The sequence below is a fragment of the Bifidobacterium tibiigranuli genome (genome assembly GCF_022655035.1).
GTDB lineage: Bacteria > Actinomycetota > Actinomycetes > Actinomycetales > Bifidobacteriaceae > Bifidobacterium > Bifidobacterium tibiigranuli_A.
The window spans coordinates 1-57,671 of record NZ_JALCUA010000003.1; the positions used below are offsets into that span (position 1 = coordinate 1).

A 57,671-nucleotide genomic window follows, 5' to 3' on the forward strand; every position below is an offset into this window, starting at 1 on the left:
AAATAATCTGACTATAAAAAGTAGTACAAAACACGCTCTTGAGTTCTCAAACCACCACCACACCAACAAACCGAAGCAATCCGAAGATTTCTTGTCGCTGTCAGGCAGCAAGAGATAAACTTACACGAGGTGCGGCATCTGTGCAAATCGGGGTTCCTAAAAGAGCCGATAACCGTTGCAACAACAAGGTTCTATCGGCGTGTCGAAAATGCTGTATTTTCACTCTCTCTTAAGCTTAGCCCATCTAAAAGCACGAATATATTTCCTGGAAATCACGGCTGCGGGCGTGTCGGGACGATCCGAGGCACGACAGACCCGCTCAGTCGACGAATACGCTCTATATATAACGCTATATATATCGCTATATCGCCAATACGAGGTGCCTTAGGTATTGCGGCATAGGAATATAGGCAAATATAGGTATAACTGGAACTTCAGAGACGGCATATGACATATAGAGACATATAGAGACATATAGAGATGCATATAGCTATAGCGCACGATGACGTGCGCAGCGAACGGCGATGGCGGCGGTGCGCGCTTCGTGATAAGCCTGTGTCATGGCTATGCATATTGCGGTTTTGACAGGCGCCGGCATTTCCACGTCGGCAGGCATCCCTGACTTCCGGGGACCGGACGGAGTCTGGACCAAGCATCCGGAGCAGATGAACGTCTATGACATCGATGCGTTCCTGAGTGATAAGGAGCAGCGCGAGTATTCCTGGCGCTGGCAGAAGGAGTCGCCCGTCTGGGGCGCGCAGCCAGGCACGGCGCATAAGGCGCTGGCCAAGCTTGAACAGGCAGGGATGCTGGATCTCTTGGCGACGCAGAACTTCGACGGTCTGCATGAGAAGGCGGGCAACAGTGACGAGACGATCGTCAACCTGCATGGCACCATCGCCACATCACACTGCATGAAGTGCCATGCCCGCTACGACACCGCGCCGATTATGGACAAACTCGATGAAGAGCCCGACCCGCATTGCCGCCGTCAGCTGCCGTACCGGGGGAACATGCCTTGCAACGGCATCATCAAAACCGATGTCGTGTACTTCGGCGAGGCGCTGCCGGACGGCGCCATGGAACGCTCCATGCGCAAGGTCTCACGCGCCGACGAGTTCTGGGTCATCGGCTCCACGCTCGAAGTGTTCCCCGCCGCATCGCTTGTGCCGGTGGCCGCGCAGGCCGGGGTGCCCATCACCATTATGAATATGGGGCGCACGCAGTACGACCGTCTGGCAACCCGCCTGATTCACGACGATATCGCGCAGGCGCTGCCCGCGCTCGTGGATGAGACCATCGCGCGGTATGGAGATGCGGCGAACAGCGCGGTAGGTAATTAAGTAATAAGGACGCCTGAGACGCTGTCTGCAGTGGTCCTCGTACATTCGTCACGCATACAGGGTCGTTTGCGTGACGAATGTACGAGAAAGTGCCAGTCCTCGTAGTTTCGTCACGCAAAACCACCAATTTGCGTGACGAAACTACGAGTATCACCGAGTATTCGGTAGCCGGCCGCTGACCCGAGGCGGATATGCCGGCTAGTAGATGCGCTTGGGCTGGAAGCCGGCGGTGCGCAGGGCCTTGAGGACCGCGTCGATGTGGTCGGGGCCGTTCGTCTCTACAGTGACGCCCAAGGACACGGCATTCGTGTAATGGCCCGAGGCCTTGAACTGGTCATGGTCGAGGGCGATGACGTTCGCGCGCGCGTCGGATAGCACCGTGGCCACCTTGACCAGCTGGCCGGGGGTATCGGGCAGCTCGACTTCGAAGTTCATGATGCGCCCGCGCGCAATCATGCCCTTCTGGATGACAGCACCCATGGTGACGGTGTCGATGTTGCCGCCCGACAGAATCGGCACGATGACATGCGGTTCCTGCGCCGAGGCGAACGCGCGCGAATGCAGGTTGAGGTGTTCGAGCGCGGCGAGGGACACTGCACCAGCGGCTTCGATGACGAGCTTGTGCTTTTCGAGCATGAGCAGGATCATCTCGTTGATGTCCCGCTCGCTGACCGTCACCAAATCGTCCATAAGCTCATTGAGCAGCGCGAAGGTCAGATCGCCGGGGCGCTTGACCGCGACACCTTCGGCCGAGGTGACGACCTGGCTGGCCGGCACGACGTAGCCGGCCGCAAACGAGTCCTTGAACGCGGGAGAACCCTCCGGAATCGCGCCGATGACGCGCACCTGCGGGCGGAAGGTCTTGATCGCCAGCGCCACGCCAGCGCCCAGACCGCCGCCGCCCAGCGGGACCACGACATCGGTGACGTCGGGCACGTCCTGCAGAATCTCCATGCCGATGGTGCCCTGGCCGCACAGCACTTCATAGTCGTCGAAAGGCGGCACGAACACCATGCCGTCATCCCGGCTCAGCTGGGCCGCATAGGCCGCGGCATCGTCGAAGACATCGCCGTGCAGCACTACTTCGGCCCCGTACGCCTTCGTCGCGTCGACCTTGAGCGGCGGCGTGATGCGCGGCATCACAATGGTGGCCTTGGCCTTACGCTCGCGGGCCGCGTAGGCCACGCCCTGCGCGTGGTTGCCTGCAGATGCGGTCACGATGCCGTGATCGAGCTCGGCCTGCGAGAGCGAGGCAATCTTGTTGTAGGCTCCGCGAATCTTGAAGGACCCGGTGACCTGAAGGTTCTCGGGCTTGAGGAGCACGCGATGCCCGGTCATGGCCGACAGCACCGGAGACTCGATAATAGCCGTGTGCTTTGCGGTGCCATCGAGCCGTTCGGCGGCTTTTCTCAACTCGGCCGCGTGGTCGCGCGCCAAAAATTGCTGGACTTCATCATTGTTCATATGGGTATTATCGCGCAAGGCTCACACTTTTTCGACGCGGGTCAAAAAGTGTGAGCCAAACCTGCCGACTCACTTGCCTTTCTCGGCCTTCCCGGCCTCGGATTCGGCAATCATATAGCCGAACAAGCGGTGCAGGGCGGTCGCGCTGGCGATGCGCGAGCGAGCCTTGGTCATGCCGGCGCCGACCTTGAGCGTCCAGGCATCCTCGGGCATCGCGGCGAACATCGTCTCGTCGGTGGTGTCATCGCCGACGGCGAGCATGAAGTCGTAGTCGCCGCTGGACACCCAGGGGCTTACGGCGTGGCCCTTGCTCGTCGTGAGCGGGCAGACCTCGATGATCTTGGAGTTCTCCATAACCATCAGTCCCATGCCGCCGCACGTCTCGCGCAAATCGCGTATCAGGCGGTCATGTTCGCGCTGCGCCGAACGCTGGCTGCTGGCGCGGTAATGCCAGGCGAGCGCATCGGCCTTGTGCTCGATGAAGGACCTCGGCACACGATTGACCGACTCCTGCATCATCGCCTCGATCTTGGGCTGCCAGTCCTGAGGATCAGGCATGTTCTCGGCGCGGACCCATGTGCGCCCCTTCGGGTTGTAGTCGTTGCGCCAGGCACCGTGCTCGGCCACGAGGTTCACCGGCAGTTCGCCGAACCACTGGTCCATGATCGCATGGCTGCGGCCTGAGACAATCGCCAGATCCACGCCGGGCTCGGTGCCGATGCGGCTGAGCAGCGCACGCAATTCCAAGGTCGGTCGGGCGTGGTCCGGGTCGCGCACCAAGGGAGTGAGCGTGCCATCGTAATCGCACAGCAACAGCTTGCGGTCGGCCTTGGCCCACTGTTCGAGCAAGGTATTGCGCTGATCCATGCGCAGACGCTTGTCGTCAAGACCGGGATTGGAGACCTGCAGCAGCGCGTCGAGGAACCCGGCGCACCACGTGCCGGCCGTGCGGGCCTTGATGCGGGCCTGCATCGCGCGATTGCGGCGGGTGGACTCCTCCGGGCTGATTTCCAAGGCGTCATGCAGCGCCTCGCAGGTCATCTCGATATCGTAGGGGTTCACGATGAAGGCCTCACCAAGCTCCTCGGCCGCGCCGCACATATCGGAAAGCACCAGCGCGCCGTCGCGCCCATCGTGACAGGCCAAGTACTCCTTGGCCACCAGATTCATGCCGTCGCGCAGCGGTGTCACGAGCGCCACATCGCCTGCGGCATAGATGCCGCACACCGGCTTGATCGGCAGCGAGCGCGTGATGTAATGAATCGGCGTCCACGCAAGCATCGAGAAACGTCCGTTGATCTTCCCGACCAGCTGATCGACCTGCTGCTTGAGCCGCTGGTAGGTTTCGACGTCGCCGCGCGAGGGCGTGGCCAGCAGATAATAGGTCACATGCCCGATCCATTCGGGGTACTTCTCAAGCAGACGCTCGAAAGCTCGCAGCCGCTCAGGCAGACCCTTGGTGTAGTCGAGCCGATCGACGGAGACGACGACCTTGTTCGGCTTGCTGTCCTTGCCGAACATCGCCGACTGCGCCAGCGTGAGCTCGGGCAGCTCCTCGTGCACATGATGGCTCCACCAGGAGCCGCTTTTCGTCGCGGCTTCCGCGGCAGCCGAGCTTTCCGCGCTCAGCGAGGTGTCATGGTGGCGCCCCGGCCTCTTGCCGCTCTGCTCCTCGATGCCGCGGCGCATGGCCCGCGCCAGGCTCGATCTGGTCGTGCGGCGGTAGAGGTTGTAGTCGATGCCGATCGGGAACGCGTCGACGGTTGCCGTGTGGCCGCCGTCCACCGCGATATGCCCGGCGTCATCCGTCTCGATATCCAGCAATTGCTGTACGCAGGACTTGAAGTTCTCCACGAAATCGACGGTATGGAAGCCGAGCAGATCCGCGCCGAGCACGCCTTTGAGGATTTCGCGGCTCTGCGGCAGCGAGCGGAAGATCTCGGGGCTGGGGAAGGGCACATGCAGGAACCAGCCGATGGAAATGTCGTTGAAGCGCTGCCGCAGGATATTGGGCAGCAGCATGAGGTGATAGTCCTGCACCCACACCGTGTCGCCCTTGCGAATCAGCGGGGCGAGGGCGTCAGCGAACAGCTGATTGACGTGGCTGTAAGTCTCCCAGGTGCCGGGATCGAACACGGCCTCGTGCGAGAAGTCGTGCATCAGCGGCCACAGGGTGTTGTTGGAGAAACCGGCGTAGAAGCCGGCGACCTGCTCGGCGCTCAGGAAGAGCGGCACGCAGCGGTTCTCCTCGTAGGTGGACCGGATCGCTTCGATCTCCTCAGGCGTGTGCTCCGCAGGGTCCTCTCCGCTCCACCCGACCCATAGGCAGTCGTGATGTGAGCTGTGATATGGCCCGATCGCGGTGGCGAGGCCGCCGACATTCTGCCTGAGCGCATAGGACCCGTCGGGCTGCGCATCCAGCGAAACCGGCAATCGATTGGAGACGATAATTAAACGTGACATGGTATCTCCGTTTCCGCCGGCGAAACGACACTGCTTTTCAACCGGCTCAATGAGTGGGAATCTCCCGCACGTGCTGTCCTTCTCAGCTATATCACATGGAACCTGTACAAAGCTTGGAGTCTTCTTTCCTTCCGCATCGCGGCATCGCATGTGAGGCAACCACGCGGCCCTGTGATATGGCGTTGCCGCCGAGTGCGGCGTGATAGGCGCGTGGACTGATATGACAATAATTATGCGGCATTCGCATTGGCATCCTGCGCGGTCATGTGGCCTTCGATTTGCGCCGCCGCTGCGCTGCGTGGACTGAAGTCTGGGAGTTCGCTGACTGCGAAGTTAACACGGTGCCCAACCGACGTTTTTCACGACTAGACTCTTGGGTAGGCGGTCCGTCACGCAACTGGCGCATGACGGATCTTAGGAGAATGGACTCGATATGGTTGGAATGCGCGATGTTGCCAAAGAGGCAGGGGTCTCGCTCAGCACGGTCTCACTGGTCGTGAACGACACCGGCTACGTGTCCGACGACATGCGTGAGCGCGTGGCCGCTGCCATGAAGAAGCTCGATTACATTCCCAACGAACTCGCCCGCAACTTCTATCGCGACCGCACCGATATAATCGGCGTTATCGTGCCGACCATCAGCCACTCCTTCTTCTCCACGCTGGCCGCCGCGCTGCAGCACGAACTGGCAGGGCGGGGGTACCGCACGCTGCTGTGCTCGCAGGCGGACGCGGAGGGCGGCGAGGCCGAGTACGTCGACATGCTGCAGCGCCACATGATGGACGGCATCATCATGGCCGCGCACACTTCGCACGCCACGGATTACTGGACGTTGATCGACCGGCCGGTCGTGGCCTTCGACCGCTACCTCGGGGCAGGCATCCCTTCGATCTGCTCGGACCATGTCCACGGTGGGCAGCTGATTGCGCAGCAGCTCATCCGCACCGGCGCACGGCATGTGGTGAGCATCGGCGGGCCGCGTAGCCAGTTCCATGACCTTCCTGCGCATCTTCCTGGGCATCTTCCTTCGCAGGGTGCGCGTTCTGATGCCAGCCTTGGCTCCGACGGCGCCAATACCACCTTCCCCACGGTGCGCTACTACCTGACTTTGGAGCATGAGCTGGGCCAAGCCGCGATTCGCTACGACTACGTCGAGGTCGGCGAGGTGTATGACGTGCAGGGCTATCCGCGCATCGCGCACGAGATCTTCGAACGCTTCCCGGACGTCGATGCCATCGTGGGTTCGGATATCAGCGCCGCCTACTGCGTCCAGGAAGCGCTGCGACGAGGGGCGCACATCCCCGACGAGCTGCAAATCATCGCCTACGACGGCTCCTACCTGACCGAAGCCGCAGGGATGCGAATCACGGCCATCCGGCAGGACTTCGCGACGATTGCCAAGCTCACCAGCGAGCGCATCATCGAGGAGATAGGGAAAGGCGAGAAGGGCGCACGCGGTTTGGCTTCAAGCCAGTCATCCGGTGCTGTGCAACGAGACCCGACCAGCCCCGCTTTCGCCTTCACGGGTGAAGGCGGCACCGAAGGGCAGGGATACCAGCCTGATTTACACCCGCAAGGCGAGCTGGTGCCCGTGCAGCTGAGGCTCGGCGAGACGACACGAGCCTAGTGAGTGCTCCGCGATAGGTGGCCGGATGAGCTTGGTAGCCATGACCAAGGCACTGGAGCAGAAGGGACGCTGACGAGTTGTCAGTGGCTCTTCTGCTCCAGTTAGCACCCAGCGTCGCCGGTCGCGACCGGCGACGGCTGGCCTAGCGGGCCTCGGTGAGCTGGGCGGCGAGGGCGATCAGGGCGTGGTCGGTGCCTGCGGGGCCGACCACGCATGCTCCGCAAGGCAGGCCGTCGGCGGTTTCGCAGGGCACGCTGACTGCTGGCAGACCGCCAACTCCGGCGATGCCGGTCAGTCGCAGCGTCTGCGCACGGGCCTGTTCGATGGCGGCGAGGCCGTCCGCGCCGGGGTTGGATAGCGGCGCGACCGAGGAGGATGAGGGGATGAGCAGCGCGCGAGTGCCGAGTTCGGCGCGGATGGACGCCCGAGCCTCCTGCAGCCGCTGGCACGCCGCGTCATACTGCTCGACGGTGATATGAGAGTCGTGCTCGAAGCGAGCCGCGACCTCGGGTGCGAGCGAATCCCAATGCTTCGACACCCATGCGCCATCGATGCGCCACGCCTCGAAGCCGCGCACGGTCGCGAAGATATCAAGCCAGTCATCGAGCAGCTGCGGGGTGAACGCAATCGGCGAAGTGGGCAGCGCCTCGCTAGCCGCCGTACGGAATGCGGCAAACGCCGACTGCACATCCGGCTGCACGCAGTCGTCCAGCGCAGTGCATACGGCAAGGCTGCCATCCAGCGCCGCCGTGTCGGCATCCGGCATCAGCGCGTGGGCTGCGAGCGCCAGGGTCTGCCCGTCGCGGGTGAGCACGCCTACGGTGTCGAAGGACTCGGAAAGCGGGTAGACGCCTTCGCGCGTGACGCGGTCATGCGTAGTGCGGATGCCCCACAGTCCTTGATACGAGGCCGGAATGCGAATCGAGCCGGCCGTGTCGGTCCCTAGGCCAATCTCGACCTGCCCGCAGGCGACTGCCGACGCGGGGCCGGAGGTCGACCCGCCGCTGATGCGGCCCTGCGCCCGGGGGTTGGGCGGCGTGCCGTAGTGGACGTTCGCGCCGGCCAAGGAATACGCGAATTCGTCGCTTTGCGCGATGCCCTGCACCGCAGCGCCGGCTTCGAGCAGCCTTTGCAACGCCGGCGCATTGGCCGATTCGATTGGCGCTTCGGCCAGATAGTCCGGATTGCCCGCACCGATGGCGAAGCCGTGCACGGCGAAGAGGTCCTTGACCGCGACGCGCATGCCTTGCAAGGGGCTGGCGGCTACGGGGCTGGAAGCCGCATCATCCTTGGAAACTGCAGGCGGCACAAGCGGTGCGCCGACCACACGCCAGATGCGTGCGTCAATCGCCGGCGCCGGGTAAGTCAGGTGCGCGTCCACGATGCGCCAACGGCCGCTGATGCGCTGCCATAGCTGGGTCTGGTTGACGGTTCCGCCCGCGTCCTTGCGGAATTCGGACACCACGCCTGCCGCATCCTTGCCCAGCATGCGCGAGACGCGCCGGGTCAGCGTGCGCGAGGGAGCGCCACCGCGTTTGGAGCGGAACGCCGTGATGGCGTCATGCCCGGCGAGCATGCCTGAGGAATCGGTACGTACCACTGGGACGCCATCAGGGTCCCGCGCGAAGAGTTCGCTCATGGTCGCCACATCGTCGCTCATCAGCGCCGATTCGTACGCTTCCAGCGCGTCCTGCAGCGAATGGTCCGCGAATTTCGCGAGAAAGGCCATGGCTTTCTCGTAGCCGGTACTGCGTTTGAACAGCGAGGTGTCGATAAGCCCGTGCGCTCCGGCGACGAGGTCCACCGCCTGGGTCACGTCGAAGTCCACTGCCGCAGACAGCAGCAGATAGGCCTGATGCTCCGGGACCGCGAACAAGTGGGAGATAATTTCAATCGCATTGCGCACGCTTTCACGCAGCGCCACGTCGATATCCGCATCCATGCCCATCGGAATGATCCGGCCATGTGCATAAGCAAAGGGCTTCTCGTTATCGCCGAACAGCTCACGCCGCTCCGCCGCCGGCACCACGTCGATATGCAGCTGCGCACGCAGCGAGGCTTCCAAGGCGGTCAGGGCGACTTCGCCGTTGCCTTGGGCGAAATGCGGGTCGCCGACATATAGTCCTGCGCCTTCGATCTGCACGGGCAGGAAGAGCGTCGCGCCTTCAGTCAGCTCGTTGAGATCGATGTTGCCGCCGTATTCGGCCGGTGGAATCGAATTGGGCCGCTCATCCGAATCGACCGTCACGCCCATGATGCCGAGGAATGGCCGCATCGGGAATGAAGTCTTCCCGCCGTTGTCGAGCGCGAATTCGGCGCGGTCGCCGTTCGCCCGGCAGAACTGCCCGTAATTGCCGTCAAAGCCCTCCACGTTGGCGAGCACGCCGCGCGCATGACGTGTGGAAATCACGCCATAGGGCACGCGCCTGTCCAGCCGGGAGACGCTTACGGCAAGCAAATCGCCCGGGTGGGCGCCAGGCACTTCGATCGGACCGGTCACCACATGCGGGCCGTCGTGGACCGCATCGCGCTGATTCGCCGCGACAATCGCCACCGCGTCATCGAGGACCTCATCGCGCGGCACACCGCAGCCGCCGAAATAGCGCGCCGGGTCACTGCCCTGATCGGGCAACAGCCCCTCGTGACTCACGGTGTCGATGACGATATCGCCGCCCGGCGCAACGCTGCCGATGAAGGCATCATGCCGCGCAGGCAGCCGCCCCCATAGCACATGCTCCGGCACGGAGCTGATGTAGTTCGCGCCTTGCGGTACGTCTGTCGAGGGTTGCAGTATCCGCGTCATGCCTTGCTTCCTATCCATGTGCCGTGTGACGTTGTTTCAGCTCGCCATCGGCACGATTCTGCCCACATGCGGCGGCCAAGTTACGGCCGAGTAATGAGATTGGTCGGCCTGGCGGCAGGTTCGACCCCGCCGATCAGCACGCGCTCCACTATACCGTCGAGCGTCGCCCCGTCGAAGGCGCTTATCGGATTGCGGCTGAGCAACTCGCTCGCGTGCACGGTGAAGCTCTCGTCGGGGCGCAGCATCACCAAGTCGGCGCGCTTGCCCGGCGCGATTTCGCCACGGTCGTTCAGACCAACAAATTGCGCGCTGCTGGTGCTCATCCACCGCACCACATCCGGCAGCGTGAAGCCGCGCCGCTTCGCCTCGGTCAGCACCGCGCGGAAGCCGACCTGCAGGCTCGAAACACCGCCCCACGCCGTAGCCAGCGGGCCGGCCTTCATCTGCGCGGTCGTCGGGGAATGGTCGGTCACCACGATGTCGAGCACGCCGTCCGCGAGCCCTTGCCACAGCTGATCCTGCTCGTGCTTGTCGCGAATCGGCGGGCAGCATTTGAACGCCGTGTCACCGTCGGGGATATGGTCGCAGTCCAAGGTCAGGTAATGCGGGCAGGTTTCGGCGCTCAGCGGCAAACCGCTCTTCTTGGCATCCGCGATAACGCCGACCGTCTGGCCGCTGGATACGTGCAGGATATGCGTGCGGCAACCGGTTTCGGCCACGAGCTTCGCAATCTGCGCGACGGCATCGGCCTCGCTCGACCCAGGCCGTGAATCTACGAAACTGCGGTAGGTCTGGTCGATATGGCCGGCGTGGGCCGTCAGCTCGTCGGGGTCTTCGGAATGAATGATCAGCGTGCCGCCGAAGGATTTGATCTCCTCCATCACGGTGCGCACCTGGTCGTAGCGCAGCGAGCCGTACTCGTCGACGCCGCTGGGCGAGAGGAAGCATTTGAAACCGAACACGCCTGCATCCCAGAGCGGCTTCAAGTGGCCGATATTGCTGGAATCCACGCCGCCCCAGAAACCCAGCTCGGTGTAGGCCTTGTTGCGTGCGGCATCGAGCTTGATGTTCAGCGCCTCGACGGTCATCGTAGGCGGGTTGCTGTTGAGCGGCATATCGATAACCGTCGTCACGCCGCCAGCCGCAGCCGCCCGCGTGGCATAGTCGAAGCCCTCCCATTCGGTACGGCCCGGCTCGTTGATATGCACATGCGTATCCACGATGCCGGGAATCAGCACCGCTTTGTCAGCCAGGTTGATGGTCTGCGCAGCGGACGCAGCAGCAGAAACGGCAGCAGCCTCCTGCGGATCGTCCCAGACCTTGGCGATGATGCCGTCTTGTACTGCCACTGCGCGAGGCGCTATCGAGCCCTGCGCGAGCACGCGACCACGGATGATCAGATCGTAGCTTTCCGGCGATGTGCTGCTTGAAGCCGTGCTTGAAGCCGTTGCACTGCCGGAACCTGAGGTACTCTGTGGTGAAAAACTCTGTGATGAATTCATCGTATTCCTCCATTGCTAGACACTGATGTGCTTGACACTGATTGTGCTTGATGCTGATTACGTGGTGTCGGCGTGTGTCGGCAGGGATGTTGGGCAGTTATGCGGCTATGCGGTTATTGAGCGGCTGTTGAGACTGGAAACGGCTAGCGGTTATTCCTTTATTCCTTGGCATCCTGCGCGCGGGCCACAGCCAGCACCGCACGGGAGAAGGCATCGGTGCCGTACGCGACATCATCGAGGCGCACCGATTCGCCCGGATTATGGCTGATGCCGCCCTTGCAGCGCACGTAGAGCATAGCGATGGGCAGCAGCTCGCCGACGGCCATGCCGTCATGCCCCGGGTAGCTGATCAGCCCGAACGCCTCCTTCTGCTCCGCCTCTACGATGCCCTGCTCGATGCAGCCGCGCAGGAATTCATCGCAGATCATCGCATCGGCGGTGTGGATGCACCGCTTGCTGTAGCTCACGCCGCGCTTGGCCGCGACCTCGTCGAAGGCCTGCCATATGCGCCCGTAGACCTCGTCGCGCAGCTCGTTGGTGCCCGCGCGCAGATCCAGAGTGAAGGTGGCATTGGACGCGATCACGTTGACCCCGCCCGGCAGCGTGGACAGACCGCCCACGTTGGCCCGCGTCCCAGCCGCCTGGCTGATGCGGTCGATGGCTTCGATCATTTCGGCGGCGGCAGTGAGCGCGTCCTTGCGCAGGTCGTAAGGCGTGGCGATATGCCGCGATTCACCGTCGACACTGACCACATAGCGCGAGGCGGCGGCGATGGAGCTCACCGAGGAGAGCGCACGGTCGCGCTGCTCGAGAATCGGCCCCTGCTCGATATGGAATTCGAGATAGCCTACGGCCTGCTCGCGCGTATACGCCGCGTCGCGCACCTTGCTCGGGTCGAGCCCGAACGAGGTGAAGGCCTCGCTCATGCTCATGCCGTTCTTGTCGCGCAGCTGCAGCCATTCGTCCTTCCACTTTCCAGCGAGCGCATAGGAGCCCAGCAGCGTGGCACCGTAACGCACGCCTTCCTCATCGCCGAAGGCGACGACGTCCAAAGAAAACGGCAGCTTGGCAACCTCGCCGCTGGCGATGAGCTGCTTGACGACGGCAAGCCCGGTGATCACGCCGAGGATGCCATCGTATTTGCCGGCGTCCGGCACGGTATCCAAATGCGAGCCCAGAATCAGCGCGGGCAGGCCGGGCGTGCGGCCCTCGACGTGGCCGATGAGATTGCCGGCTGGATCGCGGTGCACGGTCAGGCCCGCGCTGCGCATCCACTCGCCGACCAGCGTGTAGACCTGGTCCATCTCGGGCGAGAGATAGGTGCGCTCGATGCCGCCTTCCATATCGCTGAATTCCGCCAGCTTGTCGCAGCGATCCATAATCTCCTGCGCGGCGTCAAGCGCCCACGGCGCGAAGACCGGCTGTGCGTCCGGCGCTACAGCGTCTTGCGATGTTGCTTCATTCATATTCATTCCTGGCTTTCTTTCATGCCCGTTGCCTGTTTGCCAAATGCCTTGTCCCCGCCTTGTTCACCAAGCTGCACAGTCTACCGAGCTGCGTTTCATGCTCCGTAAACCGCCAGCGCCGCTTCGATGCCCTTCTCCGTGTTCACCGCCACGCCTTGGCGTTCCAGCACGGAGCCGAGCGCCGCCGCCGCAGTGAGCACCGCGTCCTTGCGGGCATTGGCCCCCATCACGCCGATGCGCCAGATGGTGCCCTTGAGCGGGCCGAAGGACGACGCGATCTCCACGCCGAAGTCGCCCAACAGTTGCCCACGCACTGCCACATCGTCCGCGCCAGCGGGAATCTTCACGCCGATGACGTCATTCATGCGGTTGGCCTGGTCGCCGTACAGCGACAGTCCCATACCCTGCACCGCCGCAGCCATGGCCGCGCCGTTGAGCCGATGCCGCTCGATGACGGCGTCAACGCCCTCTTCGACCACGAGGCGGCAGGCCTCGTGCACGGCGTAGAGCATATGCGTGGCTTCGGTGTGGTGGTTGAGGTGACGCGGACCCCAGTAATCGAAGATCTGCGGCAGATCGAAGTAGTTGCTGTGGATGCGCGAGCCGCTGATTTCTTCTTCAGAGTCAGCAACACCCGCCTCGATGCTTTTGCGCTGCTCCATCACGGCCACTGCGCGCTCGGACACGGTTATCGGGGCCATGCCGGAGGGGCCGCCGAAGCACTTCTGCATGCCGGTGGTCACGATATCGATGCCCCATTCGTCGGCGCGCAGGTCGTTGCCGAGCAGAGCGGCCGTGGAGTCGGTGTACAGCAGCGCACCGTTGCGGTGGCATATCTCGCCCAGCCCTTCGAGCGGCTGGCGCATCGTCGTGGAGGTGTCGCCGTGGACGGTCGCCACGAGCTTCGGCTTGACGCTTTCGATGGCCTGTGTGATCTCCTCGATGGAGAACACCTCGCCCCAGGGCTTCTCGATAGCGTGTACATCCGCGCCGCACCGCTCCGCGATCTCCTTGAGCAGCAGGCCGAAACGCCCCGCACAGCACACCAGCACCGGGTCGCCCGGTGCCAGCACGGAGACGAAGGCCGCTTCGATGGCCGAGCGCGATGTGCCGTCAACCACCATCGTCTGCTTGTTCTCGGTCTTGAAAATCGTGCGCAGCATTTCCTGCACCTCGCCCATGACCTTGAACATGTAGGGATCGAACTGCCCGACCGTCGGCTTGGACATGGCCTGCAGCACGCGCGGGTCGACATTCACCGGCCCCGGTGCCATCAGCAGGCGGTGCGGCGGGTTCAGCGGCGCTATGGTGTGCGACATGGAATACTCCTTTTCGGCTCGGGCGGCGCACGCAGACTGATACTGCCTGCGCCAGACCCGGCGTATTGCTTCGTTATGAAATCTTTCTTTCTAAAGTTACCTCATAGAAATTAAAATTTCACTACGATACCGAGAAGCTTTCCAATAGACCATCAACCTGCTTGGGAAGCGGAGCGGCGAATTCGCCGGTTTTGCAGGTGCCGACGCCTATGCGTACAAGGCTTTCGGCGAAAGCCGCGCCTGCCGCCACGCCGTCCACAACCGGCACGCCCAAGCGGTCGCTGAGCCGCGCGCACATCTTGGCCATGCCCGCGCAGCCAAGCACAATCGCGTCGGCATGCGTGCTCTCCAGCACGTCAAGGCATTCGGCTTCCAGCGCGCGGTAGGAGCCTTCCTCGTCGCTTTCGAGGCCGAGCACCGGCACCTCGCAGGCGCGATAGGCCACGCATTGGCGCTCAAAGCCGTATTCCAACACCAAGTCTCGTGCGCGGCCGAGCGTGCGGCCCAGCGTGGTGACGATGGCGAAGGAGCGCCCGGCGAAGCTCGCGGCGTGGAATGCCGCCTGCGCGATGCCGATCACCGGACCGGTCGCCAGCTCGCGCGCCGCCATCAGCCCCGGGTCGCCGAAGCATGCAAGCACATAGGCGTCGACACCGTCAGCCTCCCCTTTGCGCACCTCGTCGATCACGCCGACAGAGGCCAGCGCCTCGTCATAATGGCCTTCGATCGACACCGGGCCCATGCTCGGGCTCACGGCCTCGATGACGGTCCCTTCGCTCACGGCGGCGCGGGCCGCCTCGCCGATGGAACGCGTCATCGAAAGCGTGGTGTTGGGGTTGATGACCTTGATCTTCACGATTCGTCTCCTTGTGAACGCTGCTGTCTGAACGGCACTGCTTGAATGGCACTGTCTGGACGGCACTATTTAAACAGCACTGCTTAAACGGCGACGTTTGCATGCCGCTGCTTAAATATTTACATATCGCCGTGCGGTGCGTGCAGCGTGATTGCCACGCCATACGCACCGCAAACAGCTTATGCTCGTGCAGACTTTACTACCTAGTCCGCGATGGCGCCGTCGTACACGCCCGGCTCGCTGGCCTCAAGATGCGGCATCTGCGGACGGTAGCGTTCCAGCAGCACGAAGGCCAGATAGCCCAGGCCCGCGCCGATGAACCAGCTGTAGTTCGACAGCTGCGTGATGTCGACTATGCCCAGCTGCTTGAGCGGTGTCGGCAGGATGGCGCTGGCGATGCCGGGGATGCCTGCCAGGACCAGGGCCAGCCAGGCATTCGGATTGAAGCCGTTGCGGTACCAGTAGTGACCGGTCGGGTTCAGCGTGAACATGTCGTCAAGCAGCACGCGCTGCTTGGAGACCACGAAGTAGCCGGCGATGAGGATGCCGAAGAGCGGGCCGATCAGCGAACCGAGCAGATCCAGCGTGTAGTGGATCGCCTGGTCGTTGGCGTACCAGTTCCACGGCGTGATGATGACCGAGCCGACGGCGGCGATCATGCCGCCCATGCGCCAGCTGATCTTCTGCGGGTTGACGTGCGAGAAGTCGAAGGCCGGCGAGACGAAGTTCGCCACGATGTTGATGCCGACCGTCGCGGTCACGAAGGTCAGGCCGCCCAGCAGCACCGCGAAGGGCGTGCCGATATGCTCGACCGTCTTGATCGGGTCGGTTATGAGCTCGCCGAACACCGGGACGGTGGCGGAGGCGCAGACGACGGTGAGCAGCGAGAAGACGAGGAAGTTCACCGGCAGGCCCCAGAAGTTGCCCTTCTTGACGCTTTTGTAGGTGGTCGCATAGCGCGAGAAATCACCGAAGTTGAGCATCGGGCCGGCGAAGTACGACACGACGAGCGCTACAGCGGTAATCATGACCGGGATGGACTTGCCGAAGCTCAGCGGCGCGCCGGACGAGAGGTTGAGGTTGATGTGGCTCGGGCCGCCGGCCTTGACGACGAGGTAGATCGCGAGGATGAACATTACGGCATAGACGAGCGGACCCGCCCAGTCGATGAAGCTGCGAATCGTGTCCATGCCGCGCCAGAAGACGGCGGCTTGCGCGACCCAGAGTATCCCGTAGGAGATCCAGCCCAGCGCCGAAAGGCCGAGGAAGGAGTAGTCAGTGGCCAGCGCATGCGAGGCCGGGATGAACTTCAGGAAGATGATGTCCAGTGATTCGGAGGCCAGGAAGGTCTGCACGCCGTACCAGGCCACGGCGATGATGCCGCGGATGACCGCCGGGATGTTGGCGCCCTTGACGCCGAAGACGAAGCGCGTGGTGACCGGGAAGGGGACGCCCAGGCGCTGGCTCGGCTTGGCGACCAGGTTCACGAGCAGCTGCACGATCACGATGCCGACGATTAGGGAGATGAGCACCTGCCAGCTCGCGATGCCGAGCGCGAACAGGCTTCCTGCGGTCACATAGCCGCCCACGGAGTGCACATCGGACATCCAGAACGCGAAGATGTTGTACCACGACCAGCTCTGCTTCTTCAGCGGGGCGAGGTCGGCGTTCGCCAGCCGCTCGTCATAGGAGTCCTTGATGATTACCGCGTTGTCGTTCTCCTTCGGTGCGGGCGTTTTGCCGCCTCCTGACACCGACTCTATTCCCTCTGCTGTGCTTGCTGTCATGTCGCTCTCCTTGTCGATTGCCCGAACCGATGCGACATGACGCTTGCCGAGCTGCCGCCCGGAATGCACACCATTGCGACGCATCGGAATATCGTCTTGCTGACGACTTCATGACGGCCTCATAATGTGAAATGTTTGTTTCAGAAGTGCTATGTTGAAATTACTTTTTCGCTACCAAACGATGAACGGCATGTTTCGTCGTACATTTGGCTGTGTCTTTGCCGTCGCGCCGCGCTTCCCCAATTTCTCCCGCTACTATGGTGAAAGCCGAGTCAAAAGCCAGTCAGAACAGCGGGAGTCCATTATGAATGTCGTCGAACGCATCCGACAGTCTCACGATTCGCTCACCACCACGGAGCAAGAGGCCGCGGACTTCATTCTGGGGCACCTCACCGATGCGCTGATATCCAATTCGGCCGAGCTTTCGCAGCTCAGCGGCGTCTCGCAGCCGACACTCAGCAGGCTTTTTCGCAAACTAGGCTACAAGAACGCCCGGGAATTCCGGCGCGACGTGCGCCGCTACCACCAGCCCGGCGCGCCTGAAGTCGCCTCGCCCGACTCGACGTCGGGCAACTTCGCGCACGATCTGCTCGAACGCGACACCACAAGCCTCAGCCGTACCTATAACCGCATATCGGACGGCCAGATCGCCACGCTTGCCGCGCGTATTCTGGATGCCCGAACGGTGGCGATTCTCGGCCTGCGCAACAACTATCCCATGGCGCTGCATCTGCGCGAACAGCTCATCCAATCACGTTCGAACGTGATGATGCTGCCGCAGCCCGGGCAGAGCCTGGCCGAGGAAATCGTGGACCTGGACGGGCGGGACCTGGCGATTCTCTTCGGCGTGCGGCGGCGCACCCCGATTTTCGCCACGATTGCGCAGGAGCTGCACAGGCAGGGCGTGCCGATAATCATGGTGGGCGACTCCACACTGCGCCGCACCGCGCAGTCATGCGATGCGACATTCCTGGAAGCCGATGTCAGCGTCCATATTCTTACCAGCTTCACCGCAGCATTCAGCCTCGTCGCGCTGCTCGCCGATGCGGTTGCGACGCGCGCGCAGCTGGCGGGGCATGGCGAAGTTGGAAGGATTGCGGGACTTGATGAGATTGAGGGGCTTGGCGATGGGCTGCCGGCCGAGAGTACCGAGCAGGCTGGGGAAACTGGCGACGCTGCGGCTGCCGAAGGACGAATCGAGCGCATCAACCGCGGCTTCGCGCAGCTCGACGAGCTCGAACGCGGCGCGCTGCGGCGGTAGGTGTGGCGTGGCGGAGCGGTTTGACGGGCAGGGCGGCCTATGTGGCTTGACCGGCTGGCTCGGCTGGGGAGCCTGTGCTCTGTCGCCCCGCTCGTTCACGTCTAGATCCCCCAGACGTCACAACCCCCGCAGTTTCTTGGGCCTTGTGCGGGACTTGTGACGTTTCAGGGCGTTCAAACGACGCAATTCCCGCACAAGCCTCGTAATCATGCGGGGGTTGTGATGATTGAACGCCAAAAAACGTCACAAGCCCCGCAGCGCACTCGTGATACTGCGGGGGTTGTGACGTTTATAAGGTGAGCCGATGTGATGCGATGCAGTCTTTTACTTCACCGCGTCCTGCAATTCGGTGACGCCGTATGCCGCAAACCGCACTTTGCATGTAATGCGCATCATTTGCGGCATTTAGCGCGCATAACTGTCGCAGATGATGCATAGCCCGTTATGCGGCACGGCCTAAGGTTGGGCTGCCCTTTACTTCACCGCGTCCTGCAATTATTGACCGGCCTACGGCCGGGCTCAATATTACCGAGCGGCCCTTAGTGGGCCGCTCGGCGCAGTGAAATGAACAGCGTACATCGCTGTTCTTCTTATTTCACTGCGCCACTCATTACCCCGCTGATGACCCACTTTTGGGCGAAGACGTAGACGATCAATACCGGAGCCATGGCCATGAGGTAGCTGGCGAAGGCCATTGGGTAGTTCGAGGTGAACTGGTTCTGGAAGCCGTACTGGGCCAGGGGCAGCGTCTGGGCGCTGCGGTCGGTGAGGATGATCAGGGGCAGCAGGAAGTCGTTCCAGGCCCACAGTGCGGTCAGAATCGCGATGGTGGCGTTGATCGGGCCCATCAGCGGGAAGATGATCTTCCAGAAGATGCTCCATGTGCTGGCGCCGTCGATGCGCGCGGCCTCCTCAAGCGACTCGGGAATCGAGCGGATGAAGCCGATGGCGATGAACAGGTTCGAGCCAACGCCCAGAATCATGTACAGCAGGAACAGCCCAACCAAGTTATCCAGATGAAGTGCGCCCATCTGCTTGGCGATCGGCAGCATAATCACCGTGAATGGCACGAACATCATGGCTAGGAAGAAGTAGTACAGGAAGCGGAAGAAGCGCTTGTCCATGTTCCGCGCGACCGCGTACGCCACGAAGGTGTTGGTCAGCAAGGTCAGCACCACCGACACCACGGTGATGATCGCGGAGTTCAGCGCGGCCTTGGGGTAGTTGACCTGCGTCCACGCGTCGGCGAAGTTATGCCATTGCCAGCTCGTGGGCAAGCTGAAGGTGCCGGCTTCGGCCGGGGTCTTCAGCGCGGTGACGACGGTGAAATACAGCGGCACCAGAATCGTCAGCGACAGCACCGCGACCACGGCGGTGAGCCACCAGTTGACCTTGTGGTCCTTCCTGAATTGCCCCGTCGTGCCCTGCGGCGTTGCAGTCGGTGCCGTCGCAACGGGCGACGACGCACCCTGCGATTGCGAAATATTCAAACTTGCTGCATTGCTCATTTGTTCATGCTCCTTAATGTCTTATCGGCTGTCTCGGTATCCGACCGGCCAATCACGTCAGACCTTTTCCTTGCTGCCGAAGAAGTGCAGCTGCACGAAGGCGAGGACGGCCAACACGATGAAGAAGATGACTGCGTTCGCCATCTGATACGAGTACTCGCCATTGCCCAGGCCGTTGGTGAAGATGAGGTAGGAGACGGATTCGGTCTTGGAATCCGGCCCGCCGCCCGTTAATGCAACGATCTGATCGAAGATGCCGAGCGAATTCTTGAGGCTCAGCACCATATTGATCGTCACGAACGGCCCGATTAGCGGGAAGGTGATCTTCCAGAAGCGCTGCCAGGTGTTCACGCCGTCGATGGATGCTGCTTCGTACAGCTCGGCGTCGATAGTCTGCAGTCCGGCCAAGTAGATCAGCGTGGTGTAGGCGACGCCCTGCCAGATCGACAGGAACACAATCGGGAACCACGCCAGCTGCGGGTTCGTCAGCATCGATGTGGACAGCCACGAGATGTGCAGCGCCTGCCCGAGCGTGGGAATCGGCACCATGAAGAGGTATTTGAACACGTAGCCAATGACCAGCATCGCCAGCGTGAAGGGTATGAAGAAGATGGCGCGGAAGCCGTTCTTGAAGGCGATCTTGCCGTTGAGCAACACCGAAAGCAGCAGCGCAAGCAGATTCGTGCCGACGGTAATGAGGATGGCGACGACGATCGTGAACAGGTAAGCGTTGATCACGCGGCTGTCCGAGAACATGGCACCATAGTTCTTGAAGCCGATCCACTTGTATTCGCCGTAGCCTTGCGAATTGGTGAAGGAGTAGGCGGCGCCTTGGATGAACGGCCAGTACAGGAAGGCCACCACCAGTAGCGCGGCCGGAACCGTCATCCAGTAATAGGCCTTGTCAACCTTGCGTTTGGAGAATTGGCTGACCTTTTTGGGTTTGCCGTGCGGTTGGGCTGATTGCACGCTGGTTGCTTGCGCACTAGCCGCTTGTGTTGTGTGCTGCATGATGTCTTTGTCCTTCTTCCCGTCTCAGCGGAAGTTCCGCGCTTGCGCCTTGTCGTACTCGGCCTGCATGCTCTTGGTGAACTGATCGACATTGCCGGTCTGCACCAGTGTCGTCATGAAGCCTGCGATGTTGATGCTCGGCGGCACGTAATGGTCACAGAAGTCAGTCAGTCTCGATTCCTCGAAGAACGGCACCACACCTTGCAGCGCCTTATCGCCGACGTAAGTCTCCTTAAGCGGAGTGAACGCCGACTGGGCCCTGGCATAGTCTTCCAATCGCTCGCGCGACATCAGGAAGTCGATGAATTCGCGGGCCTCCTTGGGATGCTTGGTGTTGGCCCCCATAGTCAGCATCACGTCATCGCCGGCCGTGAGCTTCTGCTCCTTGGTGTTGTTGGTGGCGGGCATCTGCGCAAAACGGATATCTATATTCTTATTGATCAGGCGAACCTGCGGGATGGCGTAGGTGCCTAGCGGAAGCACTGCGGCCTTGCCGTTGGCGAAGTCCTGCGTGGCCTGCTGATAGGTGATGCCCGGATTCGCCTGCACATAGTTCTGGTAGATTTCGACCAGTTTTTGGGCTGTCGGTGTCCACAGCTCGGAGAAAGTAGTCTTGCCCGCTTTGAGCCTCGCGTATTCGCTTTCCGGCACCAGCGTCGAACTTAGCGAGGCCAGCGGGGCCTGCAGCGTCCACGGGTCGCCGTAGCTGGCCGCGACCGGCGTGATGCCCTTTTGTTTGAAAGTCTTGAGGGCATTGATGAACCCGTCATATGTGGTCGGCGGGTTGTCTGGATCGAGACCTGCCTTGCGCCACAGCTGCGCATTGATGATGTAGCCGCTGGCGTTGCCGGCGAAGGGCAAGCCATACAGGCGCTTATGAGACGGGTCGTCCGTCTGGACCAGATTCTTGGCGATTTTCACCATGCCGGGGTTAAGCGTGCCAACAACTGGGTCGTCGGTAAAATCGTGGAACACGCCAGCCTCGGCGAGCATGCCGTAGTTGATGTCGCCGTTGATGGTGATGACGTCCGGCGTCCGGTTCTTCACCAGACGCGTGCGCAGATCGGTCACGGCATTCGGCGAATTGTTCACGTTGACCCGGATGCCGGGGTGCGTTTGCTCGAAATCGCGAGCGGCTTTGGTGAACCAGTCACTTGCCTCGAATTTATACTGGAAGAAATCCAGCGTGACCTCTGACGCACTCGAAGTCCCGCATGCCGCCAGTCCTGCCGCGCAGACGCCGATGGCGAGCACGCAGGACGCAGCCTTGGTCAGTATCCGGTGCAGCGGGCCGCGGACCCTTCGAGTTTCTCGGGTTCCTTGTTGCTTGTGCGGTTGCTTGTGCGTCCGGTGAGAATCCGTGTCCATACATAGACTCCTTTGCTCTTTCGGCCACCGCTTCCTCGCCGTGGCCCTAAGTAGCTCTTAACCGTAGCCGCCGCGCGTTTTCATTCCCAGTCTCCGCGAGCCTCGCAAAACCGGCAAATAAAGCGAGCTCTTGGGCCGCGCAGCCGGCCGAATATCATGCGTTGCATCATGCGATATATGACGCAGCCATGACGCTTTGATGGCGGAAATCCAAGGTTTCGACTATTTTATTGCCTAAGTAAAGAAAATACATGGTGAAGGGAATAGCATGGTCGCAACGCATCCGATACCGCAATGGTTCACCGGTTCGCAATACACCTACCGCGTGGCCGCGAGCATCCTGAAATACGGGCCCGTGGCGCGCACCACGCTGGCCGAGCGGCTCGGGCTTTCGCAAGGGGCGCTCTCGCGCATCACCAGCGACCTGATTCATGAGGGCGTCATTGCGGAGCTGCCGTCTGCGACAACGCTTGGCGAAAACTCTGCCGCAAGCCTCACGCTGGATCGCGGCACGGAGCGTCGACGCGGAAGGCCGCAGACGGCACTGGTGGTACGCACCGATGCCAAAACCTTCATCGGCATCAAAGTGCATACGAATTCGGCGATTGCCACGGCGGTGAACGCGCACAGCCGCGTCATTATCGAACGTCATGAACGCAGCTTCACTGATCAAAACCCGGCATCCGTGGTCGACTGTCTGGCCGAGCTGGTGGACGAATGCTCACAGGATCTTGCGGCGCAAGGGCTTGCCGCGCCGACCGCAGTAGGCATCGCTCTGGCTGGCCATGTGCAGGGCGATGCTACCGTGACATTCTCGCCATTCCTGCATTGGGAGAAGCCTGTCGACCTCGCGGCCATGGTCACCGCAGCAACCGGGCTGCCGGCCGGCGTATTCAACGACATCGACTCGCTGCTCGTGGACGCCAGCTGGTTCGGTTCGGGCGTGGGCCTGAACGTCTTCGCCATCATCACCATGGGCGTAGGCGTGGGCTATTCGTTGGCGGTGCATGGCAGCCCGGTGGACTATCCAGACAAAGACTACGGGCTGGCCGGACACATTCCGATCGACCCGGATGGGCCTCGGTGCAGCGCCGGGCATGTGGGGTGCGCGCAGTGCCTGACGACTGACTCGATTGCGCAGGAGTACTCGTTGATGGTCGGCCATGAAGCGCGCTTCGACGACTTCGCACGCGACGCTCGCGCCGGGACTTCCCTTGCCACACGCCTGATCAACCGCACCTGTTTCCGGCTGGGCACGCTTATCGCCATCGTTGCGAATCTTGCCATGCCCAGCACCATCATGGTCGCCGGGGAGACGGCGTTCATCGCCCAGCTCGGCACCGACTCGGTGCGCGACGGCATCAACCACTACCGCCACAGCCAATGCGCGCCCGTGCGTTTCGACATCATGGACCACGACTGGCAGCTCTGGGCGAAGGCCGCCGCGTCCCAGGTCATCGTGCGGCACATCAGCCCAGTGGACTGTTGAGCACCTTAGCTTCGAACAGCACAGCCTGCGCCGGATGCAGCGAGGGCACGCGCAGGCCGTAGGTCTGCAAGGCCCGACCGTCGAGCACGATGCCTTCGGCGTTCCACCAGCCGCTTGGGCTTTGCGCGTTCGTGATATCGCTGCCGAGGTCTTGGTTCACGGCCAGCGGCCGCACGCGGTACACGGCGTCCGGGTCCAAGCCAGGCAGGCGTACCGGCGCGGCGGGGTACGTGTCTGAAGTCGTACGCTGTGTGAAGCGATAGATCACTTTCGACCCGTCAGTGCTCACCACGCCGTCCAGTTGCGTGGCTGGGTCAAGGCAATCGCCGTGAACGACCAAGCCGGAGGCGAAATCGGCGCGGTGCTCCTTGAAGGCCTTCACCCACGCCGCGAGTTCGGCAAGCGATTGCGCTGATTGTTTCAGCAGATTCCACTCGATGCCCATATGCCCGAAGAACGCCATCGCCATGCGCAACTCCTGGCTGGTGGCGCGCATCGTGGAATGCGCTGGGCTGGCTCCCACATGCTCGCCCATCATCTCGGGCGGCACGAGCAACGAGGTGTAGCGCTGAATCGTGGCGCGCTCCACCGGGTCGACGCAGTCGGAAACCCACACCCGGCTGGCGAATTCGAGGATGCCGAGGTCGATGCGCCCACCGCCGGACGCGCAGCTTTCGATTTCCAGCCCCGGATGCTTTTGCCGAAGCGCGCGGAATATCTCGTACACGGCCAGAGTCTGCGCATGTACCATCGGCCGACCGCTGCGCGGCGACACCGCCTCGGTAACGAGCTTGTTATGGTCCCATTTGATGTAGTCGATGCCCAGCTCGCCAACCAGCGCGTCCATGCAGCCGAGGATGTAGCCGTGCGCCTCCGGATTGCTCAGATCGATGACCTGCTGCGAGCGCCCCTGCATCGGCAGACGGTTCGGCGTGGGCTTCGCGATCCAATCAGGGTGGGCGCGGGCCACCTCGGAATCGGGGCTTATCATCTCAGGCTCGAACCACAGGCCGAACTCCATGCCCAGACCATGCACATAGTCCGCGAGCGCCTTGAGGCTCTTGCTCCCTTCGGGCCAGACCTGCGGGGAGATCTGCCAATCGCCCAAAGCCGTGGTGTCGTCACGGCGGCTGCCGAACCAGCCGTCATCAACCACGAAGCGCTCCACACCGGATTGTTTGGCCTTGTCCGCGAGCGCCTTCAAGGTATCGAAGTCATGGTTGAAATACACGGCTTCCCAAGTGTTCAGTATCACCGGGCGCGGCTTGGCCGCCAGTTCCGGATGCTGCGAGCGGAGCTGTGCGTGGAAGCGCTGGGCGATCTCGTTGAGTCCGTCGCCGTACGCACCGTAGAGCCACGGAGTGATGTAGGAGTCGGGCTCTGCGCCGGTGCCACCTGACACGTCGGAATCTGCACGATTGGAGGAATCGGCTGCGTCGGCATCGGTACCGGCACTATTGACAATGCCGCCATCCTGTACACCGTTCTCAGACCGACCTTGTAATACGATTTCCCCGCCGAGCAGCACTTCGCCGCCGCTGATCTGGCCTTGCGTATAGGCGTTGCGCTCGGCAGCCAGCACGCTGTTGCCGCTCCACGCCGTATGCACCGCGTATGCCTCGCCGCGCTCGAAACCGAAGCCGGGAACGCCGATGGTCAGCAGCAGTGACGCGTCAAAATCAGGTCGACCGGTCATGGAGACGCGCTCGATGCGCTCCTGCTGCAGCATCTGGCGCTGCGGATGGCGTTCGCGCAGATGATGTCCGCTCGTGGTTAGCAGCTCAAGCGCACCCGCAGGCACGCCGAAGCCGAGCTCCACCTTGTCGACGGCCAACTCGCCCACGCCGGTGTTGCGCACTTCGGCCCGCTGCCGCACCAAACCGCTGGCCGTCAGCTCGCAAGTCCAGGTCAGCGCGACCCCCTGCTCCTCGTCGGCAGCGTCCACCGTGAGTGCCGCCGTGCCGCCATCCTCAATGCGCACATCGGTGACCGCGAACTTGCAGAACAGCTCCACGCCCCCGCGCCGCACGACGAACCGCGTGGCCCCGGTCCAGCTTTCGGCCTGCGTCGGCAACACACTCGGCCACTGCGTTTCGTCCAACGCACCGGAAATGCGCTGCGGCTGCAATGCATCGACCATGCTCAGCACGGCTCGCGGATTCGCCAGCGGCCGCCCCCAATGCACGATGCGTGGCAGCTCATGATCAATCAGCGCCACCGCGAAGGCAACGCCTGCTTTCGGCTGGGCCATATATATGGCCTTCACCACTCGCCCATCGGCCGCAACACCGGTAATCACCTGCAACGCGGAATCGTTTGTTGGCGTTGGCGTTGGCGTTGAGGCTGGGGTTGGGATCATGGAGGTTAAGGTCATCGGGCTTCCCTTCATCGCTGAACATGTGCGCGAGCACGGAGCTGTTATGGCCTCCATGCTAAATGGCCAATGCTTTCTTTCCACCTTCAGCGTGTTACCTGCCAAGAACAAGAAATTAGCTCTAGAGCCTGCGCGTGCGGAAGAAATCGCGCAGCAGCGCCATGCACGCTTCCTCTTCCACGCCGCCGATGACCTCTGGGTGAGAGCCGACGTGTGGGTCGCGCGGGATGTCCCACACCGACCCACAGGCTCCGAGCTTCGCGTCCCATGCGCCAAAAACGATACGACCCACATGCGCCTGCAATGCCGCCCCAGCGCACATGGGACACGGCTCAAGCGTGACCACCAGCGTGCATTCGGCAAGATTCCACGGCGCGTGGCGTGCATTCGGTGCTGACTCATTCGCTACCGGGCCCTTCGACACTGGCTCAGCCAGTACCGGCTCACGGGATGCCACGGACGTCAGGGACCCATCAGCACTCTGCTGCTTGCGCAACGCCTGCGCTGCGGCTCTCATCGCCTCTACTTCGGCATGCGCCAGCGGATCGCCAGCATTCTCGCGTCGATTGCGCCCCTGTCCAAGAATCTGCCCATCGGCATCCAATACGAGCGCGCCGACCGGCACCTCCCCCTCATCTGCGGCCTGACGCGCCAATTGCAGCGCCTCATGCATCGCCTGCTCGTAGCTGCGCCTCATGCCGTCGTGTCCCATACGGTCAGTCTAAACGCCGGCCGATATTCTGGCATCTTGGTTCTCGCAACTCACCAAGCCAGCCCGCCGACAACTCGCCCCAGCCCGCCATCAGCACCACCAACACCCAACGGTTACGCCCTGCGATGGAACGCCGATACATACGCACCCTATAATGGCCCAGGGAACGGGCCCACAGGGAGAGAAGATATGGACGCATTCACGCTGATTCTGTACGTCGTCGGCGCTGTCGTGCTCTCATCTTTCCTCAGCCGATTCATCCCGCGCATCTCCACTCCGCTGGTGCAGATAGCGCTGGGCGCGCTTATGGCGCAACTGCCGTTCTTCCCGAATATCACGCTGGATCCGGACTTGTTCATGGTGCTGTTCATCGCACCGCTGCTGTACTTGGAAGCCCACGAAATCGATAAGTCCGCGCTGCTGAAAACGCTGAATCTTTCGCTCTCGCTCGCCATCGGGCTGGCACTCATGACGATGGTGACCATCGGTTTCGTGCTGCACACGATGTGGCCGGTCATCCCACTGGCGGCGGCGTTCGCGCTCGGCGCGGCGCTTGGGCCGACCGACGCGGTGGCCGTCTCCTCAATCAGCAGCGAAGCCTCGCTCACCGACCGCCAGCGCAGCGTGCTCGAAGGCGAATCGCTGTTCAACGACGCATCAGGCGTCGTCGGCTTCCAGTTCTCGATCCTCGCCGCAGTGACCGGGTCGTTCTCGCTGGCGCACGCCACCGGAGAGTTCCTGATCTCCTTCATCGGCGGCACCTTCTTCGGCCTCCTGCTCGGCGTGCTCGCCAATTGGCTGTTCGAAACCCTGCGATCGGTCGGCTGGGAGACCACGACCACGAGAATCCTCATGGAGATCTTCCTGCCCTTCCTGATCTACCTCGGTGCCGACGATATAGCGCACGTCTCGGGCGTGCTCGCCGTCGTCGCAGCCGGGCTGGTCATCCACTTCGACCGCACCGGCGTGGGGCCGAACGTGGCCAGAACCAACATCGTCTCGGGCAGCGTATGGTCCGTGCTCTCCTTCAGTCTCAACGGCGCGGTGTTCATCCTGCTCGGCTTCCAGCTGCCCAAAGCGCTGAGCACCAGTTGGACGCATCACGCGGTCAGCCACGCCATGCTCATCGAAATCATTGTGCTGGTCTGCCTGGTGGTCATCGGACTGCGATTCGCGTGGGTGAGCCTCGTGGCTTGGCTCAGCAAAAACCAGGAGACCGGGCTGCGCCGCACGATGACCGCGAACCGCTGGCGCTCCGCCGCAGTGATGACCTTCGGTGGCCCCAAAGGCACGATCACGCTGTCATTGATGTTCACGATCCCCTACGTCATCAGCTCCGGCGCGGCCTTCCCGCTGCGCGACGAACTGATTTTCGTCTCCTCCGGGGCCATTATCACCACGCTGGTGCTGGCGAATTTCATGCTGCCGCTGCTCGCGCCGAATCGCAGCGACGACGAGTCGACCGAAATGATGGAAATCACCATCGAAGCTGTCCGGCGCACCGTCGAAGAGCTCACCAAACGCGTCACCCCGGAGAATCGGCGTGCTGTGCTGCAGGTCATTGATTCCTATACCAAGCGCATCAGCCGTTTGAAGCAGCGCATCGGGCAGGGCGACCCGCGCAAGATGGAGCAGTTGCAGGTCGCCGCGCTGCACTGGGAGAAGGACTATATCGTAGAGCAGCTCGACAAGGCGAAAGCCGGCACTCAAGGCGATCCGCACGAGCGGGAGCTGCGCATCGAAGCCTGCGAGCGCATGCTCGACCAGATCATGAACTCGCTGCGTCACGTCTCCACAGACCACCCTTCGGGCAGAACCGTCTCGCAGATTCGCGGCAGAATCCGCGCCATGCAGCGCCGCGCGCTGATTCTCACACGCCGCGTCAACGCCAAGATCCGCCGCACCACCCCGCTGGTGAGCGAGAACGAAGTGCACGTCCATATGCGCGACCTGCAGCTCAACGCCCTCGAATACGTGATCGACCATCTGTATGACGAAATGGGCCAGAACCCAGACGACACCGAATACTGCTCGGCGCTCATCCTTGATTACCGCCGTGCGGAGACCGCCCTGCGTGCCCGCCCCAGCGTCGCCGTCAGCACGAAATTGCTAACTCAGATTGACGAAGCCAAGCACGAAAGCTACGCCATCGAACTCGGCATCATCCGCGACATGGTCGAATCCGGCGAAGTGTCCCGCGCCCAAGCCAAGCATTTGCGCAGAAATGTGTATGTGATGCAGGTCGATGCTGACAGCGAACTTTAAGTTCGCTGTCAGCATCGACCTGCATCCTTCGGCCCCTTGGCGGGGCCTCACTTCACCTACAGACAGCCCACTGGGCTGTCTGCTTAACGGTTCAGCAAGTCGACGCTGACAGCGAGCTGTAGCTCATATCTGTTTAACGGGTTCGGCACAGTTTTCTTAACTTCAATCCGGAGGCCCGGCCTGATAGCTGCTTAGTCGTAGCTCAGCCTTCGGCTTCACTCCTCACAGCCTTAGCGGCCGCTCGGCCTCACCTACAGACCGACGATGCCTGCGGCATCGTCCTTCGGCCCCTTGGCGGGGCCTCACTTCACCTACGCGCAGCCCACCGGGCTGCGCGCTTTACGGTTCAGCACTGCGCTGTCTGCTTAACGGCTCGGCACAGTCCTCTTAACTTCAATCCGGAGGCCCGGTCTGGTAGCTGCCCAGTCGTAGCTCAGCCTTCGGCTTCGCTCCTCACGGCCTTAGTGGCCGCTCGGCCTCGCCTACACGCAGCCCACTGGGCTGCGTGTTTTACGGCTCGGCAGGTTGACGCGGATAGTGAGCTGTAGCTCACAGCCGCGTGGCTTACAGCACGCCGGAGGAGATGTTGTTGAGGAGGAGCCATTGGCGGATGTCGCTGAACTCCTCAAGGCCTACGGAGTGATCGAGGCCGTGATAGCTTTTGGAGGTGAGCCAAGTGTGCTCTTCCAGCCATGCCGCGAACGCATGGGACTCGTATTTGGGAATCACCGTGTCGTTGGCACCGAAGCCGTAGAACACCGGAGTCTCGTGCTCGGCGAGACGCTCATCATCTGGAAGCGCGCCGGGGGCCAGAAAGCCGGATAGCGTAATCGCTGCGCGGTAACGTTCGGGATGCACGCGCAGCACCTGCACTGCCAGCACGCCGCCCTGCGAAAAGCCGATAGGCACCACGTCGCGCCCGTCGGGAATGTTGGCCGCAACCCACTCGTCGATTGCCGTTGCCGCAGCAAAGGCATCAAGGTCAAGGTCCTCGCCAGTCGGCACGCAGTCATGGAACCAGCTGTAAGCCCCCGCCGAAAATCCGTAGCGCCCGTTGCCCGCCGCCTCAAGTTCCAGAGGCGCACGAAGCGACGCATAATCGTTGTATGGCGCGACATAGCGCATCATGTCGGCGAGGTCTTCCTCGTTGGAGCCCCAGCCATGCAGGCACAGGAACAGCGGCCGATTCGGCGCGGTATTGCCCCCGCCGCGCGAGAACCGCGCCTGCGTCACCCGCACCGGGTCACCGAACCTTCCGGGCACCACGCTGGATTCGCGACCAACCGATTTACGCTCTTGAGCTGCCATACCCACAATATACGTCAGCATCGCGGCAAAGCGATGAATTCCGACAATTCAACTACGGATAAGGCCGATACCGACACTCCTCACAGCATCCGAATCAACTGCTAGCCTTTCGCGAGTTCTAGTTCGCCCTGCGTAGGCGGAAGTTCGGGCGGATTGCAGGCGGCGATATCGGTATGCCCCTGCCCGCGCGCATGCTCCACCGTATCAATGAATCCCTTGTCCCATGTGTAGACGTGCGTAGCATGAGCGTATTTCGCGCTGGCAAGAACCGCAGCATCACCTGGACGCAGATTCTGCACCGCAATAGTCTCGCTGAACCATCCTGCAGCGTCGGCCGTCAGATCAACCATTGTCAGGTTACTATTTCGGCACCATTCCAGCAGCATCTTCTTATGCCGGCGTTCCTGGCTTTGGAATTGTCCGGATTTGCCGGAACGAACGATATGATTGCAGGATAATTCAATCATCACCATCGATGGCAGCAACAGCTCCAAGTCACCTGCTATGCCATCGTTGAGCAGTCGCTTGGAACGCGGTAAGTACGCCGGATCCGTTGTGTCCTCAGCACCAAGCGCCACGTTGACGATAACGTTTGTGTCCACCACGGCACGCTTAGGATAATGCTGCGATGACTCATTTCCGGTAGCAGTCATCGCCTGCCTCCTGCCGTTGCGCCGTTACTATCATGGGAATCACGCAAGGCCGATATGAAATCGACAGAGTTCAGGCCACCGGTAAAATCGAGGCCAATCAGTCCCTCCAGATCTTCAGCCGTAGTCAATGGGCGGCGCTCGGCATTAACAATTTCCAGCTCCTGTGCCTCTACAGACAGCAATTCACCGTCGTCAGCTCGTACGAATCCCTTCGCATCAACCTCCATGCCTATCTGAATCCGCTTGACGACCGAGTCCAAGGATGGGCCGAACCTCACGTCAACCCGACTTTGCGTGATGCGATCGACAAGGCCCAGTGTTCTGTGGGTCGGCTGCAGGATAACCTTATCAACAATGCCGCGAACATGACCGAACGACCTGCGAGCGCTACGAATCAACAGCCGATTGATATTAGTGAGCACAGCGGGCGTGAACGTCCCCTCGGCCTTTTGCGACGAGACGATGATATCTGCGCCGGTCTCCTTGGCCAAATCACTCAGAGCCGAAAAAGAGCCGGAAAAACGGGACACTTCCTCCCGCCTCACGTCGCCACGCGCAGCGAGGCGCGCAGCGAGGCGCGCAAAGGTGTCTAATGCGTCGAACGAGCGCTGTACCGCCTCGTCTACCACCACAGGTTTGGCAGCAAGCTCAATACTATGTAATTCCAAACGGGAGATGCGCCAATCAGACGCGTCAGCCTCAGCCAGCATCTTGGTGAACGCTGATACAGCCTGATTCAGGGCTTTCGGGGTCACAGCATCCTGCGCACAATCCAGTTTGAATTTGAAATCTCCATCACTCATGGCACACCTCCTTTCTGTCTGCATTCTATCAGTCGGCATCACGCCAACCAGCGACTCCGGCACCTGCCTCTTTGCATTGTTGCATACCAGTGTACGGGAAAGGGATTCTGGGTCAAAGAGGCCAAAGATACCTCAGATGCCGCGCCGACGCCTGCCTATAGCCTCCGCGCTCCCGCTCCCGCTATTGCTCCGTCGCGCTGCCGAGCGCTTCCAGCGTGCCGCCCCAGGTTTTGTGCAGCGTGGTCATGTCGCTTTTCTGGCCGACCGCCATCCACAGGGGGCCATTGAGCGTGTACCAATCGCCTTGGGCCTGGGCGTCGTTCGCACGCTTGCGTAGCTGCTGGGCGATCATCGATTGTGCTGCAGACCGCTCCATCGATGCCGCGGCCTTGCTGTCGAAGGTCACGAACGCCACTCGCGTGTCGATGCAGGCCGCAGCCTGCGAAACCCCAGGATAAGAGCCAGCGCCGAGTTCACGCCAGCCGCTGCTGCACGGGCCTGCCGCCTGCTCAAGATCGTGCTCCATCTGCGTGGTGCTTGTAGTCGGCGCGTCATCGCGCACCGGCGCCTTGATAATGCCTTCGGGCACCATATTCGTCACGAGCAAACCGCCGCCAGCGAGCATCAGACCGAGCACGCCAGTGACCACGGCGATCGTTCCCACGCCGCGCCGACTCACGCCTTTCGGCAGACCGACCCGCGCAATAATGACCAACACGAACGCGATAACGGCCAGTCCGATGGCCAGCGGCACGGGAAGCGAACGCGGCACGGACGGCAATGATGCCGGCGCCACGGCATGCACCACGCCCACCAGCCCTGCAACCACCGACAGCAAGCCGCACAGGCCGGCCAAACCTCGCAGCCAGCGATTCGCCGGGCGCGACGCGCGCTTATGCCCGTGGCTTTGCCTACGTCCAGTAGATTCAGCAGGTCCAGCATATCCAGCATATCCAGCATTCAATGCGGCATCGGGGTTGATGGGTTGTTCGCTGCCAGATTGAGTCACCCGTGCAGCACGAGAATCCTCTGAGCCGTTATTCTCGTTGTTTTCGTTGTCGAAGAAGTCGAAATTGTCATCCATGCTGCCTCCCTGATACGGCCCTCGACGAGTCGTACGCCAAGCACGATTATAGGGGCTATGACTAACCCGATTTTGCCCAACCCCGCTTAACTCGGCTAACTCGGCTCAATCCGTTAACCCGCTGCAGGGTCGTCGCGGCAAAAGAAAACCCCGGCGAAGGGGAAAGTCGCCGGGGAGAAAGGAGAGAAGAAGAAAGGGTTCAATTATCAAGAACTTGCGCTCCCGGCCAACTCTTGCTGACATGAATTACTTAACCACCCGATGCTTGGCATACCGCTGGTATTTTCTGGTAAATTCCTGAAAATCTAGAGGGATTTGTCTATGCACCCCACTGTGTATTTCACTGCACATCTCACTGTATTGCGCTGTATTGCGTCTGCGGACACTGTCGAAACGCCTGCACCGCCGCGCATTCGCTATGAAATTTTATCCGTCCGACTTGGCGCTAGGAAAACGGTGACGCTGGGAAGAACTAGACTGGGCTAAGAATCGTCGTCAATCATGCCTTGGCTTTGCGGCGCACCGCCGCGACCAAGCGCACGCACCCGTGAGGGGGAATCATGCTTCTGTCCGATCGCGACATCCTCGCGTTCCAAGCCGCCGGCCATATCTCGCTGGAACCTTGGACGCCTGAGATGGTGCAGCCCGCGTCCATCGATGTACGCCTCGACCGCTTCTTCCGCCTGTTCAACAACCATGCCTATACCTACGTGGATCCGGCCGAGAACCAAGGCGCGCTCACCGAGCAGTTCGAAGTGCCATCCGGCGAGCCGTGGATCCTGCATCCGGGCGAGTTCGCGCTTGCCTCCACATGGGAGCGCATAAAGCTAGACGCGACCGTCGCTGCGCGGCTCGAAGGCAAAAGCTCGCTCGGTCGCCTCGGCATCGTCACCCATTCGACCGCCGGATTCATCGACCCTGGCTTCAAGGGGCATATCACCTTGGAGCTGTCGAATGTGAGCACGCTGCCGGTCAAGCTGTGGCCTGGCATGAAAATCGGCCAGATGTGCTTCTTCGAGCTCAGCTCTCCCGCCGCGCACCCGTATGGGTCGGCCGGCACCGGCTCGCACTACCAGGGCCAGCGTGGCCCGACCCCTTCGCGCTCCTATGAGCACTTCTACAAGGCTGATATCGAGGATTGAGGCCGTCGGCTGAGATTGCATGAGCAAGGGCAAGTCGGCCGATAGCGATTTCGAGTGGCGGAATTCCGCGGGTTGAAATCGCTATCGGCCGACTTGTGTATGACCCTTATCGAGCCAGGCTCCGGTCACGCAAGCGAAGCACCACCTTGCGCAATTCAGAGGCAACGAGCACGAACAGGGCCAAGCCGATGCATTCCAGCCAGTCCAGGGGTTCCAACGGCGTCGTGCCAAAGGCGGCGTTGAGGAATGGCACATAGATCACCACGAGCTGCAGCAGTGCGGAAATCGCGATGGCACCCCACAGCCACTTGTTGGCGAACAGGCCCTTGAATGCGCTTTGCGAGTGCGAGCGCGAGGCGAGGGCGTTGAACATCTGGGCGAACACGAGGATCGTGAAGCCCATCGTGCGCGCCTCGACCATCTGCGCCTCGTGGCCCAGCGCCGAAACACTGCGGTCGGTGAACAACCCGCCGGCCAGATGCATATCCATGCCGATCAGCGTGACGGCGGCCATGATGATGCCGATGAAGATGATATCGCCCCACATCGGCGCGTCGATCACGCGATCGGTGACCTTGCGCGGCGGCCGGGCCATCATATCCTCCGACGATTTGTCGACGCCCATTGCGAGCGCTGGCGCGGCATCGGTGAGCAGGTTGATCCACAGCAGCTGGGTCGCGAGCAGCGGCACGGTGACACCAGCGGTTCCCGGCTGGGTGATGCCGAGGAATCCGGCGAACATCACGCCGCCGAATACCGTGAAGACCTCGCCCACGTTGGAGCTGAGCAGGTAGCGCAGGAATTTCCTGATGTTGTCGAAGATGCCGCGGCCTTCGCGCACCGCCGAGACGATGGTGGAGAAGTTGTCGTCCGCGAGGATCATATTCGCGGATTCCTTCGTCACCTCGGTGCCGGTGATGCCCATGGCCACGCCGATATCCGCGGATTTGACGGCAGGGGCGTCGTTGACGCCGTCGCCAGTCATCGCCACGATATTGCCTTGGCGCTGCAATGATTCAACGATCTTCAACTTGTGTTCAGGTGCCACGCGGGCGTAGACCGAGACCTCGGAAGTGGCCTTGTCCAGCGCCGTGTCATCGGGGAACTCGTCAAGCTGATCGCCGGTCAGCGCTTTACCCGCTGTGTCTCCCGTTTCGCCGGCCTCAATGATGCTCAAATCAGACGCGATGCGCGAAGCGGTCAGCGGATGGTCGCCGGTGATCATCACCGTGCGAATCCCGGCGCGATGCGCCTCGGTCACGCTGGCACGAACCTCGGTGCGCGGCGGGTCGATGATGCCCACCATGCCGGCCCAGACCAGCCCGGTCTCAATCGTCTCGCTCTGCTCCGCGATGTCCGTCACCTGCCCGGCGGCGTTCGAGCGCACGCCCGGCACGTCGGCCAGCGACTGCGTTTCCAGCGGTCGGTATGCCTGTCCCAGTGTGCGATAGGCCTGCGAGGAGAGGCGTTCGACCGTATCGAGGATGGTCTCGCGGTCGCCGTCGGTCAGCCGTCGCACCGCATTGCCCACGGCGATATGCGTGCAGTAGCCCAACAGCACGTCGGGCGCTCCTTTGGCGAAGACCGTGAGCTTGCCGGAATCAGCGTTGTCCTTGGCAATGACCGCCATGCGCTTGCGTTCGGAGGTGAAGGGGATCTCGGCGACGCGCTCGAAATTCGAGAAGCGCGACATGGCTTTAACCTTGCGAGCCGCGACGATAAGCGACACTTCGGTAGGGTCGCCCACGGCTTCCCAGGTACCGTGCGAGCCGCCGTGAGAGGAGCCACCCGAACCGCCCGAACCGCTCTGCCGCAAGTCGCCATCGTTCGCAAGGGAACCGGCGGCCAGCGTGGTGAACACTTCGTGCGCGAGTTCGGCATCGATATCATCGCTGCCATCCTGCGCGACCATGCGACCCTGTGGCGCGTAGCCCGTGCCGGTTATCTGCACTTCACCGCTCGGCGTCACCACGCGCTCGACGGTCATCTCATTGCGCGTGAGCGTGCCGGTCTTGTCGGAGCAGATCACCGAAGCGGAGCCGAGCGTCTCCACGGAGGACAGCTTTTTGACGATGGCGTGGTGCTGGGCCATACGTTGCACGCCGAGCGCGAGCACCACGGTGAGAATCGTGGCCAGGCCCTCCGGCACGGCTGCGACGGCCAGCGACACGGCGAGCAGCAGCGAGTCGATGACGTCATGAATATCGTGGAAGCCCTCCACCGTGGCGAGCGCAATCAGCACGACTACGGCGATGATGACCACCGCGATGCCGAGGATCTTGGAGACGCGGTTCATCTCTTTTTGCAACGGCGTCGCCTCGTCGTTGGTGTGCGAAAGCATCTCGGCGATCTTGCCGACCTGCGTGTCCATGCCGGTGCCGGTGATGATGGCGCGGCCCGTGCCCTGCGTGACGGCGGTGCCGTTGAAGACCATATTGGTGCGGTCGCCCAGCGCCTTGGCCTGCTCAAGCGTGGCGGGCTTCTTGCCCACCGGCACGGATTCGCCGGTCAGGCTGGCCTCGGCGATGCGCAGTGATGCCGCGGCAAACAAGCGTCCATCGGCCGACACCGAGTCGCCTTCGCCCAGCACGAGAATGTCGCCGGGAACGACTTCGGCAGTATCGATGCGGCTGACCTTGCCGCCGCGCAGCACGGAGGTCTGCGGTGCGGTCATTTTCGCCAGCGCGTCAACGGCCTGCTCGGCCTTCGCCTCCTGCAAGTAACCCAGTACCGCGTTCACCATCAGAATAAGCACGATCACGATGGCATCAAAGGGCAGCGCCTCGCCGCCTTCGGTGCCCGGCCGCGCATTCGCCCGCTCGATGAACCACGCGACCAGCGAAATCAGCGTGGCGGCAAGCAGCAGATACACCAGCGGGTCTTGGAACTGCTGCAGGAACTTCTTCCATTTGGGCGTTGTAGGACCGCTGGCCAGCTCGTTGCGGCCGAATTGCTCCAAGCGTCGCCACGCCTCGTCGTCACTGAGGCCAGTGGCCGGGTTGACGTTCAGCGCCTTGGCGACGGCTTCGGCGTCGGTCAGCGAAGGGTCGCCCTGGTCGGGCGGAACCTCACGATTGCTTGGATTTGCGGGCTGCGCCACATCGATTGGCGTCATATCTACTGACGAAACGCCTGCTGCTACGGATTGATCATCGGATCGACCAATCATGGTGTTCTCCTGAGAATTGGCCGCGGAGTAGTCAGCCCGTTTTGCAACGCACATGTGCAAAAACGAAACTGCGCGGTTAGTGGTCGCTGCGGCTTGTGCCGCCAACGATTACCTAATCCATAGTACACAATCGCATTTCGCCGTTCGCAGACATCCTCAGGCATCAACAGGATTTGCACACGTCGAAATGTCAGGTAGCGATGAGGCTGTGCAACGTCGCTTGATGCTGTGCCGCAATCGTATGGCAACGCAAAATGAGGGGCCGGTGCCCGACCTGGTAAATCAGCCGAGCACCAACCATCTACAGGCGATGCCTATAGTCCATTGTCATCACGTAGACCATGAAGATCACGCACATGACATCTGCCGTGATCGTATCGATCTTGGCAGCGACGATGACCAAGACCACCGTCATGAATAACCGCAAGTTTCCTCGCGGCGGTTCCTCATTCGGCTGGCACATTACAGTGCTCCTTTATTGAGGCCGCGCCAACAGCCGCTGACGCGGCGAGATGGCTCACCCCGCCATAAAACAGGATGAGACGCCGGCATCCGTGCGACGAGATACCAAGCGACAAGTTCAATGGTATGCGAAGAGAAAAGAAAACATGCTAGAATCACAGTGTCTGGTAAGGCGTGCGAACCATCTACACCAGCGGCGACGAAACAAAGCTTTAGATGGGCCATATCAGACAGGTGGTTCGGCTCCACCTTTTATTGAGGCCTAGGGCTGGCATCTTTCATAAGATGCCAGCCCTTCTCATCAAAAAACCCGTTTGCCGTGGGGTTCTGGGAGAATGGCGGCTATGGTTACGAAGAAGGGCCCGACCAAGGGGTCGGGCGGAAAACACCGCAATGCGCTCAAGGGCAAAGGCCCCACGCCGAAGGCCGAGGATCGCGTCTATCACAAGGCGTATCGCGCCAAGAGAACCGCAGACCGCCGCAAGGTCGCCGATCCGCGCATCGCCGCACGCCGTCGCGTCGCAAAATTCACGTCGGATTCCGACGATCTGGTCATCGGCCGCAACGCCGTGCTCGAAGCGCTGCGCGTGGGCGTACCCAGCTCGCAGCTGTACATCGCCTCGCGCATCGAGCATGACGACCGCACGCGCGACATCGTGCGGCTCGCTGGACAGCAGGGCCTCAATCTGCTTGAAGCTGACCGGCTTGAGATGGACCGCATCGCGCGCACCGGCAATCATCAGGGCGTGATTCTCAAGGCCGAGCCGTACCAGTATTCCTCGTTGCAGGAGCTGGCCGAACGCGCCGAGAAGAAGGCACGCGCGATGCAGTCTGCGGATTCCGCAGAGGCTCGCATCGCCGCGCGTCCGCTGTTCATCGCGCTTGACGGCGTCACCGACCCGCAGAATCTCGGTGCAGTGATTCGTTCGGCAGCCGCATTCGGAGCCAACGGCGTCATTCTGCCCGAGCGCCGTTCGGCTTCGGTGACCGCAGCCGCGTGGAAGGTGTCTGCCGGAGCCGCCGCGCATATGCCCGTAGCACGGGTCGTCAACCTGACCAAGGCGCTGGAAAGTCTCAAGGAGCACGGCTACTACACCGTCGGCCTCGACGGCGGCGGCGATGCGCTCGTAGGCGAGACCGGCTTCGAATCCGATCCGCTCGTGGTCGTTCTCGGCTCCGAAGGCAAGGGTCTGAGCCGCCTCGTGCGCGAGGCCTGCGACTCCATCGCCGGCATCCCGATCACGAATATGGTCGAATCGCTCAACGCCTCCGTCGCCGCAGGCATCAGCCTGTACGCGGTGGCTCGCGCACGCCGCGAAGCGGCTGCAGGTACTGCTACGGAATAAAACCACTCAGCGTTACCAGCACATTGACCGTCACAACGTAAGGGGTCGGGGCCAGTCCTTGAGGATATGGCCTCGACCCCATACTTTATGGTGCTGCTAACCTTAGCGCTGGCGCTACTCGCTACAACAGCGACTCAAGGCAATATAACGCGTCAGCTCGCCCACACGGCCGCGTCGGGATCGCTGTCGATGGCGTCGGAGCCTTCGGAATCGTCAGTATCATCCGCATCGGAACCATAGCCGTCAAATCCGTACGTTGACTCGTCGTCGACCACGCCGGAATCGGCTTCTGCGTTGAGCTTGTCGACATCCTCGGTGTTGAGCTTGTACTTCGGCAGCACCGTGTCGATGTAGCTCTTGACCGCCTCGCGCATCGGGATGTCATGCCCGGCCTTCTCGGCCAGGAACCAGCGATGCTCCAGAATCTCGTGGAAGAACTGCGCCGGCTCGATCTGCGAACGGTACTCATGCGGAATCATGCGCACAGTCGGCTCGAAGACCACGCGCATCCAGTCGGTGGCGACGATTTCAAGATCCTCGTCATCCTGCCAGGTTGAGGCGCGGTAGGCGTCGAGATCGTTGAGCAGGCGCCGGGCCTGATTCTCCTGCACGTCGAGTCCGGTGAGCCGCAGCAGCTTGCGCGAGGCATACCCGGCATCAACCACGCGCGGGCGCACCAGGATGCGGTTGCCGTCCTCGGTGGTTTTCATCTCAAGCTCGTCCACGTCGAATCCGAGTTCGTTAAGCTTGTTGACGCGCCGCTCGATCTTCCACATCTCGTCCGGCCCGAACTTCTCGGTATCGGTCAGCGTGCTCCACAGCGAATGGTAGCGATCGACCAGGCCGTTGCCCACCTCGACCTCGTCCACGTCGCCAGGCAGCAGCTTGCCGGAGCTTAAGTCCATCAGCTCGCCGATGATATTGGTGCGCGCCAGGTCCATATCGTATTCGCGCTGGCCGTCGGTGAGCGCCGCGTGCAGATCGCCGGTCTCCGCATCAACCAGAAACGCGGAGAACTCGTCCGCGTCACGCAGGAACAGCACGTTCGACAGCGACACATCGCCCCAGTAGAAGCCCGCCAAGTGCAGTCGCACCATGAGCACGGCCAGTGCATCAATGAGCCGCTGCGCGGTGTCCGGGCGCAGATTGCGCGCGAACAGAGCGCGATACGGCAGCGAGAACTTCAAATGCCGCGTCACGAGAATCGATTCGAGCGGCTCGCCGGACTTGCTGTGCCGCCCGGTGACCACGGCAATCGGCGTGACCGTCGGCAGGTCGAGCTTCTGCAGCCGCCGCAGCAGCTCGTACTCCCGCTCGGCCACGCCACGCGTGATTTCCTTCATCGCGTAGACTTCATCGCCGACATGCACGAAGCGCACGACATGCCGGGAAATACCGCGCGGCAGATTAGCCAGCAGCTCCTGCGGCCACTGAGACAGCGGCTGCTCCCACGGCAGCGTGAACATCTTCGGGTTCGAGCTGGCGGCCGTAATCGTCAGGCTGCGCGGCTCTTCGTCAGACTTTCCGCCATCATCGCCGGAGCCTTGCACTATCGCCGTAATCTGCGGGTTCGTACGCGCGGACATACCCGATATGCCGGCGGGCACTTTTGTGAATTCCATATCGACCAATCTAGCGTTCGGATACGAGAAGCTACGAGAAGATGCAGCAAAATGCAGGAAAAATGCGTAAGCATACAAGAAAGCCCCGCAGCTATGCAGGGCTTTCCCGAGCGAGATCCAAGAGAGGAAGAGATGACCTCGCTTACTGGTTGGTGCGATCTGTCGACCGCACCAAGATTAGTTGAGACGCAGCTCGGACGAAGGCGAGAACAGGTGCATCTTGGCCGGGTCGATCTTGATTTTGACGGTCTCGCCGACCTTCGGCAGCGCACGCGGGTTCACACGAATCGTGGTGAGCTTGTTCTGGTCGGACATCGTCGCCGAAGACTCGAGCGCCGAGTCGTCGGTGATGATGGTGCCGTAGATGTAGCCATCGGAACCCAGATCCTCGACGTTTGCGACCTTGAGCGAGAAGGCGTTGGCATCGTCGGCGGTCGCCAGTCCGGCGTCCTCCGGGCGGAAGCCGATCACAATCTGGCCGTTGTCCTCAGGGGTGAGCTTGGCAACGATATCGGTCGGCAGATCGATGGTGTCGCTGCCGATCTTCGCCTTGCCATCGACCACTGGATGGGTGTTGAGGTTCATCGACGGCGAGCCGATGAAGCCTGCGACGAAGACGTTCGCCGGGGTATCGTACAGCTCGGTCGGCGCGCCGACCTGCTGCAGGATGCCGAGCTTGATGACGGCGATGCGGTCGCCCATCGTCAGGGCCTCGGTCTGATCGTGGGTCACGTACAGAGTGGTGACGCCCAGCTGGCGCTGCAAAGCGGCAATCTGGGTGCGGGTCTGCACGCGCAGCTTCGCATCGAGGTTCGAAAGCGGCTCATCCATGAGGAAGACCTTCGGCTCGCGAACGATGGCACGGCCCATAGCCACGCGCTGACGCTGACCGCCGGACAGGGCCTTCGGCTTGCGGTCGAGGAATTCAGTCAGATCGAGAATCTCGGCGGCCTTTTCGACGCGCTTGCGAATCTCTGCCTTGGGGGTGCCGGCGATCTTCAGGGCGAAGCCCATGTTGTCGGCCACCGTCATATGCGGGTACAGGGCGTAATTCTGGAACACCATCGCGATATCGCGATCCTTGGGCTGCATCGTGGTGACGTCCTTGCCACCAATAAGGATGCGGCCTTTGTTGACCTCTTCCAAGCCGGCCAGCATGCGCAGAGTCGTAGACTTTCCGCAGCCTGAAGGGCCGACGAGCACGAGGAACTCGCCATCCTTGATGTCCAAATTCAAATCATCCACCGAGGGCTTATCGTTGCCCGGGTAGACGCGAGTCACATGCTCGAATACTACTTCTGCCATGATGGTCGTCCTTTCATCGGCAGGTACGTGCCGAACGATCCGTAGTGAAGGGCCATGCATCGGTCTGTCGTTCCCAACTTCGGAAACTCTATACGTCAGCATTTGTTTTTTATCTTTTACCGGCTTTGGAAGATTCTCTTCGTTGAGCCAAAATCCACTATACACCGCTCGCAGACCTCCCTGAGTCCGCGCGAGTTCAGCGTGGCGCAGGGTATGTGCCCTGCGCCGCTCCCGAAGGGATATATGGCACGAAAAGGCCGCTGACGACTCGTCAGCGGCCTTTTCGTGCCAGTAACACTCGCTAGCGTTACTCGTGCTTCGGCAGTGTGACCGGGTTCTTGTGCGACTCCTCGATGCTGAAGGGGGCGAGGCGGGCCGTGTTGGCGCGTACGGCGTCGCAGGAGGCGGCGAATCCGGCCTGCTCCTCGTCGTTCAGATCCAGCTCGACGATGTCTTCGACGCCATTTGCGCCGATGATGCACGGCACTGAAATGTACAATCCGCGCTGACCATATTGCCCATCAAGCCACACCGAGCCGGGCATCACCGCATGCTCGTCGTGCAGGATGGCCCGCGTGATGCGCACCGCCGCGTTGGCGATGGCGTATTCGGTGCACTCTTTGCCGCGATAGGCGACATAGCCGCCGTCACGTGCCTTCGCCTGCACCTCATCGGGTTTGAGGTCGCTGAATCCGGGCTTGCTGATGACATTCTTCATCGGCACGCCAGCGAAGCTGATGGCCGACCAGGCGGCGATCTGTGTATTGCCGTGCTCGCCGATCATATAGGCCTGAATCGATTCGGGCGCGAGTTTCGTGGTCAGCGAGATGACCTCGCGCAGCCTGGCGGAGTCGAGGCATGTGCCGGTGCCGATGATATGGTTCGTGGGCAGCCCCGAAAGCCGGTGCACTTCGGCGGACACCACATCGCAGGGGTTGGCCACATTGACCCAGAATCCTTCGAATCCAGCCGCCGCAAGCCGCCCAACGAAGGTGCGGGCCGAATCGACGGTGGCGAACAGCTCCCCGTCACGGCTCACCGCAGCAAGCTTCACATTGCCGGCAGCGTTGATGATGACATCACAGCCCGCCAGCTGCTCGTAATCGGCATGGCAGTTGCGCACCACGACCCGGTGTGGCGCGAAAACGACGGAATCGTTGAGATCCTGCACCTCGGCGGCGAGCTTGCTCTCGTTGACGTCGCATAGCAGCAGCTCGTCCGCGATACCTTGCAAAATGAGGCTGTTCGCCGCGTGCGGGCCGACGTGCCCGATGCCGATGATGCCGATGGATACTGGTTGATGGCTCATATGATTCCTTCCTCACGCAGCCGTTCGCGCGGCCGCCAGCCTTGTTCCTGCGCCATGGGCGAGCGAGTGCCGTCAGGCTCGGGACATGGCGATTCGCCGGATGGGCACGCTGTACGTCATAAGGCATATGCCATATAGCGCGGCGCATCCGGCGGGATGTTGCCATACTGGCGATACTACCCCCTGTTGCGCCGGCGCGAAATACCCTCATGGCCGCTACCATCGTGCAATGCGCGCGCTGCCCTGTCTATCGCCCTCAACCACCCGTCTGCGCCTGACCGTCCCCAGCTTCCCCCAGCTTCAGCGTACTTTTCTATGCACCATGACGAAAGCCGTATCGGAAAACGTACGATACCGCTCAGTCACTGTACGTTTTCCGATACGGATGTCACGAGCATGCATGAAAACGTACGCTGGCGACGCTTCTAAGGCGTTCGCCCTCCACCCCACATCAGAATTGTTCAATCGCATTCTGAACATTTTCGTGACAACGCGAATGCGCGACCATACAATGAGCGCGTTGTATTTGAATATAGCAATGGAGAATCATGCTCACCAACGAATATGCCAAGCGCGTCTACGATCAGGTCACGCGGCGCGACGGCGATCAGCCGGAATTCCTGCAAGCAGTGTACGAGGTGCTCGAAAGCATCGAACCAGCTCTCGCCGACCATCCCGAATACGAGGCCAACGGTGTCCTCGAACGCCTTGTGGAGCCGGAACGACTCGTGAAGTTCCGCGTGGCGTGGACCGATGATGCCGGCAGGTGCCAGGTCAATCGCGGCTACCGCGTGCAATTCAACTCCGCCATCGGCCCGTACAAAGGCGGCTTGCGCTTCCATCCGACCGTGACCGAATCCGTCGTGAAGTTCCTCGGCTTCGAGCAGGTCATCAAGAACTCGCTGACCAGCCTGCCGATGGGCGGCGGCAAAGGCGGCTCCGACTTCGACCCCAAAGGCCGCTCCGATGCTGAAGTCATGCGCTTCTGCCAAGCCTTCATGACCGAATTGCAGCGCCATATCGGCCAGTTCACCGATGTGCCCGCAGGCGACATCAACGTGGGAGCACGCGAGATCGGCTACCTTTTCGGCCAGTACAAACGCATCCGCGACGAGTATTCCGGCGTGCTCACCGGCAAGGGCTTGGAATTTGGCGGCTCGCTGGCACGCACCGAAGCCACCGGATACGGACTGTGCTATTACACCGCCGAGGCCATGCGCGTGCTGCGCGGCGACGGCTTCTCCGGCAAGACGGTTGCGGTCTCCGGCTCGGGCAATGTGGCGATTTTCGCCATCGACAAGTCGCAGAGACTCGGTGCCACCGTGGTCACGGCATCGGATTCCAGCGGCTACATCCACGACCCGAACGGCATTCAGCTCGATGTGCTCAAGGATATCAAGCTCGACCATCGCGGGCGCATCAAGGAGTATGCCGATCGCGTGCCGAGCGCTGAATATCATGAAGGCTTCGTTGGAGTATGGAACGTCCCGTGCGATATCGCGCTGCCGTGCGCAACCCAGAACGAGCTTGACGAAGATGCGGCCCGCACCTTGGTCGGCAACGGCTGCACAGTCGTGTGCGAGGGCGCGAATATGCCCTGCACGCCTGGCGCGATTGAGGTCTTCAAGCAGTCGAAAGTGCTCTATGGCCCAGGCAAAGCGGCGAATGCCGGCGGTGTGGCGGTCTCCGGACTGGAAATGAGCCAGAACTCCTACCGTTTGAGTTGGAGCTTCGAGGAAACCGACGTACGGCTGAAGTCCATCATGGAATCCATCGTCGCCAGCTCATTGGCAGCCGCAGAACGCTACGGACACGAGCACGACCTGATGATCGGCGCGAACATCGCCGGATTCGTCAAAGTCGCCGACGCGATGGTCGCCCAAGGCATGCTATAGGCGCTGCTCGGCTTCGGACTCGAGCTCGACCCCAGCTTCGCCGGGAATCAGATCGTAGGGCATTTGGCGTTTGATAAGCCAGAACACGATAAGCACGAATGCTACGGCGAAGGAGACGCGGTTCGCCTCGCTGAACGAGCTGCTGAACCCAGGTTGGATAAGCGCGTAGAGCACCACGCTGCGCAGGGCGTAGAAGGCAATCCTGGCGTTGCCGCTGCGCCCGCGCGTCTCGACCGTCATGTGGGTGAACATGCCACCGAGCGTCTGGCCGCGATGCGTGGCGGGAATCCATAGCTCGAACACGAGGAACGCGAGACCTGCGATAACCCGCGTGATGATGGTAAATGCATCGACGCCGAAGGTCAGCCCCAGCAGCCGGTAATCGCCGTTGGGCAGCGGCACGGCAGCCGCGTGCAGCAGGAGGACCGCACCAGCGCCGAGCGAGAAATATGCCATGGCGATGAGGAACATGTCAATGGCCAAGGTCACCGCACGGTGCAGCAGTTTGGGCGAGGTGTTGATTGTGCCTCGGTCGATCTGCTCAAGCGGCGCGACGCGACTGAACAGCCGCGCCACAACCAGGCCGAGGACCGCGCCGAGCGTATTCGTCATCAGATCATTGACGTCGAACTGCCGGTAGGCGCAGGGGTACAGGTGCCAGAAGCCGGTCAGCTGCGAGAGCTCGATGGCCAATGACACGAGGAAACCTGCCGCAACCACGGCCCAGGCCTTCCAGCGCGCCCAACGGGCCAGCGCAAAACCGAGCGGCACAAACAGCACGACGTTCATCACCAGCTGCAGCAAGCCATACAGTCCGTCGGTGCGGATATCAGCAATGAAGCGCAGCGGGTTGAGCTGCGGGGCAACATGATGCACCGCGCAATAGCTTTCGGGATTATCCGGCATCGGGTACAGCGTGAACGCCACCAGCCCGAGCAGATACAGCACAACGAGATAGGCCGCCAGCACCGCGCCGAAACGCAGCCGGTGGTGGCGGTGATACATGCCGGCGAGAATCGGCAGCGTCAGCGCCGCCGAAACGAAAGGCCATGCGATAACCGCAATAATGAACGATGTGCTGAAATATCCCAGATAGGCGAGCATGCTCTCTTTTCTGTCCTGGATACTAAATGTATTGTCTTCGACAGGCCAATTCGACAGGCCAATTCGACAGGCCAAGATGGCGGCGTCGCTGCAGGTGAGCCCGCGGCGACGCTCAGTTGCTATTATCCGTGAGTAAAACGGCCAGTCAGTAGGGCTCAGTCGTCGCCAAGCGTCATGTGGACGCCGCCGACCAAGGCGCTGACCACGTTGTACAGCCAGGCGATAATCGTGGCGAGCAATGTGAATAGCACCACGCCGATAATCGAGAAAATCGTGACGACGCTCAGCACCGTGCCCAGCGAGAACACGTCGCCAAGATTGAAGCCGCCAGCATCCAGACCGGTCGACGACACGATCTGCGTCACCTGATCGAATACGCCCACCACATTGAGCAACAGCCAAACCAGCGCCGCCGCGACAATCTGAATGATTGCGCCGGCCACGCTTAGCAGGAAGGTGACTTTGGCCACGGACCACGCATCGACGTGGGTCAGCGACAGGCTCATGCGCCGGGCGCGCGGCGGGCGACGACCGGCACCAGCAGCAGGTTTCTTTGCGGACGGCGACGCGCTGGATGATGCAGCCGCCTTGGGAGATACAGCAGCAGGAGACGCTGCATAAGACGATGACGCAGCAGCAGAGCCGGACCCTGCCGGTGTATACGCCGGCTGGTTGGAGGCGGAGCGGGCCACGCGGGGCGCGTGCTCATGTCCGGCGTGAGATGAATCTGCCGACGACTGCGCCGCTGCCTCACGCTGATCGCCGGACTCGCTCGATTCCTCGGCGTGGGGCTGAATCAGCGGCGGGAGAGTGCCTGCCGGCTTGATGACATCCGGCTCGTTGCCTTCAAGATTCTCGCTCATCGTTTCTCCTTGTCACTGATGGCCTCAACCGTAATCCTAGGCTGAGGCTACCAGCGTTCTGGGACGATTACCGCTCATCCTACGCAGTCTGCACAGTTTCTCGCCACCGTTGTTTGTGTTGCGTTGCTACCGCGGGTCTCAGTCGTCCTGCGAATCCGCCGAGCCTTGAGAATCCGCCAAATCCGAAGCCTCCGGCGTCACCGGGGCAGCATCCGAATCATCATGGTCACCGGTCTGAGATGCAGCAGCTTCGGCCGCCGAACCCTCAGCCTGGGCATCAACCGCCTCGTCCTCGTCCTGCTCCTCGTTGCGGGCGATGGACAGAATCTCATCGCCCTTGTCAGGCTTGGCGAGCGTCACGCCCTGGGTGTTGCGCCCGGTGCGATTCACCTCATTGACATCCGAACGAATGACCTTGCCGGACTTCATGATGGCCATGACCTGATCAGTATCCGAAACAATCAGCGCGCCGACAAGCGAGCCGCGCCCTTCGGCCAGATTCAGCGCCTTGACGCCGTAGCCGTTGCGGCCCTGCAGGCGGTATTCGCTGATTGCGGTGCGCTTGGCGAAACCTTCGTTCGTGACCACGAGCAGATCCTGCTCGCTGGCGTCCGACACCACATCCATGGCAAGTAGCTCGTCGCCCTCGCGGAAGCGCATGCCCTGCACGCCGGCGGTCTGCCGGCCCATCGGACGAAGCTGCTGGTCGTCGGCGCGGAACTTGAGGCTCATGCCGAGCCTAGACACCAGAATGATATCGTCTTCGGCGTTGCACAGCGCGGCGCCGACCAGCTCATCAACAGGTTCGCCAGTCGCCTCGTCGGCCATCAGGCGCACGGCGATCAGGCCGCCCTGGCGCGGGGAGTCGTACTCGGAAAGCGCAGTCTTCTTGACCTTGCCCGAGCGCGTGGCGAGCACGAGATACTTGGCGACATCGTAGTTCGAGATGGAGAGCACGGTTTGGATGCTCTCGTCGGGGCCGAGCTGCAGCAGATTCGCCACATGCTGGCCCTTCGAGTCGCGCGAGCCTTCGGGCAGCTCGTAGGCCTTGATGCGGTAGACACGGCCGCGGTTGGTGAAGAACAGCAGCCAGTTATGCGTCGAGGTGAGGAAGAAGTGGTCGACCACATCATCCTCGCGCAGCTTGGCGCCCTTGATGCCCTTGCCGCCGCGATGCTGGGCGCGGTATTCGTCGGCCTTGGTGCGCTTGACGAAGCCGGAATGCGTGACCGTGACGACCACGTTCTCCTCGGCAATCAGGTCCTCGACGTTCATCTCGCCGGAGTACGGCAGGATCTTCGTGCGGCGCTCATCGCCGTAGCGCTCCACGATGTCATCCAGCTCGTCGCCGACGATCCGGCGCTGACGATCCGGATGCGCGAGAATATCGTCGTAATCGGCGATCTTGCGCATGAGATCCTCATGCTCGTCGAGGATCTTCTGGCGTTCCAGCGCTGCCAGACGGCGCAGCTGCATGGCCAGAATGGCGTCGGCCTGCACCTGATCGACATCGAGCAGCTCCATCAGCCCGGTGCGCGCGGTGTCCACATCGCGCGAGGCGCGAATAAGCGCAATGACCTCTTCGATCATGTCAAGGGCCTTCAGATAGCCCTGCAGGATATGGTCGCGTTCCTCGGCCTCGCGCTTGAGATACCTCGTCCGGCGTTCGATGACGTCCATCTGGTGGTTCACCCAATGGCGGATGAAGGCGTCGAGGCTCAGCGTGCGCGGCACGCCGTCGACCAGCGCGAGCATATTCGCGCCGAAGGTCTGCTGCAGCTGGGAGTGCTTGTACAGATTGTTGAGCACGACCTTGGGCACGGCGTCGCGCTTGAGCACGAGCACGAGTCGCTGGCCGGTGCGGCCCGAGGTCTCGTCACGCATATCGGCGATGCCCTGAATCTTGCCATCGCGCACCGCTTCACGGATGGAGACGACGAGTCGATCGGGGTTGACCTGGTAGGGCAGCTCCGTGACGACCAGGCACATGCGGCCCTTGATCTCCTCGGTGTTGACGACGGCACGCATGGTGATAAGCCCGCGGCCGGTGCGATAGGCCTGCTCGATGCCCTTATGGCCTAGAATCGTGGCGCCAGTAGGGAAATCAGGGCCTTTGATGCGCTGGATAAGCGCTTCGAGCAGCTCCTCGCGGCTGGCGTCGGGGTGGTCAAGCGCCCAGTGCACGCCTGCAGCGACCTCATGCATGTTATGCGGCGGGATGTTGGTGGCCATGCCCACGGCGATGCCGGATGAGCCGTTGACCAGCAGGTTCGGAAAACGGGCCGGCAGCACCGTCGGCTCCTGCGTCTTGCCATCGTAGTTCGGCACGAAATCGACCGTATCTTTGTCGATGTCGCGCACCATTTCCATGGCGAGCGGGGCCATGCGGCATTCGGTGTAACGCATGGCGGCAGCGCCGTCATCGCCCGGAGAGCCGAAATTGCCCTGCCCGTCAACCAGCATGTAGCGCATCGACCACGACTGGGCCATGCGCACGAGGGTGTCGTAGATCGCCGAATCGCCGTGCGGATGGTACTTGCCCATCACGTCGCCCACGACGCGCGAGCATTTGTTGTAGCCGCGATCGGGACGATAGCCACCGTCATACATCGCGTAGATCACGCGCCGGTGCACCGGCTTCATGCCGTCGCGCACGTCGGGCAGCGCGCGCTCGACGATGACGGACAGCGCATAGGCCAAATAGGAATCGCGCATTTCCTGCTGCACGTCCGTGTGCTTGATGCGTTCACCCTGCAGCAGGCCGTAGTCGGTGTCGTCGCTCTCCTGCGGGCTGAGCGGCTCCATCGAGCCGTCGGGATTCGCCTGCCCGTTCATGCCATCCGTGTTATCGGTTTCGTCTGCCACGATATTTCCCTTTGTTTAACTTCAATGCTGTTTAACGTGTATGTGTGCGGTGATTGCTGCGGTGGTGCAATGCCAAGTCGGGTATCTGCATGTATTTCCAGCGACCACTGCCAATGCCTTGATGTGGTTATGATGCGTCGTACCTTGCAGCTCGTAAGAACTGCTCGGGCGGCAGAATGGACGTGCCTCAATCCGCCGCCTACGCTCGGTTCATCGACGCTTAGGCGACCATTTATTTATATGCCTCGCGGTTCTTAAGAGCCGCTCGGGACAGCGGGTCCGCCGTGCACAGCACGCCGGACTTCTCCCGCTGTCTACGCAAGGTTCAGCGATGCTACGCATCGATGAACCTTGCGTCCCTTGCGTTGCGCTGAATGAACAGCCGCCTTGGCTCGACCTCGTCGCCCATCAGCATCGAGAAGGTCTCGTCGGCCTGCGCCGCGTCCTCGATGAGAATCTGTTTCAAGACCCGGTGCTCGGGATCCATGGTGGTCTCCCATAGCTCCTGGTAGCTCATCTCGCCCAAGCCCTTGTATCGCTGGATGCCCTCGCCCTTGGGCAGCTGGCGGCCAGAGGCCTTGCCCTCCTCAAGCACGCGGTCGCGCTCCTTGTCGGTATAGACAAAGTCGTGCGCGCCTTTGGTCCACTTGAGCCGGTAGAGCGGCGGCATGGCGACGTACACATAACCGGCCGTAATCATCGGGCGCATGTAGCGGAAGAAGAGCGTCAGGTTCAGCGTCGCGATATGCGCGCCGTCCACATCGGCGTCAGCCATGATGATGACCTTGTGGTAGCGCACTTTGCTCAGGTCGAATTCCTCGCCGTAGCCGCCGCCGACCGCCGTGATAAGCGATTCGATGGTCTCCGACTTGAGCATGCGATCGAAGGTCGCACGCTCGGTGTTGAGGATCTTGCCGCGCAAGGGCAGAATCGCCTGCGTGATCGGGTTGCGGCCCTGGATTGCAGAGCCGCCTGCCGAATCACCCTCGACGATGAACAGCTCGCATTCCTCGGGGTTGCTCGACTGGCAGTCCTTGAGCTTGTCCGGCATGCCGGCGGTCTCGAAGATGGACTTGCGCCGGGTGTTCTCACGCGCCTTCTTGGCGGCGAGACGGGCGCGGGAGGCTTCCATCGACTTCTGTATGATGTTCCTGGCCTCGCCCGGATGGGCGTCGAACCAGTCGCCGAGCCGCTCGGTCATGACGCGCTGCACGAAGGTCTTCGCCTCGGAATTGCCCAGCTTGGTCTTGGTCTGGCCCTCGAACTGCGGATTCGTGAGTTTGACGGAGACGACGGCGGTCAGGCCTTCGCGCACATCGTCGCCGGAGAGGTTCTCGTCCTTCTCCTTGAGCAGGCCCTTGTCACGCGCATAGCGGTTCACCAGCGAGGTAAGCGCCGCGCGGAAGCCCTCCTCGTGCGTGCCGCCCTCGGTTGTGGAGATGGTGTTAGCGAAGGTGTGCACAGCCTCGGAATACGCGGTGGTCCACTGCAGCGCGATCTCCGCCGAGATGCCGAGCTTCAGATCCTCGGACTCCAGATCGATCACGTCCTCCTCGATCGGTGTGGCCTTGCGCGACTTGACCAGATAATCGACGTAGTCCTTGATGCCGTTCATGTACTGGTACGTGATGGTCTGGTGCAGCTCTTCGAGGGCGTTGTCGCCATCGCCAGTGATTTCGTCGGAATCCGCATGACGCAAGTCGGTCAGCGAGATTTTCAGGCCTTTGTTGAGGAACGCCATCTGCTGGAAGCGCGAACGCAGCGTTTCGAAGTCGTAGACCGTCGTTTCGAAAATATCCGAATCAGCCCAGAAGGTGACCGTGGTGCCGGTGCTTTCGTCCTCGGTCATCGGCTCGCCTTTGGCCAGCGGCGCGATGGCATGCTGGTCCGCGAAGTCCTGACGCCAGTGGAAGCCCTGCTGGCGCACTTCGACGTTGATGCGGGTGGACAGCGCGTTGACCACGGAGATGCCCACGCCGTGCAGGCCGCCGGAGACCGCGTAGCCGCCACCGCCGAATTTGCCGCCCGCGTGCAGCTTGGTCAGCACGGTTTCCACGCCGGAAACGCCCTCGCCAGGCACCTCGTCGACTGGAATGCCACGGCCGTCGTCGGCGACGCGCACGCCGTTATCCGGCAGAATCGTCACCTCGATATGCGAGGCGTACCCGGCCAGAGCCTCGTCAACGGAGTTGTCGACAATCTCATAAACCAAGTGGTGCAAGCCGCGCGGACCGGTCGAGCCGATGTACATGCCAGGCCGGATACGCACGGCCTCCAGGCCTTCGAGCACGCGCAAATCGCTCGCGTCGTAATGCGCAGGGGAGAGCGAGTCGTCAAGCTGCCCGTGATCGTCGAGCGTGCCGCCTTCGCCAGCCGCATCGGCTGCTGCGTCAGCATCGCCTAGCACACCGTCACCTGCCGCATTGTCGTTCACCACACCATTAATGCGCGCGCTGTCACTGTCTTTGATATCACTGTGTTCGATGTCGTTATCGTCGATATCACCCTGGTCGGTGGTATTGTCTGCCACAACGGTTCCTTCCTGCATTTTCGCTTGCGTGAGAGGCTCAGACGCGGGCGATACGCTCTAGAACGCAAATAATGGGGCCTTCTAGGCGTTTACACATACTGCATGTGATTCTACTTGTCTCTAGGGACTTTGCGGCGTATGGCTATGCTAGCGCGAATAACGCCTACCGCCGCCCATACGGCCCCTGCCAAACGACTGCGCATGCGGCCCGGTGACCCGTATTTCGCTGATGTCCAAACCCTTGAGCCGCGTACGAATAGTCGCGCTCAGCTGCGGCATGAGATAGGTCAGCTGCGTAGCCCAGACCGTCGATTCCGCGCGTATCGTCAAAATGCCCTCAGCGAAGCCGACGACCTGCGAATGCTGCGCAACCCCTTGGCCTACCACCTGGTCCCAGTGATTGCGCAACTGTGCGATTTTAAGATTCGGCACCCAGCCGCCGCGATTGGCCAAAGCGCTGAGCACGCCGCCGAGCTTGTCCGGGTCGCGGCCGGGCTTGCCAAAGCTCTCCCAGGCGTCTTCCTCGCGCTGCCGTCTGTCGCGGAACACCCCGGCTCTGGCGGCGAAGCGGTCGAAGATCTCAGCGGGCAGTTTGCGCTGATCGAGATGCAGGGTCACCACGACTGGCGGCTTCATGCCTCGCCTCCGCCGCGCATGGCCTGCAGCTGTGCGATGAGCTGGTCGTTGCCGTCATGCGAATCTGCCTTGAGCTGCGCCACGTCGATGATATTGGCGGTTGTAGTGCCGTTGAAGGCCTCATTCCTATTCAGACCGACACTGCCCAAGCCCATACCAAAGTCGTTCAAATCCGGGATATCGCTGCGTGCAGCGACGGTGATGAACACTTGCTGCTGCGCGGCGGCGAAAGCGAGAATCTGCCCACGTCTCGTCTCATCAAGCTGTGCGAAGACATCGTCGAGAATCACGATAGGCGTCACGCCGCTCGTGCGCACGACGACCTCGAACAGCGCCATTTTGAGCGCCAGGGCCATCGTCCACATCTCGCCGTTCGACGCGAATTCGCGCGCAGGCATGCCCTCAAGCTCCAAGGCCATATCGTCGCGATGCGGGCCGATGAGATTAAGCCCTCGCGCGACTTCACCCGGGTAGATGCGCTGGAAATGCCTGCTGATGGCAGCAGGGGCGTCTCCAGTGGAGTCGCCAAGCACCTCGGCGAAGGACGGCTCGTAGACAAGCCGGGCTTTATGCGCAGTCTGGTGTTCGCTGTCGATAGCAGATTTGACTACAGCAGATTCGTCACCCGCAAGCCTGTCATAGATAGCAGCAAAGGGCTCGCTCAGCGAATCAATAATGCTGTTGCGATCGGCAGTGAGCGCAATGCCCGCCTCGATGAACTGCCCGGTCCAGATTTCCAGCCCGCTCAGCGCGGCATTCGTGTCGCCTTCGGCGCGTTCGAGCTGCTTGAGCAGAGCCGCACGCTGCTTGGCGATGCGGGTGCAGGTCTGCAGCCGGTTCATATAGCCTGGAATCAGCAATGCCCCAGCCTGATCCAGGAAGCGCCGCCGCATGGCCGGATCGCTGGTGACCAGCCGCTGATCCTCCGGAGTGAAGGAGACGCTGGGAATCCGGCCGACGATATCGCGCATATACAACGACGAACCGCCGTTGATTCTGGCCCGATTTGCTCCACGGGCGGCGATGGTCGCCTCGTAGGTCGTCGTATGGAGATGGTCATTCGCCTTGCCATCTGCCCTGGCAGCGTCATTGTCAGCACCCGCTCCGGCTGGCGCCTCGATGACGGCTGATTCGCCGACATTGGCCCTGATCGTCGCCGAGGTGAATCCGCGCTCGACCAACGGCAGCGCACTTGACGTCCGATGGCTCGATCCGGTCGACAGCACCTCGATGGCCTCAACGATATTCGTCTTGCCCAAGCCATTCGCGCCGTGCAGGATGTTAACGCCCGGGGCGAAATCGACAACGCAATGCTCCCACGACCGGAAATGGTCCAAAGCAAGGCGACTGATGTACACGGCGTTCTTTCTGCTGCTAAAGCGCTACAGGTTTCAGTTGTTGTAGCGCATGGGGACCAGGAGATAGCGGTAATCCATCGATTCGTCGGAATCCGCCTCCTGCTGGCCGTTGAACTCGACCGGCTTGACCGCTGTCATCATTTTCATGCGCACGAAGGGCTCGGTTATCGCGCTCAGGCCTTCGATCAGGTAGGCCGGGTTGAAGGCCACCGTGATCTCTTCGCCATCAAGATCGACATCGAGGATTTCCCGGGCCTGCGATTCGTCGGCGGAACCGGCGCTCAGCAGCAGCTCCTGGCCGTTGAACTCCATGCGGATTGGGGCGTTGCGCTCGGCTACCAGCGCAACGCGCTTGATGGCACCGATCAGCGCCTGCTTGTCGATAACAGCCTGCGTGGGGTACTCATCGGCGAACAGTCGGTCGATGGCCGGGAATTCGCCGTCGATAAGCTGCGAGGTCGAGACACGACCGGCGTTCTCGAAACCAAGCAACGACGGGCTTTCAGCATCAAAATCGATGACGACGTTCTGATGCTCATCCAAAGCGCGGGAGACATCGCGCAGCAGCGAACCACGCACCAGCGTGACGGTCTGCATATCGACGCTCTGCGGGGTCCAGGAGAAGCTGGAACGCGAGAGGCGGAAACGATCGGTCGACGTCATAACGACCTTGTCGCCGTCGAACTGGATGCGTACGCCGGTGAGCACCGGGCGGTTCTCCTCGCGCGAAACGGCGACGGTGGCCTGCGCAACGGCCTGCACGAAGGTCGGCGCGTCCACCTGGCCCAGCGTTGGAGGCACCGAAGGCAGGTCCGGGTATTCGCTCAGCGGCATGAGCTGCAGCGTAAAGGTGGACTTGCCGGAGGTGATGGTCAGCGAAGAATCCGAAGTTTCCAGCTGCGTCTTTTCCGCTGGAAGCGATTTGGTGATGTCAGCGAGCAGTTTGCCGACGACGAGCGCACTGCCGGGCTCCTCGATGCCAGCCTCGATATGGTGGCGTGCGGAGATCTCATAGTTGAATGCTGAAAACTGCAAGGTTCCCTCAACGGCTTCGAGACGTACGCCGCTGAGAATGGGTTGGGCTGGGCGAGCATCGATGATACGAGTCGTCCAGGCTACGGCGTCCGCCAGTGCAGCGGAATCGATTTCTACTTTCATACGCTCCTCGGTTCATCAAGCGATGGATTCATAACAGGTCTGTGGCTATTCTAGCGGGTTTCGATACGGCGGTTGTCGTTTGTGAGGCGGCAGGCGTTATCACGGTGGCGATGAACGTAAGAGAGGGAAGTAGTCGTCATAATAAGCACGGTGGATAGAGTGGATAAGTGCGTTGAGCTCAACTGCGGCATGCTTTTCAAGCCTTTGTGCTGGTGTGGATAACTTATGAGTTTATTGTGGATAAATGCCCGAGTTATCCACAGGTATCTCGTTGCATTTGGGTTATCCACAATCGAAAAGCAATCGTCCACGAGTTATCCACAGCAAAATAGGGTGTCGTCCACGACTTACTCGCAGGCTTTACGCACATTTGTGAATAAGGGTGTGGATAACTTTCTTTCGATATGGGCTGGTTTTCGGTGTGTCGCAAGGCTGCAAACCAAAATGCCGAAAACGCTTCGTGTACGCCATTCTCTCGAATGCACGCCAGCAATTCGTATGATTGTCGTGTACGCAGACACGGATATTGCTGTCATTTCCCAAAAAGTGCCGAAAAGAAACCGTGTGGTGACATATTCATGGCGCCCTGCATTGCAGTATATGAAATTTCCCGTGAAACCAGCGATTTAAAATCTGTAAGCGAACTGATAATCGCAGCTACACGGGAAATTACGAGTGATCAAGAGATGTGTTTTATGTGGATTAGGACTTGGTTGAGACCTCTGCCAGTGCGCGGTTGAGCAAATCTCGTATCGCCTCTGATCGCTTCATGTGCCGTACTTTGCGATACTGCTCAAGTTTGAGGTCGCTTTCCTGGTCGATTCGAACTTGAATGGTCTTTGAGGCGTGTACGGTTGCTGGTCGGCCAGCCTTTCGGCGGATTTTCGCATCCTGCGCGACCAGCTCATCAGGGTCGTAGCCACGTTCGGCTTCGGCTGCGTCAGCTTGAAGCAGCTTCGACTCCTCAGGTGTGAATGCATCAAGTTTCGCTATGGTGTAGCTCATATCTGCCTCCTTTGTGACAGCAGCTTGGCATACTGTGTGCGCATGCGCATCGCGTGAATCAAGGCTGATCCCTGACGGGTTTGCACGACGATGACTTCGAGCGGTATTCCCGCGGCGGTGAACCCCAAATACATCTCCTTGAGCGGCTCATCACGCATCAGCAGCACGCGAATCGGATGATGCACCACCCAGAGAGAATCCTCCGGGTCGATGCCGTGCTTCAGCGCCGATTCGACTATCAACATACAAATATTGTACTACAAAAATAACGAATGCATTCGCTCTATGGTGAATATGATGTTGCGAAAGAAAACCTAGTAAAGACAGCGGAAACTGGAACGTTCAGTCGTTGGAGTGCTGCTTGAGGCGCACCGTGAGCTCCATAACGTAGTTGTAGATCTCCTGCTTCTCCTGCATTTCGCCGGAGACACGGGTGTAGGCGTGCATGACGGTCGTGTGGTCGCGGCCGCCGAAGACCTCGCCGATGTCGACCAGGCTCATGCTCGTCATCTCGCGCGCGAGATACATGGCGACCTGACGCGCCAGCGCCACATTCTTGGTGCGGGCGCGGCCGACAAGGTCATCGAAGGTCAGGTGGAAGTACTTGGCCACCTGGCTGATGATGTCGGTGGGCTTGATTTCCACATTCGACGTGAAGAAGTCCTGCAGCGTCTGCTCGGCCAAGGCTCGCGACACCGGCTGATTGCTCAAGGAGGCGACCGCGGTGACGCGGGTGAGCGCGCCTTCGAGTTCGCGGATGTTCTCGGTGAAGCGCTCCGCGATGAGATCAAGGACGTCGTTGGGAATGTTGGAATGGCTCATTGAGGCCATCATGCGCAGAATCGCGATGCGCGTCTCCAAGTCCGGCGGCTTGATGTCGACTGTCAGGCCGGATTCGAAGCGGGAAATGAGCCGGGCCTCGAAGCCCTTGAGGTTCTTGGGTGCCACATCGGAGGCGATGACGATGCGTTTGTTCGCCTGATACAGCGCGTTGAAGGTATGGAAGAACTGTTCGAGCGTGGCCTCTTTGCCGCCGAGGAACTGGATGTCGTCGATGAGCAGCACGTCGACCTCGCGGTACCGGCGGTTGAAGTCGGCGATCTGCCCCTGGCTCTGGTTGGGGGTCTGCAGCGCCTCGATGAATTCGTTGGTGAATTCCTCGCTGGTGACGTAGCGAACTTTAACCGATTCGTCCTTGACCAGCGCGTAGTTCCCGATGGCGTTGAGCAAATGCGTTTTGCCCAGCCCGGAGCCGCCATAGATACATAAGGGGTTGAAGTCGCGCCCCGAGCCTTCCGCGACCGCCAGCGCGACAGTGCGCGCAAACCGGTTCGAATCACCCGGCACGAATGTGTCGAAGGTGGCGTTCTTGTTCAGATGGGTCTGCGGGTCAAGCGCCGCACGATGCTGATCGACGTGATACGACGGGTTGCCGG

General features: G+C 61.4%; 39 protein-coding genes (1 of these 39 running past the window's edge). 8 read left to right on the forward strand and 31 right to left on the reverse strand.

The genetic code is table 11. The annotated features are described in order from the left end of the window. The first annotated feature begins 560 nt into the window (after nt 1–560). On the forward strand, nt 561–1,343 hold the full coding sequence (locus LKK40_RS04440; protein WP_304309545.1) for a Sir2 family NAD-dependent protein deacetylase: 783 nt from the start codon (nt 561–563) through the stop codon (nt 1,341–1,343). A gap of 198 nt (nt 1,344–1,541) precedes the next feature. On the opposite strand, the gene ilvA is transcribed toward LKK40_RS04440, so the two are convergent. Both ilvA and otsB read right to left on the reverse strand, forming a co-directional pair. Continuing rightward, nucleotides 1,542–2,807: a threonine ammonia-lyase gene (gene ilvA / locus LKK40_RS04445; protein ID WP_304309547.1), complete on the reverse strand. Its 1,266-nt coding sequence runs from the start codon at nt 2,805–2,807 to the stop codon at nt 1,542–1,544. A gap of 69 nt (nt 2,808–2,876) precedes the next feature. Then, the gene (gene otsB / locus LKK40_RS04450) at nt 2,877–5,270 is read right to left on the reverse strand and encodes a trehalose-phosphatase (RefSeq protein WP_304309548.1); all 2,394 of its coding nucleotides are present in this window, start codon (nt 5,268–5,270) and stop codon (nt 2,877–2,879) included. Between the two features lie 433 nt (nt 5,271–5,703). Here otsB and LKK40_RS04455 point away from each other — a divergent pair, with 433 nt between their 5' ends. After that, entirely contained in the window at nt 5,704–6,897 is a 1,194-nt protein-coding gene (locus tag LKK40_RS04455; RefSeq protein WP_304309550.1) for a LacI family DNA-binding transcriptional regulator, read from the forward strand. Nucleotides 6,898–7,039: 142 nt separating this feature from the next. Here the strand turns inward: LKK40_RS04455 and LKK40_RS04460 are convergent, their stop codons facing one another. The 6 genes from LKK40_RS04460 to LKK40_RS04485 all read right to left on the reverse strand — a co-directional run bounded on the left by LKK40_RS04460 (nt 7,040) and on the right by LKK40_RS04485 (nt 16,630). Then, the gene (locus tag LKK40_RS04460) at nt 7,040–9,700 is read right to left on the reverse strand and encodes an AtzH-like domain-containing protein (protein ID WP_304309552.1); all 2,661 of its coding nucleotides are present in this window, start codon (nt 9,698–9,700) and stop codon (nt 7,040–7,042) included. Between the two features lie 80 nt (nt 9,701–9,780). Continuing rightward, nucleotides 9,781–11,202 (reverse strand): allantoinase AllB, encoded by a 1,422-nt coding sequence (allB, locus tag LKK40_RS04465; RefSeq protein ID WP_304309553.1) that lies wholly within the window; start codon nt 11,200–11,202, stop codon nt 9,781–9,783. A gap of 158 nt (nt 11,203–11,360) precedes the next feature. After that, complete coding sequence (locus LKK40_RS04470; protein ID WP_304309555.1) at nt 11,361–12,668, reverse strand: Zn-dependent hydrolase; 1,308 nt, start codon at nt 12,666–12,668, stop codon at nt 11,361–11,363. A 95-nt stretch (nt 12,669–12,763) separates the two neighbouring features. After that, nucleotides 12,764–13,987, reverse strand: a complete 1,224-nt coding sequence (locus tag LKK40_RS04475; protein WP_304309557.1) for a pyridoxal-phosphate-dependent aminotransferase family protein — start codon at nt 13,985–13,987, stop codon at nt 12,764–12,766. A 121-nt stretch (nt 13,988–14,108) separates the two neighbouring features. Then, on the reverse strand, nt 14,109–14,843 hold the full coding sequence (locus tag LKK40_RS04480; RefSeq protein ID WP_304309559.1) for an aspartate/glutamate racemase family protein: 735 nt from the start codon (nt 14,841–14,843) through the stop codon (nt 14,109–14,111). A gap of 203 nt (nt 14,844–15,046) precedes the next feature. Continuing rightward, nucleotides 15,047–16,630 (reverse strand): NCS1 family nucleobase:cation symporter-1, encoded by a 1,584-nt coding sequence (locus tag LKK40_RS04485; protein ID WP_304309560.1) that lies wholly within the window; start codon nt 16,628–16,630, stop codon nt 15,047–15,049. A gap of 304 nt (nt 16,631–16,934) precedes the next feature. On the opposite strand from LKK40_RS04485, the gene LKK40_RS04490 reads away from it, so the two are divergent. Next, nucleotides 16,935–17,891 carry a MurR/RpiR family transcriptional regulator gene (locus LKK40_RS04490; protein ID WP_304309562.1) on the forward strand — a complete coding sequence of 319 codons (957 nt, stop codon included), beginning with the start codon at nt 16,935–16,937 and terminating at the stop codon, nt 17,889–17,891. A gap of 590 nt (nt 17,892–18,481) precedes the next feature. On the opposite strand, the gene LKK40_RS04495 is transcribed toward LKK40_RS04490, so the two are convergent. The 3 genes from LKK40_RS04495 to LKK40_RS04505 are packed head-to-tail and all read right to left on the reverse strand — an operon-like array spanning nt 18,482 to nt 21,778. Next, nucleotides 18,482–19,399 carry a carbohydrate ABC transporter permease gene (locus tag LKK40_RS04495; RefSeq protein ID WP_304309564.1) on the reverse strand — a complete coding sequence of 306 codons (918 nt, stop codon included), beginning with the start codon at nt 19,397–19,399 and terminating at the stop codon, nt 18,482–18,484. Nucleotides 19,400–19,456: 57 nt separating this feature from the next. Beyond that, nucleotides 19,457–20,410, reverse strand: coding sequence for a carbohydrate ABC transporter permease (locus LKK40_RS04500; protein WP_434735025.1), 954 nt, complete (start codon nt 20,408–20,410; stop codon nt 19,457–19,459). A 24-nt stretch (nt 20,411–20,434) separates the two neighbouring features. Continuing rightward, nucleotides 20,435–21,778 carry an ABC transporter substrate-binding protein gene (locus tag LKK40_RS04505; protein WP_304309566.1) on the reverse strand — a complete coding sequence of 448 codons (1,344 nt, stop codon included), beginning with the start codon at nt 21,776–21,778 and terminating at the stop codon, nt 20,435–20,437. A 268-nt stretch (nt 21,779–22,046) separates the two neighbouring features. Between LKK40_RS04505 and LKK40_RS04510 the strand changes: the two genes are divergently transcribed. Continuing rightward, nucleotides 22,047–23,267, forward strand: coding sequence for an ROK family transcriptional regulator (locus tag LKK40_RS04510; RefSeq protein ID WP_304309567.1), 1,221 nt, complete (start codon nt 22,047–22,049; stop codon nt 23,265–23,267). Here LKK40_RS04510 and LKK40_RS04515 read toward each other — a convergent pair. Both LKK40_RS04515 and LKK40_RS04520 read right to left on the reverse strand, forming a co-directional pair. Further along, nucleotides 23,248–25,518 carry an alpha-galactosidase gene (locus LKK40_RS04515; protein WP_304309569.1) on the reverse strand — a complete coding sequence of 757 codons (2,271 nt, stop codon included), beginning with the start codon at nt 25,516–25,518 and terminating at the stop codon, nt 23,248–23,250. The two genes, LKK40_RS04510 and LKK40_RS04515, sit on opposite strands and share 20 nt — an antisense overlap. A gap of 244 nt (nt 25,519–25,762) precedes the next feature. Continuing rightward, complete coding sequence (locus tag LKK40_RS04520) at nt 25,763–26,353, reverse strand: nucleoside deaminase (protein WP_304309570.1); 591 nt, start codon at nt 26,351–26,353, stop codon at nt 25,763–25,765. A gap of 189 nt (nt 26,354–26,542) precedes the next feature. On the opposite strand from LKK40_RS04520, the gene LKK40_RS04525 reads away from it, so the two are divergent. Further along, on the forward strand, nt 26,543–28,618 hold the full coding sequence (locus LKK40_RS04525) for a cation:proton antiporter (protein WP_304309572.1): 2,076 nt from the start codon (nt 26,543–26,545) through the stop codon (nt 28,616–28,618). Between the two features lie 564 nt (nt 28,619–29,182). On the opposite strand, the gene LKK40_RS04530 is transcribed toward LKK40_RS04525, so the two are convergent. From LKK40_RS04530 to LKK40_RS04545, 4 genes are all read right to left on the reverse strand, one after another. After that, nucleotides 29,183–29,926 carry an alpha/beta hydrolase gene (locus LKK40_RS04530; RefSeq protein WP_273194234.1) on the reverse strand — a complete coding sequence of 248 codons (744 nt, stop codon included), beginning with the start codon at nt 29,924–29,926 and terminating at the stop codon, nt 29,183–29,185. A gap of 101 nt (nt 29,927–30,027) precedes the next feature. Then, nucleotides 30,028–30,579: a type II toxin-antitoxin system VapC family toxin gene (locus tag LKK40_RS04535; protein ID WP_304309574.1), complete on the reverse strand. Its 552-nt coding sequence runs from the start codon at nt 30,577–30,579 to the stop codon at nt 30,028–30,030. Further along, nucleotides 30,576–31,382 (reverse strand): hypothetical protein, encoded by an 807-nt coding sequence (locus LKK40_RS04540; protein WP_304309575.1) that lies wholly within the window; start codon nt 31,380–31,382, stop codon nt 30,576–30,578. Before LKK40_RS04540 ends, LKK40_RS04535 begins: the two co-directional genes overlap by 4 nt. 181 nt (nt 31,383–31,563) lie before the next feature. Further along, nucleotides 31,564–32,466, reverse strand: a complete 903-nt coding sequence (locus LKK40_RS04545) for a hypothetical protein (RefSeq protein ID WP_304309577.1) — start codon at nt 32,464–32,466, stop codon at nt 31,564–31,566. Nucleotides 32,467–33,026: 560 nt separating this feature from the next. Between LKK40_RS04545 and dcd the strand changes: the two genes are divergently transcribed. Continuing rightward, on the forward strand, nt 33,027–33,608 hold the full coding sequence (gene dcd, locus LKK40_RS04550; RefSeq protein ID WP_304309579.1) for a dCTP deaminase: 582 nt from the start codon (nt 33,027–33,029) through the stop codon (nt 33,606–33,608). A 106-nt stretch (nt 33,609–33,714) separates the two neighbouring features. On the opposite strand, the gene LKK40_RS04555 is transcribed toward dcd, so the two are convergent. Further along, a complete protein-coding gene (locus tag LKK40_RS04555) occupies nt 33,715–36,723 on the reverse strand; it encodes a cation-translocating P-type ATPase (protein ID WP_304309816.1) in 3,009 nt (1,002 codons plus the stop codon). An 860-nt stretch (nt 36,724–37,583) separates the two neighbouring features. On the opposite strand from LKK40_RS04555, the gene rlmB reads away from it, so the two are divergent. After that, on the forward strand, nt 37,584–38,585 hold the full coding sequence (gene rlmB / locus LKK40_RS04560) for a 23S rRNA (guanosine(2251)-2'-O)-methyltransferase RlmB (RefSeq protein WP_152580053.1): 1,002 nt from the start codon (nt 37,584–37,586) through the stop codon (nt 38,583–38,585). 152 nt (nt 38,586–38,737) lie between these two features. On the opposite strand, the gene LKK40_RS04565 is transcribed toward rlmB, so the two are convergent. The 3 genes from LKK40_RS04565 to LKK40_RS04575 form a co-directional block, all read right to left on the reverse strand. Further along, complete coding sequence (locus LKK40_RS04565; RefSeq protein WP_368491394.1) at nt 38,738–40,207, reverse strand: DUF4032 domain-containing protein; 1,470 nt, start codon at nt 40,205–40,207, stop codon at nt 38,738–38,740. A gap of 177 nt (nt 40,208–40,384) precedes the next feature. Further along, nucleotides 40,385–41,512, reverse strand: coding sequence for an ABC transporter ATP-binding protein (locus tag LKK40_RS04570; protein ID WP_304309581.1), 1,128 nt, complete (start codon nt 41,510–41,512; stop codon nt 40,385–40,387). A gap of 307 nt (nt 41,513–41,819) precedes the next feature. Next, nucleotides 41,820–42,821, reverse strand: a complete 1,002-nt coding sequence (locus LKK40_RS04575; RefSeq protein WP_304309583.1) for an L-lactate dehydrogenase — start codon at nt 42,819–42,821, stop codon at nt 41,820–41,822. Nucleotides 42,822–43,369: 548 nt separating this feature from the next. Between LKK40_RS04575 and gdhA the strand changes: the two genes are divergently transcribed. After that, the gene (gene gdhA / locus LKK40_RS04580) at nt 43,370–44,716 is read left to right on the forward strand and encodes an NADP-specific glutamate dehydrogenase (protein WP_304309585.1); all 1,347 of its coding nucleotides are present in this window, start codon (nt 43,370–43,372) and stop codon (nt 44,714–44,716) included. Here gdhA and LKK40_RS04585 read toward each other — a convergent pair. From LKK40_RS04585 to dnaA, 10 genes are all read right to left on the reverse strand, one after another. Beyond that, nucleotides 44,711–45,820, reverse strand: a complete 1,110-nt coding sequence (locus LKK40_RS04585; protein ID WP_304309587.1) for a VanZ family protein — start codon at nt 45,818–45,820, stop codon at nt 44,711–44,713. The genes gdhA and LKK40_RS04585 overlap by 6 nt on opposite strands. 155 nt (nt 45,821–45,975) lie before the next feature. Further along, on the reverse strand, nt 45,976–46,617 hold the full coding sequence (locus LKK40_RS04590) for a DUF3566 domain-containing protein (protein ID WP_304309818.1): 642 nt from the start codon (nt 46,615–46,617) through the stop codon (nt 45,976–45,978). A 204-nt stretch (nt 46,618–46,821) separates the two neighbouring features. After that, nucleotides 46,822–49,518 carry a DNA gyrase subunit A gene (gene gyrA / locus LKK40_RS04595; protein WP_304309819.1) on the reverse strand — a complete coding sequence of 899 codons (2,697 nt, stop codon included), beginning with the start codon at nt 49,516–49,518 and terminating at the stop codon, nt 46,822–46,824. A 364-nt stretch (nt 49,519–49,882) separates the two neighbouring features. Then, nucleotides 49,883–51,955 (reverse strand): DNA topoisomerase (ATP-hydrolyzing) subunit B, encoded by a 2,073-nt coding sequence (gene gyrB / locus LKK40_RS04600; protein ID WP_304309820.1) that lies wholly within the window; start codon nt 51,953–51,955, stop codon nt 49,883–49,885. Nucleotides 51,956–52,225: 270 nt separating this feature from the next. Then, nucleotides 52,226–52,714: a DUF721 domain-containing protein gene (locus LKK40_RS04605; RefSeq protein ID WP_304309588.1), complete on the reverse strand. Its 489-nt coding sequence runs from the start codon at nt 52,712–52,714 to the stop codon at nt 52,226–52,228. Then, nucleotides 52,711–54,072: a DNA replication/repair protein RecF gene (recF, locus tag LKK40_RS04610; protein WP_368491393.1), complete on the reverse strand. Its 1,362-nt coding sequence runs from the start codon at nt 54,070–54,072 to the stop codon at nt 52,711–52,713. Before recF ends, LKK40_RS04605 begins: the two co-directional genes overlap by 4 nt. 33 nt (nt 54,073–54,105) lie before the next feature. Next, the gene (gene dnaN, locus LKK40_RS04615; RefSeq protein ID WP_304309589.1) at nt 54,106–55,230 is read right to left on the reverse strand and encodes a DNA polymerase III subunit beta; all 1,125 of its coding nucleotides are present in this window, start codon (nt 55,228–55,230) and stop codon (nt 54,106–54,108) included. A 702-nt stretch (nt 55,231–55,932) separates the two neighbouring features. After that, on the reverse strand, nt 55,933–56,235 hold the full coding sequence (locus LKK40_RS04620) for a hypothetical protein (protein WP_304309591.1): 303 nt from the start codon (nt 56,233–56,235) through the stop codon (nt 55,933–55,935). Then, nucleotides 56,232–56,480, reverse strand: a complete 249-nt coding sequence (locus tag LKK40_RS04625) for a toxin (RefSeq protein ID WP_304309592.1) — start codon at nt 56,478–56,480, stop codon at nt 56,232–56,234. Before LKK40_RS04625 ends, LKK40_RS04620 begins: the two co-directional genes overlap by 4 nt. Before the next feature lie 97 nt (nt 56,481–56,577). Continuing rightward, nucleotides 56,578–57,671 carry the 3' portion of a chromosomal replication initiator protein DnaA gene (dnaA, locus tag LKK40_RS04630; protein ID WP_304309594.1) on the reverse strand. 679 nt of this gene lie beyond the right edge of the window, so the window shows 1,094 of its 1,773 coding nt (coding positions 680–1,773); its start codon lies beyond the right edge, outside the window; its stop codon occupies nt 56,578–56,580.

Bases quoted from the DNA above. Each gene is read 5' to 3' on its own strand.
- LKK40_RS04440 (WP_304309545.1), top strand. From the start codon at position 561: ATGGCTATGCATATTGCGGTTTTGACAGGCGCCGGCATTTCCACGTCG.
- ilvA (WP_304309547.1), bottom strand. From the start codon at position 2,807: ATGAACAATGATGAAGTCCAGCAATTTTTGGCGCGCGACCACGCGGCC.
- otsB (WP_304309548.1), bottom strand. From the start codon at position 5,270: ATGTCACGTTTAATTATCGTCTCCAATCGATTGCCGGTTTCGCTGGAT.
- LKK40_RS04455 (WP_304309550.1), top strand. From the start codon at position 5,704: ATGGTTGGAATGCGCGATGTTGCCAAAGAGGCAGGGGTCTCGCTCAGC.
- LKK40_RS04460 (WP_304309552.1), bottom strand. From the start codon at position 9,700: ATGACGCGGATACTGCAACCCTCGACAGACGTACCGCAAGGCGCGAAC.
- allB (WP_304309553.1), bottom strand. From the start codon at position 11,202: ATGAATTCATCACAGAGTTTTTCACCACAGAGTACCTCAGGTTCCGGC.
- LKK40_RS04470 (WP_304309555.1), bottom strand. From the start codon at position 12,668: ATGAATGAAGCAACATCGCAAGACGCTGTAGCGCCGGACGCACAGCCG.
- LKK40_RS04475 (WP_304309557.1), bottom strand. From the start codon at position 13,987: ATGTCGCACACCATAGCGCCGCTGAACCCGCCGCACCGCCTGCTGATG.
- LKK40_RS04485 (WP_304309560.1), bottom strand. From the start codon at position 16,630: ATGACAGCAAGCACAGCAGAGGGAATAGAGTCGGTGTCAGGAGGCGGC.
- LKK40_RS04490 (WP_304309562.1), top strand. From the start codon at position 16,935: ATGAATGTCGTCGAACGCATCCGACAGTCTCACGATTCGCTCACCACC.
- LKK40_RS04495 (WP_304309564.1), bottom strand. From the start codon at position 19,399: ATGAGCAATGCAGCAAGTTTGAATATTTCGCAATCGCAGGGTGCGTCG.
- LKK40_RS04500 (WP_434735025.1), bottom strand. From the start codon at position 20,410: ATGCAGCACACAACACAAGCGGCTAGTGCGCAAGCAACCAGCGTGCAA.
- LKK40_RS04505 (WP_304309566.1), bottom strand. From the start codon at position 21,778: ATGGACACGGATTCTCACCGGACGCACAAGCAACCGCACAAGCAACAA.
- LKK40_RS04510 (WP_304309567.1), top strand. From the start codon at position 22,047: ATGGTCGCAACGCATCCGATACCGCAATGGTTCACCGGTTCGCAATAC.
- LKK40_RS04515 (WP_304309569.1), bottom strand. From the start codon at position 25,518: ATGGCCCAGCCGAAAGCAGGCGTTGCCTTCGCGGTGGCGCTGATTGAT.
- LKK40_RS04520 (WP_304309570.1), bottom strand. From the start codon at position 26,353: ATGGGACACGACGGCATGAGGCGCAGCTACGAGCAGGCGATGCATGAG.
- LKK40_RS04525 (WP_304309572.1), top strand. From the start codon at position 26,543: ATGGACGCATTCACGCTGATTCTGTACGTCGTCGGCGCTGTCGTGCTC.
- LKK40_RS04530 (WP_273194234.1), bottom strand. From the start codon at position 29,926: ATGGCAGCTCAAGAGCGTAAATCGGTTGGTCGCGAATCCAGCGTGGTG.
- LKK40_RS04535 (WP_304309574.1), bottom strand. From the start codon at position 30,579: ATGACTGCTACCGGAAATGAGTCATCGCAGCATTATCCTAAGCGTGCC.
- LKK40_RS04540 (WP_304309575.1), bottom strand. From the start codon at position 31,382: ATGAGTGATGGAGATTTCAAATTCAAACTGGATTGTGCGCAGGATGCT.
- LKK40_RS04545 (WP_304309577.1), bottom strand. From the start codon at position 32,466: ATGGATGACAATTTCGACTTCTTCGACAACGAAAACAACGAGAATAAC.
- dcd (WP_304309579.1), top strand. From the start codon at position 33,027: ATGCTTCTGTCCGATCGCGACATCCTCGCGTTCCAAGCCGCCGGCCAT.
- LKK40_RS04555 (WP_304309816.1), bottom strand. From the start codon at position 36,723: ATGACGCCAATCGATGTGGCGCAGCCCGCAAATCCAAGCAATCGTGAG.
- rlmB (WP_152580053.1), top strand. From the start codon at position 37,584: ATGGTTACGAAGAAGGGCCCGACCAAGGGGTCGGGCGGAAAACACCGC.
- LKK40_RS04565 (WP_368491394.1), bottom strand. From the start codon at position 40,207: ATGGAATTCACAAAAGTGCCCGCCGGCATATCGGGTATGTCCGCGCGT.
- LKK40_RS04570 (WP_304309581.1), bottom strand. From the start codon at position 41,512: ATGGCAGAAGTAGTATTCGAGCATGTGACTCGCGTCTACCCGGGCAAC.
- LKK40_RS04575 (WP_304309583.1), bottom strand. From the start codon at position 42,821: ATGAGCCATCAACCAGTATCCATCGGCATCATCGGCATCGGGCACGTC.
- gdhA (WP_304309585.1), top strand. From the start codon at position 43,370: ATGCTCACCAACGAATATGCCAAGCGCGTCTACGATCAGGTCACGCGG.
- LKK40_RS04585 (WP_304309587.1), bottom strand. From the start codon at position 45,820: ATGCTCGCCTATCTGGGATATTTCAGCACATCGTTCATTATTGCGGTT.
- gyrA (WP_304309819.1), bottom strand. From the start codon at position 49,518: ATGAACGGGCAGGCGAATCCCGACGGCTCGATGGAGCCGCTCAGCCCG.
- LKK40_RS04605 (WP_304309588.1), bottom strand. From the start codon at position 52,714: ATGAAGCCGCCAGTCGTGGTGACCCTGCATCTCGATCAGCGCAAACTG.
- dnaN (WP_304309589.1), bottom strand. From the start codon at position 55,230: ATGAAAGTAGAAATCGATTCCGCTGCACTGGCGGACGCCGTAGCCTGG.
- LKK40_RS04620 (WP_304309591.1), bottom strand. From the start codon at position 56,235: ATGAGCTACACCATAGCGAAACTTGATGCATTCACACCTGAGGAGTCG.
- LKK40_RS04625 (WP_304309592.1), bottom strand. From the start codon at position 56,480: ATGTTGATAGTCGAATCGGCGCTGAAGCACGGCATCGACCCGGAGGAT.